This window comes from Croceicoccus pelagius (genome assembly GCF_001661915.1).
Classification (GTDB): domain Bacteria; phylum Pseudomonadota; class Alphaproteobacteria; order Sphingomonadales; family Sphingomonadaceae; genus Croceicoccus; species Croceicoccus pelagius.
Genome location: NZ_LYWY01000039.1, coordinates 170,776 through 224,699, shown reverse-complemented (window position 1 = coordinate 224,699; position 53,924 = coordinate 170,776). Strand labels below are relative to the sequence as shown.

The 53,924-nt window shown below is 62.9% G+C and carries 62 protein-coding genes, 3 tRNA genes and 1 pseudogene (1 of these 66 running past the window's edge); 25 read left to right on the top strand and 41 right to left on the bottom strand.

From position 1 onward, the window contains the following. Positions 1-39: 39 nt before the first annotated feature. The 3 genes from A9D15_RS12460 to A9D15_RS12450 all read left to right on the top strand — a co-directional run bounded on the left by A9D15_RS12460 (position 40) and on the right by A9D15_RS12450 (position 2,004). Positions 40-1,764: a sensor histidine kinase gene (locus A9D15_RS12460; RefSeq protein ID WP_066765465.1), complete on the top strand. Its 1,725-nt coding sequence runs from the start codon at positions 40-42 to the stop codon at positions 1,762-1,764. A gap of 50 nt (positions 1,765-1,814) precedes the next feature. Next, positions 1,815-1,887 (top strand) — tRNA-Ile (locus A9D15_RS12455). Positions 1,888-1,927: 40 nt separating this feature from the next. Then, positions 1,928-2,004: transfer RNA gene (locus tag A9D15_RS12450), tRNA-Pro, on the top strand. 17 nt (positions 2,005-2,021) lie between these two features. On the opposite strand, the gene A9D15_RS12445 is transcribed toward A9D15_RS12450, so the two are convergent. Next, positions 2,022-3,434: an FAD-dependent oxidoreductase gene (locus A9D15_RS12445; RefSeq protein ID WP_229660262.1), complete on the bottom strand. Its 1,413-nt coding sequence runs from the start codon at positions 3,432-3,434 to the stop codon at positions 2,022-2,024. A gap of 237 nt (positions 3,435-3,671) precedes the next feature. Between A9D15_RS12445 and A9D15_RS12440 the strand changes: the two genes are divergently transcribed. Next, complete coding sequence (locus A9D15_RS12440) at positions 3,672-4,802, top strand: oxidoreductase (protein ID WP_066765463.1); 1,131 nt, start codon at positions 3,672-3,674, stop codon at positions 4,800-4,802. An 18-nt stretch (positions 4,803-4,820) separates the two neighbouring features. Here the strand turns inward: A9D15_RS12440 and A9D15_RS12435 are convergent, their stop codons facing one another. From A9D15_RS12435 to A9D15_RS16615, 5 genes are all read right to left on the bottom strand, one after another. Continuing rightward, entirely contained in the window at positions 4,821-5,201 is a 381-nt protein-coding gene (locus A9D15_RS12435) for a nuclear transport factor 2 family protein (RefSeq protein ID WP_066765462.1), read from the bottom strand. Next, positions 5,198-6,250: a zinc-dependent alcohol dehydrogenase gene (locus A9D15_RS12430; protein ID WP_066765461.1), complete on the bottom strand. Its 1,053-nt coding sequence runs from the start codon at positions 6,248-6,250 to the stop codon at positions 5,198-5,200. The genes A9D15_RS12435 and A9D15_RS12430 overlap by 4 nt, the downstream gene beginning before the upstream one ends. 74 nt (positions 6,251-6,324) lie before the next feature. Then, positions 6,325-8,187 carry an ABC-F family ATP-binding cassette domain-containing protein gene (locus tag A9D15_RS12425; RefSeq protein WP_066765460.1) on the bottom strand — a complete coding sequence of 621 codons (1,863 nt, stop codon included), beginning with the start codon at positions 8,185-8,187 and terminating at the stop codon, positions 6,325-6,327. 104 nt (positions 8,188-8,291) lie between these two features. Then, positions 8,292-9,143 (bottom strand): OmpA family protein, encoded by an 852-nt coding sequence (locus tag A9D15_RS12420; protein ID WP_066765456.1) that lies wholly within the window; start codon positions 9,141-9,143, stop codon positions 8,292-8,294. A gap of 12 nt (positions 9,144-9,155) precedes the next feature. Continuing rightward, positions 9,156-9,326, bottom strand: coding sequence for a hypothetical protein (locus A9D15_RS16615; RefSeq protein ID WP_156521771.1), 171 nt, complete (start codon positions 9,324-9,326; stop codon positions 9,156-9,158). On the opposite strand from A9D15_RS16615, the gene A9D15_RS12415 reads away from it, so the two are divergent. Further along, positions 9,325-10,623 (top strand): acetyl-CoA hydrolase/transferase family protein, encoded by a 1,299-nt coding sequence (locus tag A9D15_RS12415; protein ID WP_066765454.1) that lies wholly within the window; start codon positions 9,325-9,327, stop codon positions 10,621-10,623. The two genes, A9D15_RS16615 and A9D15_RS12415, sit on opposite strands and share 2 nt — an antisense overlap. Positions 10,624-11,045: 422 nt before the next feature. Here A9D15_RS12415 and A9D15_RS12410 read toward each other — a convergent pair whose 3' ends face one another. The 4 genes from A9D15_RS12410 to aguB form a co-directional block, all read right to left on the bottom strand. Next, positions 11,046-11,363, bottom strand: coding sequence for a hypothetical protein (locus A9D15_RS12410; protein WP_066765452.1), 318 nt, complete (start codon positions 11,361-11,363; stop codon positions 11,046-11,048). A 329-nt stretch (positions 11,364-11,692) separates the two neighbouring features. Then, a tRNA-Lys gene (locus tag A9D15_RS12405) sits at positions 11,693-11,768 on the bottom strand. Positions 11,769-11,808: 40 nt separating this feature from the next. Then, the gene (folK, locus tag A9D15_RS12400) at positions 11,809-12,300 is read right to left on the bottom strand and encodes a 2-amino-4-hydroxy-6-hydroxymethyldihydropteridine diphosphokinase (RefSeq protein ID WP_066765450.1); all 492 of its coding nucleotides are present in this window, start codon (positions 12,298-12,300) and stop codon (positions 11,809-11,811) included. Further along, a complete protein-coding gene (gene aguB / locus A9D15_RS12395) occupies positions 12,293-13,147 on the bottom strand; it encodes an N-carbamoylputrescine amidase (protein WP_066766093.1) in 855 nt (284 codons plus the stop codon). Before aguB ends, folK begins: the two co-directional genes overlap by 8 nt. A gap of 152 nt (positions 13,148-13,299) precedes the next feature. Between aguB and msrA the strand changes: the two genes are divergently transcribed. Continuing rightward, positions 13,300-13,830, top strand: a complete 531-nt coding sequence (gene msrA, locus A9D15_RS12390; RefSeq protein WP_066765448.1) for a peptide-methionine (S)-S-oxide reductase MsrA — start codon at positions 13,300-13,302, stop codon at positions 13,828-13,830. An 11-nt stretch (positions 13,831-13,841) separates the two neighbouring features. Here the strand turns inward: msrA and A9D15_RS12385 are convergent, their stop codons facing one another. Next, positions 13,842-15,080, bottom strand: coding sequence for an RsmB/NOP family class I SAM-dependent RNA methyltransferase (locus A9D15_RS12385; protein WP_066765446.1), 1,239 nt, complete (start codon positions 15,078-15,080; stop codon positions 13,842-13,844). Between the two features lie 95 nt (positions 15,081-15,175). Between A9D15_RS12385 and A9D15_RS16610 the strand changes: the two genes are divergently transcribed. After that, positions 15,176-15,352, top strand: coding sequence for a DUF1674 domain-containing protein (locus tag A9D15_RS16610; RefSeq protein WP_156521770.1), 177 nt, complete (start codon positions 15,176-15,178; stop codon positions 15,350-15,352). Between the two features lie 16 nt (positions 15,353-15,368). Here the strand turns inward: A9D15_RS16610 and A9D15_RS12380 are convergent, their stop codons facing one another. The 4 genes from A9D15_RS12380 to dksA all read right to left on the bottom strand — a co-directional run bounded on the left by A9D15_RS12380 (position 15,369) and on the right by dksA (position 18,338). Next, the gene (locus tag A9D15_RS12380; protein WP_066766087.1) at positions 15,369-15,764 is read right to left on the bottom strand and encodes a DUF4112 domain-containing protein; all 396 of its coding nucleotides are present in this window, start codon (positions 15,762-15,764) and stop codon (positions 15,369-15,371) included. Between the two features lie 74 nt (positions 15,765-15,838). Beyond that, entirely contained in the window at positions 15,839-17,272 is a 1,434-nt protein-coding gene (locus tag A9D15_RS12375; protein WP_066765445.1) for an ABC transporter substrate-binding protein, read from the bottom strand. A gap of 63 nt (positions 17,273-17,335) precedes the next feature. Next, a complete protein-coding gene (locus A9D15_RS12370) occupies positions 17,336-17,698 on the bottom strand; it encodes a PilZ domain-containing protein (RefSeq protein WP_066765443.1) in 363 nt (120 codons plus the stop codon). Positions 17,699-17,882: 184 nt separating this feature from the next. Beyond that, complete coding sequence (dksA, locus tag A9D15_RS12365; protein ID WP_066765441.1) at positions 17,883-18,338, bottom strand: RNA polymerase-binding protein DksA; 456 nt, start codon at positions 18,336-18,338, stop codon at positions 17,883-17,885. 280 nt (positions 18,339-18,618) lie between these two features. Between dksA and A9D15_RS12360 the strand changes: the two genes are divergently transcribed. After that, positions 18,619-18,966 (top strand): hypothetical protein, encoded by a 348-nt coding sequence (locus A9D15_RS12360; protein WP_066766085.1) that lies wholly within the window; start codon positions 18,619-18,621, stop codon positions 18,964-18,966. A gap of 16 nt (positions 18,967-18,982) precedes the next feature. Here the strand turns inward: A9D15_RS12360 and A9D15_RS12355 are convergent, their stop codons facing one another. Genes A9D15_RS12355 through A9D15_RS12335 form a run of 5 tightly spaced genes read right to left on the bottom strand, consistent with a single transcriptional unit; the run spans position 18,983 to position 22,200 of the window. Then, positions 18,983-20,134 carry a GNAT family N-acetyltransferase gene (locus tag A9D15_RS12355; protein ID WP_082924449.1) on the bottom strand — a complete coding sequence of 384 codons (1,152 nt, stop codon included), beginning with the start codon at positions 20,132-20,134 and terminating at the stop codon, positions 18,983-18,985. Then, positions 20,131-20,847: a glycerophosphodiester phosphodiesterase family protein gene (locus A9D15_RS12350; protein WP_244881979.1), complete on the bottom strand. Its 717-nt coding sequence runs from the start codon at positions 20,845-20,847 to the stop codon at positions 20,131-20,133. The genes A9D15_RS12355 and A9D15_RS12350 overlap by 4 nt, the downstream gene beginning before the upstream one ends. Before the next feature lie 26 nt (positions 20,848-20,873). Beyond that, positions 20,874-21,338, bottom strand: coding sequence for a RidA family protein (locus tag A9D15_RS12345; RefSeq protein ID WP_066765437.1), 465 nt, complete (start codon positions 21,336-21,338; stop codon positions 20,874-20,876). Then, complete coding sequence (locus tag A9D15_RS12340; protein WP_066765434.1) at positions 21,335-21,964, bottom strand: HAD family hydrolase; 630 nt, start codon at positions 21,962-21,964, stop codon at positions 21,335-21,337. The genes A9D15_RS12345 and A9D15_RS12340 overlap by 4 nt, the downstream gene beginning before the upstream one ends. Continuing rightward, a complete protein-coding gene (locus A9D15_RS12335) occupies positions 21,961-22,200 on the bottom strand; it encodes a DUF3572 domain-containing protein (protein WP_244881984.1) in 240 nt (79 codons plus the stop codon). Before A9D15_RS12335 ends, A9D15_RS12340 begins: the two co-directional genes overlap by 4 nt. Before the next feature lie 125 nt (positions 22,201-22,325). On the opposite strand from A9D15_RS12335, the gene A9D15_RS12330 reads away from it, so the two are divergent. Continuing rightward, on the top strand, positions 22,326-22,706 hold the full coding sequence (locus A9D15_RS12330; RefSeq protein ID WP_066765430.1) for a response regulator: 381 nt from the start codon (positions 22,326-22,328) through the stop codon (positions 22,704-22,706). Here A9D15_RS12330 and A9D15_RS12325 read toward each other — a convergent pair. Then, positions 22,703-23,269: a Pycsar system effector family protein gene (locus tag A9D15_RS12325; protein WP_066766081.1), complete on the bottom strand. Its 567-nt coding sequence runs from the start codon at positions 23,267-23,269 to the stop codon at positions 22,703-22,705. The genes A9D15_RS12330 and A9D15_RS12325 overlap by 4 nt on opposite strands. Positions 23,270-23,459: 190 nt before the next feature. Between A9D15_RS12325 and A9D15_RS12320 the strand changes: the two genes are divergently transcribed. Genes A9D15_RS12320 through A9D15_RS12310 form a run of 3 tightly spaced genes read left to right on the top strand, consistent with a single transcriptional unit; the run spans position 23,460 to position 26,637 of the window. Then, positions 23,460-23,702, top strand: a complete 243-nt coding sequence (locus A9D15_RS12320; RefSeq protein ID WP_066765427.1) for an acyl carrier protein — start codon at positions 23,460-23,462, stop codon at positions 23,700-23,702. Between the two features lie 7 nt (positions 23,703-23,709). After that, positions 23,710-24,966 carry a serine palmitoyltransferase gene (gene spt, locus A9D15_RS12315; protein WP_066765425.1) on the top strand — a complete coding sequence of 419 codons (1,257 nt, stop codon included), beginning with the start codon at positions 23,710-23,712 and terminating at the stop codon, positions 24,964-24,966. Positions 24,967-25,023: 57 nt separating this feature from the next. After that, positions 25,024-26,637: a hypothetical protein gene (locus A9D15_RS12310; RefSeq protein ID WP_066765423.1), complete on the top strand. Its 1,614-nt coding sequence runs from the start codon at positions 25,024-25,026 to the stop codon at positions 26,635-26,637. 5 nt (positions 26,638-26,642) lie between these two features. Here A9D15_RS12310 and A9D15_RS12305 read toward each other — a convergent pair whose 3' ends face one another. Further along, positions 26,643-26,912 (bottom strand): usg protein, encoded by a 270-nt coding sequence (locus A9D15_RS12305; RefSeq protein WP_066765422.1) that lies wholly within the window; start codon positions 26,910-26,912, stop codon positions 26,643-26,645. A 116-nt stretch (positions 26,913-27,028) separates the two neighbouring features. Beyond that, on the bottom strand, positions 27,029-27,667 hold the full coding sequence (locus A9D15_RS12300; protein ID WP_066765421.1) for a YqaA family protein: 639 nt from the start codon (positions 27,665-27,667) through the stop codon (positions 27,029-27,031). Between the two features lie 234 nt (positions 27,668-27,901). Between A9D15_RS12300 and A9D15_RS16995 the strand changes: the two genes are divergently transcribed. The 8 genes and pseudogenes from A9D15_RS16995 to A9D15_RS12270 all read left to right on the top strand — a co-directional run bounded on the left by A9D15_RS16995 (position 27,902) and on the right by A9D15_RS12270 (position 33,457). Further along, on the top strand, positions 27,902-28,570 hold the full coding sequence (locus tag A9D15_RS16995) for a hypothetical protein (RefSeq protein ID WP_229660263.1): 669 nt from the start codon (positions 27,902-27,904) through the stop codon (positions 28,568-28,570). Then, a complete protein-coding gene (locus tag A9D15_RS12295; RefSeq protein WP_229660264.1) occupies positions 28,461-29,207 on the top strand; it encodes a DUF2163 domain-containing protein in 747 nt (248 codons plus the stop codon). The genes A9D15_RS16995 and A9D15_RS12295 overlap by 110 nt, the downstream gene beginning before the upstream one ends. A 14-nt stretch (positions 29,208-29,221) precedes the next feature. Then, positions 29,222-29,614 (top strand): NlpC/P60 family protein, encoded by a 393-nt coding sequence (locus A9D15_RS12290; RefSeq protein WP_172807526.1) that lies wholly within the window; start codon positions 29,222-29,224, stop codon positions 29,612-29,614. 3 nt (positions 29,615-29,617) lie between these two features. Further along, on the top strand, positions 29,618-30,775 hold the full coding sequence (locus A9D15_RS12285) for a phage tail protein (protein ID WP_066765416.1): 1,158 nt from the start codon (positions 29,618-29,620) through the stop codon (positions 30,773-30,775). Between the two features lie 215 nt (positions 30,776-30,990). Beyond that, positions 30,991-31,341 (top strand): annotated as a pseudogene (locus A9D15_RS17170) (GTA baseplate fiber-binding domain-containing protein); the annotation flags it as partial. 171 nt (positions 31,342-31,512) lie between these two features. Beyond that, positions 31,513-31,803: a hypothetical protein gene (locus tag A9D15_RS12280; protein WP_172807525.1), complete on the top strand. Its 291-nt coding sequence runs from the start codon at positions 31,513-31,515 to the stop codon at positions 31,801-31,803. A gap of 21 nt (positions 31,804-31,824) precedes the next feature. After that, entirely contained in the window at positions 31,825-32,277 is a 453-nt protein-coding gene (locus A9D15_RS12275; RefSeq protein ID WP_066765410.1) for a DUF2793 domain-containing protein, read from the top strand. A 118-nt stretch (positions 32,278-32,395) separates the two neighbouring features. After that, positions 32,396-33,457, top strand: coding sequence for an OmpA family protein (locus A9D15_RS12270; RefSeq protein ID WP_066765408.1), 1,062 nt, complete (start codon positions 32,396-32,398; stop codon positions 33,455-33,457). 83 nt (positions 33,458-33,540) lie between these two features. Here the strand turns inward: A9D15_RS12270 and queC are convergent, their stop codons facing one another. From queC to A9D15_RS17075, 5 genes are all read right to left on the bottom strand, one after another. Further along, entirely contained in the window at positions 33,541-34,227 is a 687-nt protein-coding gene (queC, locus tag A9D15_RS12265) for a 7-cyano-7-deazaguanine synthase QueC (RefSeq protein ID WP_066765406.1), read from the bottom strand. Between the two features lie 41 nt (positions 34,228-34,268). After that, positions 34,269-35,174: an Hsp33 family molecular chaperone HslO gene (gene hslO / locus A9D15_RS12260; protein ID WP_229660265.1), complete on the bottom strand. Its 906-nt coding sequence runs from the start codon at positions 35,172-35,174 to the stop codon at positions 34,269-34,271. Continuing rightward, entirely contained in the window at positions 35,171-36,100 is a 930-nt protein-coding gene (gene argF / locus A9D15_RS12255; RefSeq protein ID WP_156521767.1) for an ornithine carbamoyltransferase, read from the bottom strand. Before argF ends, hslO begins: the two co-directional genes overlap by 4 nt. Then, entirely contained in the window at positions 36,097-37,275 is a 1,179-nt protein-coding gene (locus A9D15_RS12250) for an aspartate aminotransferase family protein (RefSeq protein ID WP_066765404.1), read from the bottom strand. The genes argF and A9D15_RS12250 overlap by 4 nt, the downstream gene beginning before the upstream one ends. Positions 37,276-37,406: 131 nt before the next feature. Further along, positions 37,407-38,213: a cold-shock protein gene (locus tag A9D15_RS17075; RefSeq protein WP_066765403.1), complete on the bottom strand. Its 807-nt coding sequence runs from the start codon at positions 38,211-38,213 to the stop codon at positions 37,407-37,409. A gap of 253 nt (positions 38,214-38,466) precedes the next feature. Here A9D15_RS17075 and A9D15_RS12240 point away from each other — a divergent pair, with 253 nt between their 5' ends. Further along, positions 38,467-39,276 carry a TerC family protein gene (locus A9D15_RS12240; protein ID WP_066765402.1) on the top strand — a complete coding sequence of 270 codons (810 nt, stop codon included), beginning with the start codon at positions 38,467-38,469 and terminating at the stop codon, positions 39,274-39,276. Beyond that, complete coding sequence (locus A9D15_RS12235; RefSeq protein WP_066765400.1) at positions 39,273-39,707, top strand: protein tyrosine phosphatase family protein; 435 nt, start codon at positions 39,273-39,275, stop codon at positions 39,705-39,707. The genes A9D15_RS12240 and A9D15_RS12235 overlap by 4 nt, the downstream gene beginning before the upstream one ends. A 76-nt stretch (positions 39,708-39,783) precedes the next feature. Here A9D15_RS12235 and A9D15_RS12230 read toward each other — a convergent pair whose 3' ends face one another. The 7 genes from A9D15_RS12230 to A9D15_RS12200 form a co-directional block, all read right to left on the bottom strand. After that, positions 39,784-41,124 (bottom strand): ammonium transporter, encoded by a 1,341-nt coding sequence (locus A9D15_RS12230; RefSeq protein WP_066765398.1) that lies wholly within the window; start codon positions 41,122-41,124, stop codon positions 39,784-39,786. A 21-nt stretch (positions 41,125-41,145) separates the two neighbouring features. Beyond that, positions 41,146-41,484, bottom strand: coding sequence for a P-II family nitrogen regulator (locus A9D15_RS12225; protein ID WP_066765396.1), 339 nt, complete (start codon positions 41,482-41,484; stop codon positions 41,146-41,148). A gap of 237 nt (positions 41,485-41,721) precedes the next feature. Then, positions 41,722-43,053 carry an ammonium transporter gene (locus A9D15_RS12220; protein ID WP_229660266.1) on the bottom strand — a complete coding sequence of 444 codons (1,332 nt, stop codon included), beginning with the start codon at positions 43,051-43,053 and terminating at the stop codon, positions 41,722-41,724. Positions 43,054-43,070: 17 nt separating this feature from the next. Further along, a complete protein-coding gene (locus A9D15_RS12215) occupies positions 43,071-43,409 on the bottom strand; it encodes a P-II family nitrogen regulator (protein ID WP_066765395.1) in 339 nt (112 codons plus the stop codon). Between the two features lie 187 nt (positions 43,410-43,596). Then, positions 43,597-44,295 carry an endonuclease/exonuclease/phosphatase family protein gene (locus A9D15_RS12210; RefSeq protein ID WP_066766074.1) on the bottom strand — a complete coding sequence of 233 codons (699 nt, stop codon included), beginning with the start codon at positions 44,293-44,295 and terminating at the stop codon, positions 43,597-43,599. A 98-nt stretch (positions 44,296-44,393) separates the two neighbouring features. Further along, positions 44,394-45,188: a ThuA domain-containing protein gene (locus A9D15_RS12205; RefSeq protein WP_066765394.1), complete on the bottom strand. Its 795-nt coding sequence runs from the start codon at positions 45,186-45,188 to the stop codon at positions 44,394-44,396. Further along, positions 45,188-46,606 (bottom strand): aromatic ring-hydroxylating oxygenase subunit alpha, encoded by a 1,419-nt coding sequence (locus A9D15_RS12200; RefSeq protein WP_066765390.1) that lies wholly within the window; start codon positions 46,604-46,606, stop codon positions 45,188-45,190. Before A9D15_RS12200 ends, A9D15_RS12205 begins: the two co-directional genes overlap by 1 nt. Before the next feature lie 159 nt (positions 46,607-46,765). On the opposite strand from A9D15_RS12200, the gene A9D15_RS12195 reads away from it, so the two are divergent. From A9D15_RS12195 to A9D15_RS12185, 3 genes are read left to right on the top strand one after another with little or no spacing between them, the layout of a single operon-like run. Further along, on the top strand, positions 46,766-47,548 hold the full coding sequence (locus A9D15_RS12195) for an SDR family NAD(P)-dependent oxidoreductase (RefSeq protein WP_066765389.1): 783 nt from the start codon (positions 46,766-46,768) through the stop codon (positions 47,546-47,548). Beyond that, positions 47,545-48,351: an SDR family NAD(P)-dependent oxidoreductase gene (locus A9D15_RS12190; RefSeq protein WP_066765388.1), complete on the top strand. Its 807-nt coding sequence runs from the start codon at positions 47,545-47,547 to the stop codon at positions 48,349-48,351. The genes A9D15_RS12195 and A9D15_RS12190 overlap by 4 nt, the downstream gene beginning before the upstream one ends. A 19-nt stretch (positions 48,352-48,370) precedes the next feature. Continuing rightward, a complete protein-coding gene (locus A9D15_RS12185; RefSeq protein ID WP_066765386.1) occupies positions 48,371-49,150 on the top strand; it encodes an SDR family NAD(P)-dependent oxidoreductase in 780 nt (259 codons plus the stop codon). 18 nt (positions 49,151-49,168) lie between these two features. On the opposite strand, the gene A9D15_RS12180 is transcribed toward A9D15_RS12185, so the two are convergent. The 6 genes from A9D15_RS12180 to A9D15_RS12155 form a co-directional block, all read right to left on the bottom strand. Beyond that, the gene (locus tag A9D15_RS12180; RefSeq protein WP_244881978.1) at positions 49,169-49,594 is read right to left on the bottom strand and encodes a hypothetical protein; all 426 of its coding nucleotides are present in this window, start codon (positions 49,592-49,594) and stop codon (positions 49,169-49,171) included. Continuing rightward, entirely contained in the window at positions 49,591-51,321 is a 1,731-nt protein-coding gene (locus tag A9D15_RS12175) for an FAD-dependent oxidoreductase (RefSeq protein ID WP_066765385.1), read from the bottom strand. The genes A9D15_RS12180 and A9D15_RS12175 overlap by 4 nt, the downstream gene beginning before the upstream one ends. A gap of 79 nt (positions 51,322-51,400) precedes the next feature. Beyond that, positions 51,401-51,997, bottom strand: a complete 597-nt coding sequence (locus tag A9D15_RS12170; RefSeq protein ID WP_066765383.1) for a TetR/AcrR family transcriptional regulator — start codon at positions 51,995-51,997, stop codon at positions 51,401-51,403. Positions 51,998-52,021: 24 nt separating this feature from the next. Continuing rightward, on the bottom strand, positions 52,022-53,368 hold the full coding sequence (locus A9D15_RS12165) for an aromatic ring-hydroxylating oxygenase subunit alpha (protein ID WP_066765381.1): 1,347 nt from the start codon (positions 53,366-53,368) through the stop codon (positions 52,022-52,024). 32 nt (positions 53,369-53,400) lie between these two features. Next, positions 53,401-53,850 carry a nuclear transport factor 2 family protein gene (locus A9D15_RS12160; RefSeq protein ID WP_066765379.1) on the bottom strand — a complete coding sequence of 150 codons (450 nt, stop codon included), beginning with the start codon at positions 53,848-53,850 and terminating at the stop codon, positions 53,401-53,403. A 40-nt stretch (positions 53,851-53,890) separates the two neighbouring features. Continuing rightward, positions 53,891-53,924: the 3' end of a nuclear transport factor 2 family protein gene (locus A9D15_RS12155; protein ID WP_066765377.1), read on the bottom strand. Its footprint extends 389 nt past the window's final position; only the last 34 of its 423 coding nucleotides appear in the window; its start codon lies beyond the right edge, outside the window; it ends in the stop codon at positions 53,891-53,893.

The following is a 53,924-nucleotide window of genomic DNA, read 5'->3' as shown; positions in this document are numbered from 1 at the left end:
CCTGTCGATGCCGCATTGCCGCCCCGCCCGGGGGAATTGATGACACTCGACGACCGTTTGCGCACAGTGCTCGAAGTCGCTGCCGACAGCGATACTTCCGCACGCGCGCAGTATCAGCAGCTCGTCGACCTCCTCGGCAGCGGGCGCACGGTGGCGGACGGCTCGCTCGTCGCGGCCTCGTTCCTGCGCCTTGCCGCCCTTGCCCGCCGCATCCCGGCCTTCGAACGCGCGAAGATCCTCGCCGACCCTGCCCTGCGCCTGCGCTCCGCCCCGCTGGTGGCCCAGCTCTGCGAGGGGGAGGAAGAAGTCGCCAATGCCGCGATCGACGCGGCCGATCTCGACGAGGACGGCTGGACGGTGCTGATCAGCGTGCTCGACGAAAGCTTGCAGAACCGCGTCCGCAGCGCGCGCACCACGGGCCGAGCCCGCAATGTCGAGGCACCGCCCCCGCTGTTCGCCGAACGGGGGAAGAAGCGAACCTCGCTCGCCGACGAACTAACGCCCAGCGCCCCCGTCCCGTCCCGCGCGCCGCGCATGCCTGCGCCGCCCCCGCCGGCGGTCACTCAGCCCCCCGCCGAAACACCGCGCGACGGCGACATTGCCGAAATCGTGGCCCGCATCGAACGCTTCCGGCTTAAACGGCGCGAGCAGGTCAACGAGGAAATTGTCGCCACCGGCCGCAAGTCGCCTGTCGATCGGGACGAGTACCTGCTCGAAGACGAAGTCTCTCAGTCCGCGGGCCCGCCGCCCATCGCGACGACGCGCGAAATCGACTGCATGATCTCGCCCGAGGGCCGCATCGACTGGGCCGCGCGCCTGTCGCCGATGCTGACCGGCTTGATGCTCTCGCCCTCCGACAGCGCGAGCGCCAAAGTCGATGAGGCGACCTCGACCGCGCTGCGCCGCCAGCAGGCTGTTCGTTCGGGCCGCGTTACCATCGGGGCCTCGCCCGCGATTTCGGGCGTGTGGCGTCTGGACGCTGCGCCGCATTTCGATCCCGTGGGCCGCTTTCTCGGCCACCACGCGCGCCTGACCCGCGACATAGGCTCTGTACCCGACCGTCGCGGCGATCTCGTGAGACAGGCGCTCCACGAACTGCGCACGCCGATCAACGCGTTGCAGGGGTTCTCCGAGATCATCCAGCAGCAGTTGTTCGGCCCCGTGCCTCACCAGTACCGCTCTCTAGCGGCTGGCATTGCCGGAGAGACGGCGGCGCTGCTGGCAGGGCTTGAAGAGGTCGATCGCCTCGTCCGCCTGAGGCGCGGCACTCGCATTATCAGCGCGGGCGCAACCGCGATCGGCCCGCTGGTCGAATCGCTGGTCGACCAGGCTTCACCCATGCTGAACGCACGCCGCGCCCGCATGGATGCGCGCATTTCCGATCCGGGCATGACCGTACCTATCGAACAGGGCGAACTGGAACGCAGCCTCTGGCGCCTGATCGCGACCGTTGCTGGTTCGGCTCGTGATGGCGACGTGCTGCCCTTCTCACTCCACGCAGGCACCGATGCGGTGACGATCACGATCGGGATGCCGCCCGCTCTGGCCGAACTGGACGACGAAACGCTGTTCGGCGCATCGCCTGCCACCGACAGCAACGAGGAACTGGCGACCGGAATGCTGGGCCGCGGCTTTGCCCTGCGCCTCGCCTGCGCCGAGGCCAAGGCGGCCGGCGGCAGCCTTGAACGCGACGACACCGCTCTTATCCTCACTCTTCCAGCAAGGACTGACGAGGCCGAAAGCGAACACGAAGCCGTCGCCTGACGCAAGCGCGCTTGCCAAGCTCCTCTGCCCCCGCTAGTCGCGTCCGCCACGGGCCTGTAGCTCAGCGGTTAGAGCTGGCCGCTCATAACGGCTAGGTCGCGGGTTCGAATCCTGCCGGGCCCACCGTTTTCGCCGCTTCCCTCAAGGAAGCAGCACCAAGGGTCGGGGAGTAGCGCAGCCCGGTAGCGCGCCTGCTTTGGGAGCAGGATGTCGCAGGTTCGAATCCTGTCTCCCCGACCACCTTGATCCCAAATACATCACGCCAGCGCGGCGGCGTTGCGGCCCGCGATCCGTCCGAACACGATGGCATTGGCGATGGAAGCACCGCCGGCGGCATAGCAGTCACCGTGCATGCCGCCAGTTGTCTCGCCCGCGGCATACAGTCCGTGGATCGGCGTACCGTCGCTTGCCAGCACGTGCGCTTCGGCGTCGATGCGGATGCCTACGCCCGTCCAGCACACGATCGCCGCGTTGATTCGCGCGGCGTAGAACGGTCCGCGCCTGACGGGGCGCAGCATCCCCGCCGGTTTGAAATAGTCCGTATCCTCACCCCGGTCGCTCATCTCGGAATAGCGTTCGGCGGTGACCTTCATCGCGTCTGCCGGAAGGCCGCACCGCTGCGCCAGTTCCTCCAGCGTGGCGCCGGTCTGCAATGTGCCTGCCGCAACGTGGTCGAGCAGACGTTCCTCGTGCCAGTTGGGTGCCGGGCGGTACTGCGTGGTCGCAGACTCCAGCCGGGCATCCTCGTCGAGAATGGCCCAGCATTCGCGCCCCTCCTGCTCTCGCAAAACAGTGGCGAGTACCGAATATTCGATCGTTTCGTCGACGAAGCGATGGCCCTGCCGGTTTACCATCATCAGCCATCCGGGAAGATAGCTTTCAAGGTCCCGCGCAAAGCCCGGCGTCAGCAGGAGCAGACCCCGGTTGCGCGGGGTAAGCTCGCCCCCTGCCTCGAGCGCCAGCGTAAGCCCGTCCCCCTGGCAGTGGTCCGATCCGATGTACCAGTGCCGGTCGCCATGAAGCGCGGCATCGGGATAAAGCTCGGCAAGCATGGCCCTGTTCGCGCCGAAGCCGCCGGTGGCGAGAACGACCGCCCCTGCCGTCACCGGCTCGCCGTCCACGACGATGCCACGGCACCGGCCATTCTCGATCAGCAATCGCTCGACCCGCGTGCCGAGAGCCAGGTCCGCACCGCGCGTCGACAGGTGCCCTTCGAGCACCTCGGTGATTTCGGCGCCGTGGCCCGCGGCGCGGTGTCCGCGGCGTATCTTGTCGACGCCCGATGCATAGAGATCTTCGGTGCGAAACGTCACGCCCAGCTCGCGCAGCCATTCGAAAGCCGGGGTCGCATCCTTGCACAAGCGGCGCACGATGGCAGGCTCCGGCTTGTACTGGTTCAAGGTCATGTAATAGCGATACATGTCCTCGGCCGTGTCGCCTTCGATACCCGCCTCCCGCTGTAGCGAGGTGCCTGCCGCGTAGAACACCCCGCCGGACAGCGAAGTGGAGCCTCCGGCACGGTCATCGGCCTCGACCAGAAGCACGCGCTTTCCCGCATCCGCGGCGGTCAGCCCCGCCGCCAGCCCTGCTCCGCCCGCCCCTACGATTATAACGTCGTAATCGTCTGCCATACGCATCTCTTCCACCGATACTTCGCGCAACTGCACCATTTTTTGGCATGAACCCGCGTCGTTTCGGACGGGATAGCAGCGAAACAGCCGATGACCAAAGCGCGAATATGCGAAGTGGATCGGTATATTTTCCGCCCCGCCTCACGATGATCCAACCGGAAACCGTCTTACTTCAGCGATTCCCGGCCAATTTCCTAAAGGCCTTGCGCGATCGGGAGCGATGCGCGATCTCCGCACTATAATTAAGTCATATAACTTAATAAAAGAGGATTTCGCATGACCGCCATCGACCGCCTTTTCACCGCGCTGTCGCTCGGCGGCATGACCGTACGGAACCGAATCGCGATGGCACCGATGACCCGCGAATTTGCGCCAGGTGGCGTGCCCGGTGACGATGTCGTCGAGTACTATCGCAGGCGGGCCGCAGGCGGATGCGGGCTGATCATTACCGAGGGCATGGCCGTCAACGCCGCGGGCGCACATGACGGACCGATACCCCTGCTTTGGCAGAGCGAGGCCCAGGCAGCCCTTGGCCGGATCGCCTCCGCCGTGAAGGCGCAAGGCAGCTGTATCGTGGCTCAGCTCTGGCACGTCGGGATGCAGGATTCGCCGACGACCGTGAACCCCGGCACAGTGAAGCAACGCCCGCCGCGCGTCGGTCCGTCGGGACTGTACGGAAACGGCGAGCCCGGCGGCGAAGTCATGAGCGAAGACGACATCGCCAACACCATTGCCGACTTCGCCCGCGCCGCTGCCGCCGCCGAAAGCGCGGGCTGCGACGGCATCGAGATCCACGGCGCGCATGGCTACCTAGCCGATCAGTTCATGTGGGACAGGACCAACCGCCGCGCCGATACGTGGGGCGGCGAAACCGCGCAGCGCAGCCGCTTCCTCGCCGAGATCATCCGTGCCTGCCGCGCCGCGACCTCACCAGGCTTTGCCGTGATCGCGCGCATCTCGCAGTGGAAGTCGGTCGACTATACCGCCCGCCTTGCCGAAACGAAGGGCGAATGGGCAGCGATGCTCGAACCTCTGTGCGCAGCCGGGCTTGACGCCCTTCACGTTTCCACCCGCCGTTTCTGGGAACCCGGCTTTGCCGACGGCGATAGATCGCTGGCGGGCGTGACGAGGGACATCACCGGATTGCCCGTCATCGCGGTAGGTTCGGTCACGCTGGAGCGCGACTTCAAGGAAGGGACGAGCGAAGCCGGCGGCGGTATCACCGAAAGCGCAGCGCGCTCTGCCCATGTGGAGCAAGTCGCAGAAGCGATCGAAGCCGAAGAATTCGACATGATCGCCGTGGGCCGCGCGATGATCGCGAACCCCGATTGGGCGGACCTTGTGCGCGGGGGCCGTGCCGACGAACTGCGCCCCTTCACGCGCGATTTGTTGGCAAAGCTCGACTAAAAAAGCGGACCTGCCAGGTCAGAGTGGGCGCAGATCGTAGCGGCTGACGTAACCATCGGTCAGTTCGAACCAGACCATGAAGTGCTTGTCGGGACCGGGGCCCTTTACCGCACCGAGGAAAGCCCCCCTGTCACCTTCCATGACCATCTCGCAGACATGATGGGTAATCTTCGCATCCTTGAGCTGTTCGACGCGCGCGCTCAGCAATTCGTGGACCGCGTCACGCCCGTGAATGCGGCTGGGCTCTCCGCGCGCGAATTCGTGATGCGCCCAGACCTGGGCATGGCTCCAGTCGACATCGGGATGAAAGGCGGTGACGGCAGTGTCCATGTCGCCTTTGTCGACGTGGCCGTAATAGATGTCCTGAAACAGGTGGTGCGCGTGGGCCTTGTCGTTCATGCGATCTCCTCGGGTGTGCTGATCCTGATCTGGGCCGGATTGACGAGGCCATGCCGCCCCTTGTCGAGCGTCATGGCGAAAGCCTCCGGCAAAGCCTCGAGCCCTTCCAGCGTGCAGCCGATCAGCGGATCGAGCGCGATGCGCCCCGTGCCGACCAGCGCGACCGTTCTCTCGAACAGTGAGCGGGTCAGGATGGCGGGAAAGCTGAAGCGGATGCTGCGGAAGCGGAAATCCGCATACGGCAGGACGGCGGCATCGCCATCGAAGGACAGGCCGATGACCTGCCCTTCGGGTCGCGCCATCTGTCCGGCCTGTATCGTCGTCGCGTTACCCGCCAGCCCACGCGAAACCGGGCCGCCCGCGCATTCGAAGACGATGTCCGCGCCGCGCCCGCCGGTCAGTTCCAGCACCGTTTCGACCGGGTCCTGCGCCCGCACGTCGACAACCGCGTCGGCGCCAAGCTGTAACGCCAGTTCCAATGCCTCTGCCCGCCGCCCGACCGCGATCGTTCGTCCCGCTCCGGCTGCCCGCGCGGCCTGTAGACAGCCGAACCCCATCGCGCCCAGGCCGATGATCACGGCCGTATCCTCCAACGTCGGAGCGGCGGCATGGACCGCGGCGACGCAATCGGTCAGCGCCTGTATCGCTGCGCCCGCACTGTCGCTGACCGACGGCGGCAGCTTGGCCAGCAGGGTTTCTGGAAAGACACCTTCTTCGGCAAAAGCACCGGGATAATCGAAGCCGACAATGCCTTCGGGATGCGAGCCGCGAGCGGTGACGCGGTCGCCGACGGCAAGGCTGGTCACGCCTTCACCGATTTCGATGACCTGGGCAGAAAATTCGTGCCCGAACAGTTGCACCGGCCCCTCGCGAAGCCGCCGCGCGATGATGTCGTGGCCATAGCTGCGCTCGCCCTGAAACAGCAGGATTTCGGTGATGCTGGGCTGCGCGGTCAGGACCCGGACCCGCACCCAACCGGGCTTGAGCCGCGGGTCGGGCACGTGTTCAAGGCGCATGTCGCCATAGTCATGGGTTACCCATGCCCGCATCGCAATCCTCTCTCGTTTTGCGGTGCAGTATATGAGGATGGTTCAATAACGCAAACGACAGTGCGTCAGGCGCTCTAAAGCGTCTCCAGCTGCTCGCCGATCGACAGCCACTCCGCTTCGGCCTTTTCCAGCCGCTCGCTAACCTCGGCGCGGCGGACCAGCAGGTCGCCCATCGCGATGCCGGCAAGATGCTTCGGCGCTTTTGCCGGTTCGCACATCGCCTCGTCGATCTCGCTCAGGCTCGCCTCAAGGCGGTTCATCGTCTTCTCGGCCGATGCCAGTTCGGATTTGAGATAGCGGGCCTTCGCGCGCGTCTTGGCGGAATCGCCCGAAGAGGCCTTCGCCGGCGCTTGCTTGGCGTCCTTCTTCGGCTGGTTCCGGCCCAGCACGAAGTCGATGTAGTCGTCCATGCTGCCCGAATATTCGCGCGCGGTTCCTTCATCGACCAGCATCAGGCGATCTGCCGTCAGTTCGACCATGTGGCGATCGTGACTGATCAGGATGACCGCGCCGGAATAGTCGTTCAGCGCCTGGACCAGCGCCTCGCGCGCATCGACGTCGAGGTGGTTGGTCGGCTCGTCAAGGATGAGGAGATGCGGCGCGTCGCGGGTGATGAGAGCGAGCGCAAGCCGCGCGCGCTCTCCCCCCGAAAGCTTCTCGACTTTCTGGGTCGCGCGGGGGCCGGAAAAGCCGAAGCGGCCCAATTGCGCGCGGACGGCGGCGGGCGTCTTGCCCTCCATCGCCAGCGTCATGAGGTCGAGCGGCGTCGAATCCGATGACAGTTCCTCGACCTGGTACTGCGTGAAATAGCCGACCTTGAGCTTGCCCGGCGCCGACATCGCGCCTTCGACGGCCTGAAGCTGGGACGACAGCAGGCGTGCCAGCGTCGTCTTGCCATTGCCGTTGCGGCCCAGAAGCGCAATCCGGTCGTCCGCGTCGATCCGCATATTCAACCGCCGCAGGATCGGCGGGGCGTCGCCATAGGCAACCGCAGCCCCGTCGAGCGTGATCATCGGAGAGCGCAGTTCCCCCGGCGAAGGAAACTCGAAGCTGAGCGAAGGGTCTTCCATCAGCGCGACGATCGGCTGCATCTTGGCCAGCATCTTGGCACGTGCCTGCGCCTGCTTCGCGGTCGACGCGCGGGCGCTGTTGCGGGCGACGTAATCCTCAAGGCGCGCACGCTGCGCGTCCTGCGCCGCCTTGGCCGAGGCCAGCTGCGCGGCGCGTTCGGCGCGCTGCTTTTCGAAGGAATCGTAGCCGCCCGAATAAATCGTCAGCTTGCCGCCCTGGAGGTGCAGGATGTGGTCGACGACATTGTTCAGCAGGTCGCGTTCGTGGCTGATGACCAGCAGCGTTGCCGGATAGGACTTGAGGAAATTCTCCAGCCACAAGGTCGCTTCGAGGTCGAGGTGGTTCGAAGGCTCGTCGAGCAGGAGGATATCGGGCTGCGAAAACAGCAGCGCGCCAAGCGCGACGCGCATCTTCCACCCGCCCGAAAAGCTGGAAAGCGGGCGGCGCTGCATTTCCTCGTCGAAGCCAAGGCCGTTGAGGATCTTGGCCGCGCGTGCCGGCGCGCTGTAGGCGTCGATGGCCAGTAGCCGTTCGTGCACTTCGCCGAGCCGGTCGACATCGGTGCAGGTCTCCGATTCCTCGAGCAGCCGCGCTCGTTCCACGTCGGCGGCCAGCACCGCCTCTTCAGGCGTGATCGCGCCGTCGGGCGCTTCTTGCGCGATATAGCCGATGCGCGCCCGCGAAGGCTTGCCGATCTGGCCGTCGTCAGGCTCGATCTCGCCGATGAGAGTCTTCATCAGTGTCGACTTGCCCGCCCCGTTGCGCCCGATCAGCCCGACCCGCGCGCCTTGCGGAATCGTCGCGCTCGCGCGTTCGAGAATGGGCCGGCCGCCAAGCCGGACAGTGATGCCGTCGATAGTAAGCATGGGCGGCCCATAGCAGCACTGCCCCGAACGCCCAATGGCCTGAATGAATGGGGACGACAACGCTGTGCCGCCCCGCCTCCATGGTCATGCAAGGTATTCCGGTATTACAGCCCGTCGAGACCCTTGCTGACGAGGATGTTGACCGCGACGCGGCGGTTCTGCGCCTTGCCTTCTTCGGTGTCGTTGTCGGCTGCCGGGTCCGCCTGGGCCATGCCGGTGGGTGTCAACATCCGGTAAGGCTTCCAGCCGCAAGCCTGCTGCAGGTGGTTCACGACGCGCGCGGCGCGCTTTTCGCTGAGCGCCTGGTTCACTTCGTAGCTGCCGGTGGAATCGGTATAGCCGACAACGAGCAGCATCGCGTTGTCCATCGCATCGGCCTTGCTGGCCGCATCGCAAAGATCGCGTTCGGCGTCGGACGTCAGCATGTACTTGCCCGATGCGAAGTACACGTTGGTCGTGTCCTTGACGTTGTACTTGTCGATGTCGCTCATCCGGCTGCGCAGCGCCTCGGTCGCTGCGGCCTGCTTCAGGAAGCGCTGGTCGGTGCCGTTGTGGATCATCGCGGCAGTCTTGAGATCGTCGTTCTTGAAGCGGATCTCCTCGGCGAAGAGGCCCGTTTCGAAGCGGCGCGTCTTGATCGTCACCGGCAGGCCGTTGAACAGGGACGAAGTACCCTTTTCCTTGCTGCTCATGCCAAGGAAGCCGCCCTTGCCGCGGATCTCGGTGCGATCGTCGACCATGACGACGGCGCGCGCCCCCTCCGCCGTCGTGATCTGGACCTTCTCGCCGCTGCGGGCCGAGATGATGCCCTCGATCACGGGGCCCTTCACGCCGCGCATGCCGTTCACGGTCAGGACTTCGTCGTCCGACTGGAAATCCTGTGCGGAAAGGCTGGTCGTGGCACCCAGCATCGCGATGAGGAGGAGAGCCTTCGGCCCCTTGGCGAATATGGTCACAGCATTGCTCCTTCAACCGGTCGAGGCGGCGTCAAATTCGTCGAACGGCCAAAAACCTCGCAGGAAGCGGTAACCACCGGCTTTACGAATATGCTTACCGACGAAGCGGTTGCCGTTGGCGGATAGAGCCTGCATCGTGGGACAGAAGCGGCGGATATGCGCCGGTTGCCGGGGCTGAATCATGGACGTCGACGCCATTTACCGTAACAAGCTGACAAGCGCGGACGAGGCTGCCGCGATGCTGCGATCCGACAGCGACGTTGCCATGGGCATGGCGGTTGCCGAACCGCCCGCGATCCTTGCCGCCATGGCCCGCAGGGTGGAGGCCGGCGATCTTGATGCCTTGCGGATCTGGTATTTCCATTCGATGAGCCATGCCGCCGATACCGTCCTGCAGCGCGACCTGCTGGGCCGTGTCAGGCCGCACTGCATGTTCCTGAGCGGAGTAGAACGCGCCCTGATGCGCGCAGAGCCCGATCGCTGCGCGCAGATGATCGAATTCGTGCCCACCGCGTTCAGCGCCTCCCCGCGTCTCTTGCGGGAGGACCGCGAACTCGACGCCTGCGTCACGATGGTCTCGCCCATGGGCAGGCACGGCTATTTCACCTTCGGCGCGGCGAACGATTACACCTCGGCCGCGGCGCGGGCGGCGACGAAGCTGATCGTCGAGGTAAACCCGCTGATGCCCCGCGTCTTCGGCGAAGGTCCGCTTCACGTTTCCGAAGTCGATGTCATCGTCGAGAATCGCTCCCCCCTTCTCGAAGTCGAAGGTCACACGCCGAGCGCCGAGGACGAGGCCATCGCGGACATCGTTGCAGGCATGATTGATGACGGTGCCTGTTTGCAGATGGGCATCGGCAACTTGCCAAGCGCCGTTTGCGCCCGCCTGAAGACGCGGCGCGATCTTGGCATCCACACCGAATTGATGACTCCCGCGCTGGCCGAACTGATGCGGCACGGCGCTGTAACCAACCGGCTGAAAGCGACCTTTCCGGGCCGCAGCGTCTTTACCTTCGCGCTCGGTGACCGGGCGTTTTACGAATGGCTCGGCGACAACCAGGCGATCTATTCGCTGCCTGTCGACATCGTGAACGACCCGCGCCACATCGCGAAGAACGACAACGTCGTCTCGGTCAACGCGACGCTGCAGGTGGACCTGTCGGGCGCCTGTAATTCAGAACACATGATGGGCCACCAGTATTCGGGATCGGGCGGTCAGCTCGATTTCGTGCGCGGGGCGACTGCTTCCAAGGGCGGCAAGTCGATCATCGCCTGCCGCGCAACCGCCAAGGGCGGCACGGTGAGCCGGATCGTGCCGAAACTGGACGGCCCGGTCACGACCCCGCGCAACGACGTCGAATGGATCGCGACCGAATTCGGCGCGGCCAACTTGCGCGGCAAATCACTGAACGAGCGGGCAGAGGCCATGATTGCGCTTGCCCACCCGCGATTCCGCGATGCACTGGCGCGCAGCCTGTAGGTACTGGCCGAAGACCTATTGGGCGCGGGCGATCATGACCAGGTCGCGCCCGTCCTTCGTCGCATCGTAAAGCGCGTCCGCGTGATGCGAGCGCCGATCGCGATCCGTCTGGAAACCCCTGCGTCGCAGCCCCTGCTCCCCCAACGAACAGGAGTGACGGACGAACCACGAGATCGCGCTCCTACAGTTCAAGGTTGTTGTCGATGATCAGGTCGTGGTCACGATGCGTGATCTCTATGCGCAAGGCCCGCAATCGCTTGCTGGGCAGCATAAAAAGCGGCAGCTGCGACGTCCTCGAACGCCATCATGATCAACCAGGCCCTGCGCACAAGGCGCTAATGAACCATATCGACGCTGGACAAAGAACAAGGGGCTGCCCCGGCAGCCCCTTCGTTTCGGTAGAGTAGAAAGAGCGTGGGACGTCAGAAAACGTCGGAATCATCCTTCCGCTTCAGGATCGGCGGCGCAGGGCGTCTCTTGCCCGCATATCGGGCCTTGATCGCATCCAGCACGGCGGCGTCAATCGCTGCGGGAGATGCCCCCGCCTCGATCAGACCGGCAAGCGCGCGCTGAGTTTGGGCGATACGGTCCATCGACTGCAGTTCTGTCATGAACCGGTCGATCACGTCAGGTTCCTTGCAGAACGCTTCGCCCAGCCTCTCGATCTCTGCCGCCAGTTCGCGCAGGATCGTGGCCTCGACGACCTCCTCGTTGTGCATGGAGCGGGCCTTGAAAGTCATGTCGGCAACGCAAGTGGGCCGTCCACGATCACACAAACGAACAGCTTCGAATGCACCAGCTTCATGCTCGCCCCCTACAAATACCCTGCCGCGCTCCGTGGAGGGCTTCATTCGGAGGCTTTAGCCTGACCTGCCTTAAATCCGCTTCATCGCCGCCCTAGGGGTATCGACCTAACGACACGCGACGGTTCTTGGCCTTTTTGCCCATCAGGTGATCGCACCTGCCGGCCAACGCCTCACTGCCGACAAATCTGCCGCATATTTCCATCGGAAGTGGCAGATGGCGTAGCGGCTGCGTTTGGAAGAAAAGCGCATCGGCGGAGAAAATGTGGTGAGCCCTGCTGGGTTCGAACCAGCGACCTACTGATTAAAAGTCAGTTGCTCTACCGACTGAGCTAAGGGCCCCGACCACGGAGCGGTCACCTAAGGAGGGGCGGCGGCGCGGTCAAGCGCCTTGGTGACGATTGCGGAAAAGGAGTTGGCGAATTGACAGGTTCGTAAGTGGATCGCGCCAGTGCGGGACGATGGCCGCGGCGGGTTGCAGCACGAAATCGCGTTCGCGGAAAAGAGGATGCGGGATCGTCAGCGCCTCGTCCGCCCAGACCCCGCCTGACCAGAGCACGATATCGCAATCCAGCGTCCTTGCCGACCAGCGCTGCCCACCCCTGCGTCGTCCGAAGATTGCTTCCATATCCTTGAGCGCTGCCAGCATGTCGCGGGGGCCGAACTTGCTTCGCACGAGGATCGCGGCGTTGGCGTATTGCCGTGCTGAGGGCCCCACCGCTGCGCTGTGCATAACCGGAGAGGCCGCGACGACTTTGCCGACCGCATCGTCGATCGCATCAGTCGCCGCAGTCAGGACCTGTGCCGGTACGCCATACCTCCGATGCCGCACGTTGCCGCCCAGCGCGATCAGGTAGAGGTGCTGATCAGGCATCCTCGGCAAGGCGGCCGTAGAGCTGAGGGCGACGGTCGCGGAAGAAGCCCATGCCGGCGCGGTGCGTCGCGGCACGAGCAAGGTCCAGCGTCGCCACGAGAACGCCGGTTTCGTCGCGCCCGTATTCGGCAACCAGGTCGCCCCACTCGTCGCTGATGAAGCTGTGTCCGTAAAACGTCTGGTGCTCGCCCTCGCGCCCGATGCGGTTCGACGCGATCACCGGCATGCAGTTCGAAACAGAGTGCCCGATCATCGCGCGACGCCACATGCGGCTGGTGTCGAGATCTGCGTCGTACGGTTCCGACCCGATGGCCGTAGGATAGAAAAGCAACTCCGCCCCCATCAACGCCATGGCGCGGGCGGTCTCGGGGTACCACTGGTCCCAGCAGATGCCAACGCCGATGCGGGTGCCGAACACGTCCCACACCTTGAAGCCGGTATTGCCGGGGCGGAAATAGTACTTTTCCTCGTACCCCGGGCCGTCGGGAATGTGGCTCTTGCGATAAGTGCCCATGATTTCGCCATCGGCATCGATCATGGCGAGCGTATTGTAATAGTGGTGCCCGTCGCGCTCGAAAAAGCTGGTCGGGATCGCCACGCCAAGCTTTTTCGCCAGCGTCTGCATCGCGATCACCGAAGGGTGTTCCGCCGTCGGGCGGGCCAGCGCGAACAGCGCTTCGTCTTCCTCGCGGCAGAAATAGGGGCCGGAGAACAGTTCGGGCGGCAGGATGACTTGCGCGCCCTGCCCCGCGGCTTCGGCCACGAGGTCGCTGATCTTCGCGATGTTTTCCTGCTCGTCGTCCGAGCCGAGCGCGCATTGCAGCGCCGCGACGGTAATGCTGGTCATGGCCATGCAGATATGGTGCGCATGGCCCCAAGTCCACCGTAACCCGTCCAAGGTCAGGACCGAATGGGTTCGCGAACCGTTTATGCGGTTGATCGGATGGAAAACGACGCTGCCCCTCCCCATCTGTGCGGCAGCAAGGAGAAGACGGACTAATGGAACAGGTTATCGTGGCAGGCGGCTGCTTTTGGTGCACCGAGGCGGTGTACCGCGACGTGCTGGGCGTCAGCGATGTCGAAAGCGGCTATATCGGAGGCACGACCGAAAACCCCACCTATCGCGAGGTTTGTTCGGGCAATACCGGCCATGCAGAGGCGGTTCGCGTGACCTTCAATCCAGAGATCGTGCGACTGGGCGACATCCTCGACATTTTCTTTGCGACTCACGATCCGACGCAGCTGAACCGGCAGGGCAACGATGTCGGCACGCAGTACCGTTCGGCCATCTTCCCGCTGGACGACAGGCAGAAAGCCGAAGCCGAAGCCGCGATCGAGCGTGCGCAGGAAAACCATGACCAGCCGGTCGTGACGACGATCGAAGGCCCGGCGACCTGGTATCCGGCCGAAGACTATCACCAGGAATACTGGGAAGGTGACGGACAGCGCAACCCGTACTGCGTCGCGACGATCCCGCCCAAGCTGCAGAAGCTGCGCAAGAGCTTCGCCGACCGGGTGAAGCCTCAGTAAGCGGTCGCCGATCAGTCCTTGCGGAAGCGGGCGACGAAGAACCCGTCGAGCCCGCCAGCATCGGCCAGCATGCCCGGATCGGTCCTGAGCCAGCCCTCTGCGGTCGGCGCAAGGCCGGCGGGCAGTTCGTCCTGCGTAATCGGAGCGGGCGTTAGCGAAACGCGGCCCATCTGCGCTTCGCCTTCCTCGCGCTCCATCGAACAGACGGCATAGACCAGCAAGCCGCCGGGATTGAGCCAGGCGCTTGCCCGCTCGATCAGGGCCGCCTGCAGCTTTGAGAGATCCTCGATCTGGCCCCGCGATACGCGGTGAAGAACATCGGGATGGCGGCGGCAGGTACCCGTGGCGCTGCACGGCGCGTCGAGCAGGATGGCGTCGAAGCCCTGTTCCGGCTCCCACTTCAGGGCGTCTACTTCGACGACTTCTGCCGCAAGGCCCGTGCGCTGGAGATTTTGATGCAGGCGCTTCAATCGCCGCTTGGCGATGTCGAGCGCGGTTACCTCCCACCCCGCTGCCGCCAGCTGCAAGGTCTTGCCGCCCGGCGCAGCGCAAAGGTCGAGCGCCGTGCCCGCACTTTTACCCAGCAGGCTGGCCGGAATCGAAGCGGCAAGGTCCTGAACCCACCAGGCGCCCTCGTCGAAGCCGGGCAGAGCATCTACGGCCTGACCGCGCGAAAGGCGCAGCTGTCCCGGTGCCATGACGCGGGCGACCAGTCGCTCGGCCCAGGCATCCGTTTCGCCCGCATCGCGCAATGTGATGTCGAGCGGCGGAGGCGACGCAAGGCCGGCGGCGATTTCGGGAAAACGCTCGCCATATTGCGTGCGCCAGCGTGCGGCTACGTCTTCGGGTATCGTGGGCGCATCGGGCAGGCGAGCGCCCTTCTTGTCGAGGGTCGAGAACACACCATGCGCCAGCCGCCTCGGTCCGCCTGAAAGCAGCGGCAGGCCCGTCGCGATCACGGCATGGGGCGCTGTTTCCAGCTTCAGCGCCTGTGCGAGCATCATGCGTAGCACAGTTCGAACCTTGGCATCGTCGGGCAGTCGTTGGCGGGTCGCGGAATCGATCAGGCGGTCGAGGTCGACCTGCCAGCGCAGCACTTCGCTGGCGATAGCCCGGGCCAGCGCCGCATCGGACGGCCCGAGACCCTTGGCAGCGCCCGCCGCCGTGTCGAGCGTGTCGCCGCGGCGCAGGACCGCATCCAGCATCTTGAGCGCGGCGTTACGCGCGGGAAGTCCGGCAATGTCGTTCATCGCCCGCGCCTATCGGCCTTCGCCCTGCGCTTGGCAACACGAACTGTCCTTCGTGAGCGTTGCAACCGGATGCGGCGTACCCCATCTTGCTCACCATGACCGAAGAAACGAAGCGAGCCACGAAGCGCCCAGAAGGCTTCACCAAGCCCGCGCACTGGACCAACGACCCCGCCCCGAAGCCGGGCCCCGGAAGCCGTCACGAAGAGGACGAGCGCCCCGACCCGACGCGCTTTGGCGATTGGGAGAAAAACGGGATCGCGATCGACTTCTGATCGCGAATCCGCGTGCTCACCCCTCGATCACCCGCGATTCGGGGTGATGCTTGTCGAGGTGCTTCTTTATGATCTTCAGGTTCTTGGTGTTCGACCGGAACAAGAGGTCGAAGGCATCGCCCACGACCGGGATTGCGCCGACAGCGGTATCGAACCCGATGTTCGCGGCCATGCGCCACAGCTTCCACTTCGGAATGCCGAGGTTGCGGGCTTCCCACACGATATAGGCGCCCATCGCGGCGGTGATCACATCGCCGATCACGGGTACGAGGCCGACGACCGAATCGAGACCGACCCGGTAGTTCACGCCGGGGATCACGAAAGCGCGTTCCAGCACCGCTTCCATCGCCTCGATCCGCTTGCGGATGGAGGCCGGATCGTTGCCGACCGGCATGTTGTCCCGAAAATCCATGCGCCTTGCACGACCGGTCTCGAAACCGTCCGCGCCACGCACTCCGTCATTGCGATTGCCTTGGTCCATGCCCCTCAAGTGGGGTCGGCAAACAGCTGCGACAAGGGATGGAAACCCCAGCGGTTGACCGCGAACCCGTCTACCCCGCCGCGCACGAGCGAGAACCGGATCGGCGGGCCGAAGGAAATGAAGCCGTCGAGATCGGTCAGAAGCGCATCGGCTTCGGACAAAAGCTGCAGCCGCACCTCGGCATTGGGTTCGGCGATGGCCTGCGCGACAAGAGCGTCCGCTTCTTCGCTGCACAGCCCCTTCGTCACGTTGCAATCTAGCCGGTGCAGATACCACTCGGGACGGTCCATCCATGCGACATCGTCGACGAGCATGAGGTCGGCCTTGTCGTCTGGCCCCACGCGCCGCGCGCCAAGCCCGATACGCGACAGATCGGCGGAAAGTCGCCGGAACAGGATGTCGCCGCCCGTGCCCGTGGGAAGTGCGATCGTCAGCGGAGCGATGGCCCCCTCGCTCGCCACCCATCCCGCAACGCGCTGCACTGCGACATTCTGCCGTTCCTCCATTGTCAGCGCCGCCCATCGGCCCGCCGGCTGCTGCGTGCCCGGAGCGCCCACCGGAACGAGCCGCGTGCGCGGTGACCAGCCGCCGATCCCGAATGGCGCGATAAGCGCCTGCCGGTCGATCGCCATCGAAATCGCCTCGCGGTTGGAAGCGAGCGAGAGGAAGCCTTCACTGTCGCCGATCGCCAGCCCGAAAAGGCCGGTCACCGGATCGAGACGGATCGTCCCGCGAAGCAGTCCCCCCAGTTCGACATGCGGCAGGGCATCGATCCCGCCGCCAAGCAGCAGCCGCGCCTCGCCGCGCTGAAAGCGTTGCACTGCTTCCTTCGGCCCAGCGATGCGCAAGTCCATCGTCTCGGCATCGCGCGGGTCTTCGGCATAAGTCGCAAGGGTCAGCACCCCGCCCTCGTTCTCCATGCCGAGCACGCGGTCCTTGCGCGCGTCGAACCTCAGCGCCAGCGCCGGATCGGCGAGCAGTTGCAGGAATTCGGGTGCCGCGGTCTTCAACCGGATCTCGATGACCTGGTTCGTACGGGCATATATCCCGTCGATCATCGCCAGGTCCTTTCCCAGACCCGTCCCGTCAAGATCCTTGATCGCTTTCAGAAGCGCGGTGCGAACTTCGCGCGCGGTCAGCGGTTCGGTGCCGGGAAGCGCGCTCTGATCGAAGCGGAAGATGTAGCTCAGCCCGTCGTCGGTCACGATCCAGCGGTCGGCAAGGTCCGGCCGGATACGCCCTTCGGCGTCGAGGCCGACAAGCCCGCTGCCGGTCGCTTCGCGTAGGAGGCCGGCGGCAGGAGAGAATGGAGGGTCGGCGGAAAGCGCGGACTTTTCGTCGCCCACCAGGATCACGTCGAAACGCCCGCCGTCCCCGCTGTCGCAGGCGGCAAGCATTGCGATGGTCAGGCAGGCAAGAGGACGAAGAAGGGGCCGCATCGCCCCTTCCCTAACAGCGCAATCGTGCGCGGTCAGCAGCTATGATCGTCGCTATCGGAAAGTTCAGGCGCCGCGGTCGGCTTCGGTATCGGTCCGAATGGTCTTGCCGGTTTCGGCATCGCGTTCGGGAAGATCCACGTCGGTCACGGGAAATCGCACCTTGGCAGACTCCACCGCCTCGACGAATGCGATGCCGCAACGATCGCCGGCGGCCCAGGCCACTGTGCCCGCGACAAGGCCGATGTTGCACAGGTCGACGAAGACTTCGCTGCCGCGGATCACGCGCATCTGCCCTTCGGCCATGACGCCGGAATCCGAAATGTTGCGAAGCTTCACCGCATAAGGCGCGCCGTCCCGTTCAAGCCGGAGTTCGGCCATGAGAAACAGCGAATCGCGTTCGTGCTTGCGGTTGTCCTGATCCCGCATGACTTACCCCCGGATATCCTGCCGCGCGCGGTGAAAAAGGTTGCGCACGCATTAACCTCGATGAGCAAGGACTAACGCAGCAGGGCTAACGAAGTGTAAACGGGTCAGCAGGATTACCCACCTTTGTGCCGGCCCTGTTCCCGTTCGGGACAGTTACCGCCGAAAGGCGAAAAATCCGGTTAAATCAATCGTCGCGCGAGATTTTCTCGCGACGCTCATGCGCTTCCTGCGCTTCGACAGTCATCGTCGCGATCGGACGCGCGATGAGGCGGCCAAGGCCGATCGGTTCGCCCGTCACTTCGCAGTAACCGTATTCGCCTTCATCGATACGGCGCAGGGCCGAATCGATCTTGGCAATCAGCTTGCGCTGCCGGTCGCGGGTGCGAAGTTCGATCCCCCAGTCGGTTTCGCTGGAAGCGCGGTCGTTGAGATCGGGTTCGCGGATCGGCCCGTCCTGCAGCGACTGCAGCGTCCCGGCCGAAGCGTCGAGGATTGAGTGCTTCCATTCGATGAGCAGCTTGCGGAAGAATTCCTGCTGCTGCGGATTCATATAGGGCTCTGCCGCGTCGGGCGTATAATCGCCCACGTTGCGACGAGCAGTTGCGAGTACGTCAATTTCCGTAGCAGCCGCGAGGCCCATGCGTCACACTCCGCACTTGCCGGCGCCTAGGAGCCACCGGCCCTTCCGATCCCTGGGCTGGCCCTATAAGTGCCCGCCGATTCGCAAACAAGCGCATTTTCGTCGAATGATGTAATCACCCACAGATTAAGCTCTGCCGAACAGTGTTGAATGAAACGTTATTAGAGGAAGATCCTGTTCCCGCTTGGAATTTTGTCAGTTAACGTTTTGTTGACCACGATGACCCACCTTGTTCCTTGCCGCAGGGGATTTTGAGCGGCGCAAGACAGGGGTGATCGATATGGCATACGCCGAACATCTGTACCTTGTAGAAACCGGTCCGGCAGTTGATCCGGCGGTTCTCAAAACGACCGAGGCGCTCGTCTGTCGCTGCCTTTCGCAGCACGCCGACGGGGATGACAACGCGCTGTTCGAACTGGGCTGCGCCTTTTCGACCGGCAGCCGCGGTGCGCTGTGCGATCTGGTCGAGGCGCACAAGTACTTCAACCTTGCCGCATCGCGCGGCCACGAGGAAGCGCAGGCCTGTCGCGCCGAAGTCGCCGAGGAAATGACCGCCCGCGAAATCGTGGAAGCCCAGCGCCGCGCCCGCGCGTTCCTGGCCGAAACCGCGAACCGCCGCGTCGCCTGATGGAGTGGCCCCTGCGCTAGGGGCCTTTGCGGAACGGGGACAGCCCTTGCAGGGCTTCCTGTTCCATGCCGACACCAAGCGCCTCGCGCTCGAGGAAATCGGCAACCGCTGCCCGAAAGCCGGGATGCGGAATGAAATGGGCAGAGCGCGTGCGCACCGGCTCGTAACCACGGGCCAGCTTGTGCGAACCTTGGGCGCCTGCTTCCACCCGTGACAGCCCCCGCGCGATCGCCTCGTCGATGGCCTGGTAATAACACAGCTCGAAGTGCAGGAACGGCTTGTCAACCAGCGCACCCCAGTACCGACCATAAAGCGCCTCGGGTCCGATGAAGTTCAGTGCGCCTGCCACCGCCACATCGTCGTCATAGGCCAGCATCAGCAGCACATCGTCGGCCATCTCCTGGCCGAACAGGTCAAAGGCCTCACGCGTCAGGTAAGGCGTGCCCCACTTCCGCGCGCCGGTATCCTGATAGAAGAGCCAGAAAGCGTCCCAGTGTTCGGGCCGCATCATGCCTCCGGTCAGACTTTCGATCCGGATGCCTTCCTGCGCCTTGGCGCGTTCCTTGCGAATGGCCTTGCGCTTTCGCGAAGCGAGCGTGGCAAGGAAGTCCTCGAAACTTGCATAGCCGCGATTGGTCCAGTGGAACTGGATATCCTCGCGGATCATCCATCCGGCCTCCTCGAAGATGTGAACCTGTTCGTCCGCGATGAAAGTCGCATGGGCTGAAGACAGACCCTCGTTCTCGCAGAGCATTTCGACCGCGCGCAGCATCGTGCGCGCGGTCGCATCGTCGGGGGCCAGAACGCGCGGACCGGTTGCAGGCGTAAACGGAACCGAGATCTGGAGCTTGGGGTAATAGCTGCCCCCTGCCCGCTGCCACGCATCGGCCCAGCCGTGGTCGAAGACATATTCGCCCTGGCTGTGTCCCTTGATATACGCGGGTAGCGCGGCGAGGATTTCGCCGTCCTTCGCGCCCAGCGTCAAGGGCGTAGGCGACCAGCCGGTGCCTGGGCCGACACTGCCCGATTCTTCCAGCAGAGCGAGGAAGCGGTGGCTGGTGAAGGGATTGCCCGTTGGGTCGAGCGCGTCCCACTTCGCGGCATCGAGCCCGCCGACAGACGGATTGAGCCGCACGGCAAGTTCGCCGTCGCCAGCATCCTCGCTCACGCCAGCCCCGCCCCTTCCGCAATCGCGGCATCGGCATGGTGACGCGCCCGCGCCATGAGTTCGCGGCTGCGGACCGTCCAGGTCAGCAGCGGCATGCCGCGACGCCGATATCGATCAAGTGCGGGATCGGGCAGGTCGCGGATGTCGCAGGCGATGAAAGTGGCGCGCGCATGGACGATGGCCATCGCCCGTTCGACCGCAAAGGCCAGCCGCTGCTTCTCCCCCCTTCCCGTCACCAGTCCGCGCGGGCGGGTCGGCAAGGTGCGGCTGAACCAGCGCACGATGCGCGGATCGAAGCTCATGACGGCAGCCGGACCGTTGTAGCGCGACAGCGCCTGGACGACCGAGCGCGCCAGCGGCTTCCATTCGGCGTCGCGCTTCGACTTCACCTCGATCAGTACGGGGACTCGTCCGCCGACCAGCGCGAGAAATTCGCAGAGCCGCGGAATATTGCCGCCAGACTTCAACGCAATCTGCGCCAGTTCGTCCGCCGTCCGATCGCGTAACGCGCCGCTTTCGGTGGTGAGGCGGTCGAGCGTCCAGTCATGGAAGACCATCGCCTCGCCGTCGCCGCTCATCTGCACGTCGCATTCGATGCCTAGACCGGCCTTGATCGCCCCGCGAAACGCCGCTGGCGAGTTCTCGCAAGTGTCCGCATCGTGCAGACCTCGGTGGGCATAAGTCCAGTCGGCCAACCACACCTGACGGGCCATAACGGCCATCCGGTTGGAGTGCGTGCTCAGGCGCTCACCTGCAGGATCGCGTCGACTTCGACCGCCGCGCCCAGAGGCAGGACCGGCACGCCGACCGCGCTGCGGGCATGGCGCCCCGCTTCGCCGAAGACGGCCATCATCAGGTCGGACGCGCCGTTCACGACTTTGGGCTGATCGGTAAAATCTCCGGTCGAATTGACGAATCCGCCCAGCTTCACGACGCGCGTCACGCGGTCGAGCGAGCCCAAGGCCGCCTTTGCCTGTGCAAGGATCATCACGCCGCAGGCCTGCGCCGCCTCGATCCCCTGCTCCAGCGAGACGCTCTCGCCCAACCGCCCGGTGACGAGAGTGCCAGCGACGAAAGGAAGCTGGCCGGAAATATGCAGCAGGCCGCCTGCCTCGACTGCCGGGACATAGCTTGCCACCGGCGCGGCCGGTTCGGGCAGGGTCAGTCCCAATTCGGCAAGGCGGGCTTCGATATTGGCGCTCACGCGTCGTCTCCTTCGATTTGCTTCATCAGCCACGGGAGCGCTTCGTCCCAGGCGTCGATACGGGCATGGGCATCGCCCGCGGTATAGGCGCACGTGGCATGTGGGGCCACGTCCGGTTCGCCCACGAAATGGAGACGCGTCACTTGCGGCGCAACCCCTGCGACAGAGCCGTGGTGAATGGCCAGATCGTCGATGAAGAAAGCGGGCCTGTCGGCTCCATGTTCGTCTAGGATCTTCTGCAGCGCTGGCCCCTTGGGCCCCTGGTTGGTGTAGACTTGGAGGTCGATGCCCAGCTTCTTCAACTGCTGCGTGCGATTTTCGCGGCGGTGGTCCTGCAGGTTGGTCAGGACGACAACGTCGGCTTTTTCAGACAGCGCGCCAATCGCCTCGTCCGCGCCAGGGATCAGGTCCTGCCGGTGCATCTCGGTATCGAAGAACCCGCCAAGCAGTTTCCAGATTTCCTCTCGCTCCACCGGCTCGCCGGTTTCGCGATAGCGCAGCGCGTTCTCGAACCCTTGCGCGAGCGTCATGTCGACGCCGTGTTCCTCGCCCAGCCAGTCGCGGAAGTGATTGACCATGAACAGCAGGACTTCGTCGCAGTCCGTGATCACGAGTGGGCGTTTCATACTTCGTATCTCCTGCCCGAAAGGGCATCGCGTGCCTTGACGATGCGTTCGGGCGTCAGGCCAAGCGCGTCGGCCGCGGCCACCATGTCACCCTCGTTCCCGGCAAGGAATTCGAGCACTGCGGACTGCACTTCGCGGGTTCCTATCCCTTCCCGAAGACTGTCGGGTGACAATCCGGTGAGGCCGAGGAAACGATCGGCAAGGCGCTGGTCCTGCAGCAGCCACGACAGTGCCATCAAAGCCACAGTCGCATCGTCTGCTGAAGCTGGGGGCTGCATCGGGATTGTCAAACTCCGGGTATATAAATTACACAATCAGACGGTGGTGGGCCTTGGGGAAGACCTGCCGGGGGTAAATCGCAGTGACTGAACGTGTGATCGTTGTCGAGGACAACGACCTAAATCGAAAACTGTTTTGCGATCTACTACGAGCGAACGGGTTCGTTGTGGAGCCTTTCGCCGACGGCGACGACTTTATCGCCCGTGCGGCGAATTTCGGTCCCGATCTCGTCATCATGGATATCCAGCTTCCGAACGTCTCGGGCATTTCTTTGATAGAGGCGATGAAGGGCGATTTACGCCTGCGCGACGTCCCGATACTGGCCGTGACCGCGTACGCCGGCAAGGGTGACGAGGAAAAGATCCGCGATGCAGGGGCCGAAGGCTACTTGTCCAAGCCGGTATCGATCCACCCCTTCATGTCGGCCGTAAACGCCCTGATCGACCGCCGCGCCGCGGCTTAATTCAGCACGAACCTTTCAAGCAGGAACACGGCGAACGTCGTGCACAGCCCTGCGATGAACAACCGGTAGGCATAGCCCAGGAACCGGTACTTCTTGCGGGCCATGACCTGCCCGTTCTGGTAGATGTCGCGCAGCATTGCGCGATAGATCGCCTCGTCGCTGCCCAACGTGCCGAGCATGTCCTCGATCCACTCGTCCTCGGGCATTTGCGAGAACACGCCGAAGAACAGCTCGTTCGCCCGTGAATCGGAGTGTTGGTGCTTCCCCCTTGTCGACGGCAGGACCGCCATCACCGCGCATATGGCCGAGGCAAATGCGAAGATCGCGAGAACCGAGAGCGAGATCGGCATGATCCCCTGGCTCGCCTGTCCGACAGCGATGCTGAAAACCACGAACGTCGCGCCCATCAGGATCGACGCCTTCTGGTCCGCCATCTGCGACAGCGCAAGGTTGTTGGTCTGCGAGGTACGGACAAGATGGATCGCCTGCTGCGAAAAGCGGCGGACGGCGGGCCTTGTTTCGGCCTCGGTTCTGTCCGGCTCCGGCGTGGTCCCCTTATCCATCGCCATCAGGGATGACAGCTAAGCAACCTGCTGGCAAGCGGGCCGAAGACAGGCCGCAGGCCGTCCTTCGCTCGCCCCGACCTGCTGACCATGCACAGGCGCGGGCCACCTCTCCGCTTGACACCGGAGCCTCACCCCGCTTTGCCCAACGGTTGAAAATTCATTCCTTCATCAGAAAGCCAATTCCACCATGGACCGCGAAGATACCAAGGCCCGGATCGACACGCTGATCGAACCCTTCAACAAGAAGGGCGTCGCCATCACCGACGACACGACGTTTGCCGGCGATCTCGAATGGGACAGCCTGACCGTCATGGACTTCGTCGCCGCGATCGAGGACGAATTCGACATTATCATCTCGATGAACCAGCAGGCCGAGATCGAAACCTATGGCCAGCTGATCGACGCCGTTACCAAGCTGCGCGGCGAGTAACCGGCACATGAGCGAGAGCATTTCCACCCCCGACAAGCCCGAGCCCCTGCCCGAGGCGGAGGACGCGAAGGACCTGTTCAGCAAGTTCGACCCGCTCATCAAGCAGCGCCAGGATCTGCTCGACAGCGGCCTCGAGGACCCGTTCGGCCTGGTGATGGAACGTGTACTGTCTCCCGTCACCGCCGTATGCAACGGACGCGAGACAATCCTGCTCGGCACCTACAACTACATGGGCATGACCTTTGACCCCGACGTGATCGAGGCGGGCAAGAACGCACTAGACAACTACGGCTCGGGCACGACGGGCAGCCGCGTGCTGAACGGCACATATGTCGGTCACAAGGATGTCGAGGCCGCGCTTTGCGAATTCTATGGCATGGATCACGCCATGGTCTTCTCTACCGGGTACCAGGCCAACCTCGGCATCATTTCGACCATCGCCGGCAAGGGCGACTACATCGTCCTCGACATCGACAGCCACGCCTCCATCTGGGACGGCTGCGCGATGGGCAATGCCGAAGTCGTGCCCTTCAAGCACAACGACCTTGAAGCCATGGAAAAGCGCCTGAAGCGCATTCCCGAAGGCGCAGGAAAGCTGGTCGTCCTCGAAGGCGTCTATTCGATGCTGGGTGACATTGCCCCGCTCAAGGAAATGATCGCCATCGCCAAGAAGCACGGCGCGATGGTGCTGGTCGACGAGGCGCACTCGATGGGCTTTATCGGCCCGAACGGCCGCGGCGTCGCCGAGGATCAGGGCGTTCTGGACGATGTCGATTTCGTGATCGGTACGTTCTCCAAGTCGGTGGGTACGGTCGGCGGTTTCTGCGTCTCGAACCACCCGAAGTTCGAGATCATGCGCCTGGTCTGCCGCCCCTACGTCTTTACCGCCTCGCTTCCGCCGAGCGTCGTGGCCACTGCCGCGACCTCGATCCGCAAGCTCATGGATGCGGGCGACAAGCGCGAGCATCTCTGGGAAAACTCGAAACGGCTCCACAAGGGCCTGCGCGATCTCGGTTTCGAGCTTGGCACCGAGGAACCGCAGAGCGCGATCATCGCGGTCATCATGCCCGATCTCGAACGCGGCGCGGGCATGTGGGAAGCACTGCTGAAGGAAGGGCTTTACGTGAATCTTGCCCGTCCGCCGGCAACCCCTGCGGGCATGACGCTGCTGCGCTGCTCGCTCTGCGCTGAACACAGCGAGGAACAGGTCGGCCAGATCCTCACCATGTTCGAAGCAGCCGGCAAGGCCGTCGGCATCATCTGACCGTTGCGATCGGCGCAACCGCATGAGACAGTCCCTTCGGAAAAAGGGGAACTGTCCATGCGTGCGCTTACCGCTTTCACTTCACTCCTGCTTGCGGGCGCTGCTTGCCCTGCCCTTGCGCAGGATGCAAAGCCAGTGGGACTGCCCGACGGGTCGCATTCCGAAACCGCCGTCAGCGCCCCAAACGAAGAAACCGCGCCGGGCCATAAAGCGATGGATCACGGGGCGGACAAGCCCACGCAGCTGATCGCCAATGTCGGCAATGGCGGCTTTCCGATCAGCACCGACAATACGCAGGCGCAGGCCTTCTTCGACAACGGCATCGAACTGATGATGGCGTTCTCGCACGACGAGGCGACCGCCGCGATGGCGGAAGCAGTACGCCTCGCTCCAGAATGCGCTATGTGCCGTTGGGGTCATGCACTGTCGATGGGCCCCTCACTCAATTACGGGCGCGATGCCGAGGAACGGAAGGACGCCTATGCCGAAGTCCTTGAAGCCCGGCGACTGGCGAAAGGCACGACGACCGACCAGGAAAGCGCGCTGATCGAGGCGCTGGCTCTGCGCTACCGCCCCAAGGGCGATGTAGAGGCGCGCGACAAGGCCTATGCCCACAAGATGGCCGAACTTGCCGCGCGCTGGCCCGAACATGACACGTTGCAGGTTCTCGCCGCAGACGCGCTAATGGTCGCCTCAACCGACGAGAGCGGCATGGCAGAGCCGATCAACCTGATCGAGCCCGTACTGGCTCGCAACCCCGATCACACCGACGCGATCCACTTTTACATCCACGCGACCGAAATCGCGGGCGATCCGGCCAAGGCCGTGGCCGCTGCAGACCGGCTCGATGCGATGCGGCTGCAGGCCAGCCACCTCGTCCACATGCCATCGCACACGTGGTACTGGGTGGGCCGCTACGCCGATGCCGCCGCAGCCAACAAGCGTGCAGTGATGATTGGCGAGCATCAGGCGATGCTGCTCCCGCCCGATGCCGAGGGCGGGGTCTGGAAAATCCCGTACCATGCGCACAACGTCATCTTCGGCCTTGGCGGTGCGCTCATGTCCGGTGACAGCCGCACCGCGCTGATGCTGGGCCGTCCGCTGGTCGAATATTCGCAGGACCAGGAAGAAGGCAGCCCCGTCCGCCAGCTCCTTTCGGCAGCAGGCTATTTCGCGCTGGGCCGGTTCGAAGATCCAAAAGTCGTCCTCGCGCTGCCCGAACCCAAGTTGCCCTATCTTGCCGCCGCCCGGCACTATGCACGCGGCGAGGCTCTCGCATTCCTTGGCGATGCCGACGGCGTAAAGGCAGAGATCGCAGCCATTCCCGCCAGCATCGAGCCGCAAGGCGAAGGCAGCTACAAGAACGCCCCTGAACAGATGCTCTCGATCACTCGTGCCGTGCTGACGGGCCGGGTCGCGATGATGGAAAGCCGCCCGCGCGATGCCGCCGCCGCCTTTGCAGAGGCCGCGATGATCGAGGAAACCGACGACTTCAGCCGGTTCTCTGATCCGCCCGCCTTCTGGTACCCGGTCCGCCGGGACTATGCACTGGCGCTGAAGGCAGCAGGCGATAGCGAGGGCGCACTACGCGAAGCGCGCAAGACGCTGGAGGTGCGCCCGCTGGACCCCGTGGCAAGCCGGCTGGTCGAAGAAATCGCCACTGGCGGCTGATCCCGTCAGTTGATCGTGATGACCCCGTCAACGGCCTGCCATTCAGCGGGCCCGATCAGGTGCTTGTGCGCAACCGCTACGGAGTGCAGCACCGCTTCTATATCGGTGCGCCAGTAATCGAGAAACGTGCCGAGGCGGGGAAATTTCGGGGCGATGTCGTATTGCTGGAATACGAATTGCTGCAGAAGACTCCGGTGATCGGGCATCCAGAAATGCACCTGCACCGTGGTCAGGCCGTAGCCCTGAACCTGAAGCTCAAAATCCCGGTCCGCCATCGCTCCTCCTGCGTGTCGCGCCCAATGGGATTATTCGGCGCTATCACTGGAAATCACAATGACATGATCCGGTAAAGATCCGGTTGCGTCAACGATCTTTTGTGCAGCGCAGCAATTCAGGCGGGGCGCACCGATGTCGCTAGATCGCACGCCGTCTTGGTCTCCTCGCTACCTCCGCCGAGAAACGAAAGGGCGATGAAACCGGCCACGACCAGCACCACGAATGCAGCAGTGACCCAGCCGAGGTACTTGTCGATAAAGCTCTTGATGGGTGCGCCGAAGACACGGAACAGGATGCCGCAGCTCATGAAGATCAGCCCGCGCCCGGCGATGCTGGCGAGGATGAACGGCAGCAGCGCCATCTGGATGAAACCGGCGGTGATCGTCAGCAGCTTGAACGGGACCGGCGTCGATCCGGCAAGCAGGATCACCTCAACGTCATATTCGCGAAGATAGCAGGCGGCCTTGGGAAACGCTTCCTGCAGGCCGAGCGTCGCGATCAGCCATTGACCGAGCGTGTCGTAAAGGAAGTATCCGATCGCATAGCCGAACAATCCACCCAGCACTGACGCGATGGTCGTGATCAACGCATAGCGAACCGCCTTCTTCGGGTTTGCCAGGCACATGAGGCCGAGCAGAGGGTGCGGCGGAATCGGAAAGAAGCTCGATTCGACGAAAGCGAACCCGGCCAGCCAGCGTTCGGCATGGCGATGTTGCGCCTTTTCCATCGTCCATTCGTAAAGCTTGCGAAGCACGCGACCCTCTCGTCTTCCAGTGGATCGCGCAGGAGCAATCCGAACATCGTGAGCTATTTAGCCGATCTTTCCGCGAGGGACAGAGGCTAATCCCACATCCATCAAATAACCTATTTGGCACTTTTATATTGACATTGTGACGCTCTTTGGTTAGAGAAATTGAACATTGCGATAGAGCGAGTCGCCGGGGCAGTGGCGACATGGTTCTCGCGGTCAGCCAACAGGGAGGTCCACATGGCTCAGGGTTCCACCCCGGCGGGTCGACGCACGCCTGCAGACTGGAAGCAGATCTTTCTCGATACGCTTTCCTGCACCTCGAACATCAAGGCCGCCGCTCGCGCTGAGAAAGTCGACACCGGCACGGTCTATCGCCAGCGTCGGGCAGACCCGGTTTTCGCCAAGGCCTGGTTCCAGGCACTATGCGACGGATACGAAATCCTTGAACTGGAACTGGTTCGCCGCTTGCGCATGGGCGAATACGAAAGTGCCAAGACCAAGGGAAAGCGCAAGTACGACAACGCCAACTCGCTTCGCCTGCTGATCGCGCACAAGGAAACGGTCAGCAAGATGCGCGCGAACGAACAGCAGTTGGACGAGGAGGAGATCATCGCCTCGATCAATGCGAAGCTCGACCTGATGCGCGAAAGGATGCGCGAGGCGAGCGAAGCCGAGGAAGCGATGAAGCGCCCAGCGTTCCTCTCGTCGAGGTCAGGGAAGCGGCATGAGCCGGGTCTGGTTCGAGAGCGAACTCGAGACAGTCGCGACCTGGTGGCGCATCTTTCGCAAGGATGGAGTGACAATCGGTTTCACCAGCCACGACCGCGACATCGTCTTCGACGACATCCGCCATCTGACCGCACCCGGGATGGTACCTTCCGCCGTCAGGTTCAGCGCAGATTTTGAACCCGACAGCGCTGAGATGAGCGGCGCACTCGCCCACGCGGCCGTGACGAGCGAGGACCTCGAGGCGGGGCGGTTCGATGAGGCCCGGGTCGAAATGGGGATCGTCGATTGGGAAACGCTCGAACGCGAAGTGATCTATACGGGGCGCGTCGGCACGGTCGAGGAAGACGCGGGCAGTTTCACGGCCGAACTTTTATCCGAAAAGAGCCGCCTCGACGTCGACACGATACCGCGCACGAGCCCGACCTGCCGAGCCCGGTTCTGCGGACCGGGATGCAATCTGCCCGTGTCACGGTTCGCTAACGCCAGCCGGGTTGCGGTGATCGGTCAGGAGGGCACACGACTTATTGTGGCCGATGAGATCGCACCCACCGATTACCTCGATGGCGAAGTACGCGTGCTGGACGGTGCTGGAACCGGCCTGATCCATGAAGTGACCGCCATAGACGACGGTGCTTTCGTGCTGTCACCGGCGCTCGCAGAGACGGTCGCGGTCGGAACGCGGATCGAATTGCGTCAGGGTTGCGATCGCCGGTGGGCGACATGCAGCGGCCGCTTTGCAAACGGTGTGAATTTCCGGGGCGAACCTTTCCTCCCCGGGAACGATCTCCTCGCAAGATACCGGGTTTCCGGATGAGCAATCCACACACGGTGGCGGCGGCCGAAGCTTTTGTGGGCTCGCCATTTCGCTTGCGCGGGCGCGACCCGATGACGGGTCTGGACTGCGTCGGGCTGATAGCCGCCGTGACAGACCGCGTCGGCGGAAAAGCGCGTCCGCCCACGTCATACGGGCTTCGTAACACGAGCATCAACGCCATGCTCAGCAGCGCATCGGCCTCCGGGCTCAGGCGAACCGAGAACCCCTCGGCGGGAGATGTGCTGCTATTCGATCTGGGCGCAGGCCAATTCCATCTTGCTGTCGCGGTCGGGCCCGAGGCGATCGTCCACGCACACGCTGGCCTCCGCAAAGTCGTACAGGGCAAACCCGATCCGTCCTGGAAACGGATCGCGGCATGGCAGATTCCGACACATTTCAAGGATTGAACGATGGCAACACTGGTCCTGACCACAGTCGGCACCGCGCTTGGCGGTCCGCTTGGCGGCGCGCTTGGCACGCTGGCCGGACGCGCGCTCGACAATGCCGTTTTCGGCTCGCCAAAGCACGAGGGCGCGCGGCTCAAGGAACTCGCTGTCACGACGTCGAGTTACGGCACGGCCATTCCCCGTCACTTCGGAACCGTCCGAACCGCGGGGAGCGTGATCTGGGCTACCAACCTTGTCGAGCACAAGGAGAAGAGCGGCGGCGGCAAGGGCAAACCGAAGATCACCACTTACAGCTACACGATGTCGTTCGCAGTCGCGCTCGCCAGCCGGCCGATAGACGGCGTGGGACGTATCTGGGCTGACGGCAACCTGCTGCGCGGCGCCAATGGTGATCTGAAAGTCGGCGGAAGCTTTCGCATCTACTACGGCTCCGAACATCAAGCACCGGACCCGCTGATCGGCTCAGACATGGGTGCCACATGCCCGGCGTTTCGGGGAATCGCTTATGTCGTCTTCGAGGATCTCGAGCTTGCAGACTTCGGCAATCGCATTCCCGCGCTGACGTTCGAAATCTTTGCGGGTGAAAGCTCGCCCGAACTTGTGCCTCTGCTCTCGGACGGGCAGGAAATTGCATCCGGCTTCGAACTGGAGGGTATGACCGGGATCAGTCACGAAAGCGGCAGCGGGCTTGCACTCCTGGCGACAATCGACACCGGCTATCCCTTAGCAATCGATGCGTCGCGAGGAAGTCTCGGCGTGATCGGAAGTGCGATAAAGATTGCAACCGATGTCGTCGATCTGCCCACGCCTATCGCTAACCGCGAAGGCGAATTCGGGCAGTCCACCGGTTCTAAAAGATCGCGCATGGCGGGCGCCAGGCAGACCGCGATGTGTCTGCGCTACTACGACAAGGATCGCGACTTTCAGCCCGGTCTCCAGAGGAGTCGCGGCGTTGCCGGCAACGGCGCGATCGAGACCGTCGACTTTCCGGTAGGTCTTACGGCGGACGCTGCCCACCACATAGCGCAGGAATTGGCGGAACGATCGATGACCGGACGCGAGCGGCTCGCTTATCGCGTTGCGACTATCGACAAATCCATTCGTCCCGGAAGCTTCGTCCGTCCGCAAGCAACCAACACTGTCTGGCAAGTCGCCGGATAGGAATGGCGAGCGTCAGGCATCGAACTCGTATTGCGCTCTGTTCCAATGGGTCATGCAGGGGGTATCCGCTCTGCCGGCGATGCCGGGGCCGATCGCAAGCCGCGGGATCTGAGCAATGGGCCCACGCTTCTAAGCGCCTTTGAACTGCCTTGGGATGGCAGCGGAAGCGGTAACGAGCGACAGGTCTATGCCGCAGTGTCGTCGGCATACTCCGGTTGGACAGGCGCCGCGCTGCATATCGATACCGGCGACGGGGTACTTCTCACAATCGGTCGGGCGGAACGAGACCGTGCAATTGTTGGCAACCTACAGTCGCCGCTATCCCCTGCTTCCCCACATCTGGTCGACCGGGCGAGCAGACTGCTTGTCCAGCTCGCGATGCTGAGTTCGCGCTTACCGATGCCAGCATCGACGAATTGGCGCAGTGCGCAAATCGGGCCCGGATCGGCCAAGAAATCATTCAGTTCGGTTCGGCGCCCCCAAGAGGCGGCGGCCTTTATGAGCTCGCCAACTTGCTCCGCGGCCGAGGCGGAGCCGAGCATGAAATCGGAAACCATGGTGCCGACGAGGTCTTTGTCCTGTTGGACGATAATCTTACGGCGCTCGACACTGCGGCGATCGGGACCGCGGCAAATTTCGATATCGTCGCCTTGGGCCACGCAGATCCGCAACCGGTTCGGTCACCGGTTTCTTCGGGAGGTGCGACGCTGCGTCCGCTTTCCGCAGTCCGGGCGAGCATGAGCGAGAACGTGGATGGTGGGCTTTCGATTGCATGGACACGCCGTGCGCGCGGCGCGTGGTCATGGCCGGATGAAGTCGAAATACCGCTCATGGAAAGTCGAGAGGGTTACGAAGTCCGCTTTATCGACGCGGACGGTGTCGCCATCGTCTGGGAAGTCCCGGAAGCGCATCTCGATATCGATGCAGCTACCGCGACGGGCCTTCGCGCCAAGCCCAGACCGGCGACATTCGAGATCAGGCAGATCGGCGACCATGCGCGTTCGCTCCCGCTCTCACTCAACTTCTAATTTCTGATCGTGGAGATTCTCATGCCCGACCCGATTGGCTTCAGTGCGACTACGGCACGCTTCAAGCTTCCCTTCCTGAACGTCGCGCAGGCTCAGAAAGAGGTCTTCGTGAACGAGGCCCACGTCATTCTCGATGCCCTGCTGCATCCGGTTGTCCAAGGTACCACCGATACACCGCCCACCGATCCCAAATCCGGTGAATGCTGGATCGTCGCGCCAAGCGGTAACGGCCTGTTCGCATCGCATGATGACGAGATCGCCTGCTATCACGATGGACAATGGATTTTCTGCTCACCGGCCCGAGGTATGCAAGTGTTCGATCTCACAACCGGAGCGCTTGCATTCTTCGCGAATGGCTGGAGCCGACTTTCCCCGATTTCAAGCCCGCAAGGCGGGACGAATGTCGACATCGAAGCCCGCGCCGCCATCGACGGGATAATCGCTGCTCTGAACCAGGAGGGGATCACAGGCTAATCGTTAACAAAAGACTTACATGCAGATACGTATCATTGCTTGCCTGCGTTTTAGGCGGACGATAGAGAATCCCGAGGTGGCCTCGGGCAATGTCGCCTAAGAACAAGGGGAAACGCGAATGCGTACACTGATTATTGGCTTGGCGATGGCCTCGACGGCTATCGCCTCGCCTGCGCTTGCACGCGAAGGTGCATGGTACATCGAGTTCGCTGGCGGCGCTGCGATTGTTGAAGACACAGACGTCGACATCGGAACGGTCGAAAATGCCGCGACGATTGATTGGGACTATGGCTACGACTTTGGCGGTATCGTCGGCTACGACTTCGGCGCTTTCCGCCTAGAGGCTGAGGCCGCGTACAAGGGTTCGGATGACGACGGCGCCAATGTCGGTGGCACGCTGATTGCGGACGAAGATCTTCACGTCACCTACAACTCGCTCAGCTTCATGGTGAACGGGCTTCTCGACTTCGGTGACGACGATGGCCTGCAGGGCTTCGTCGGCGGCGGTGTCGGCGTTGCCCGCACGAGCGTCGATGGCACCGGGATCGTCGACGATTCCGATAGCGGATTTGCCTGGCAGGCCATTGCCGGCGTTCGCGCTCCGCTGACCGACAACTGGGACGTAGGCCTGAAGTATCGCTATTTCCGTCACGACGATATCGGTCTGATTGACCTGAACGGTGCAGACTTCGAACACGACATCCATTCGCATTCGCTGATGGGCACGCTGGCGTACAACTTCGGCATGGCTCCGCCGCCGCCGCCGCCGCCGCCGCCGCCGCCCCCGCCGCCGCCCCCGCCGCCCCCCCCGCCGCCGCCGGCAGCGGTCTGCAACACGGGTCCGTACATCGTGTTCTTCGACTGGGATTCGGCTGAAATCACCCCTGAGGCGGCAAGCATCCTCGACAGCGCCGTTGCGGCTTACGCCGATTGCGACAGCGTTCCGATCATGCTCGCAGGCTATACCGACCGTTCGGGTTCGGTGCAGTACAACATGGGCCTGTCCGAGCGTCGTAACGACTCGGTTCAGTCCTACCTCACGGCCCGCAGCATCCCGGCATCGGCCATCACGAGCGAAGCTTTCGGTGAAAGCAACCCGCGCGTGCCGACTGCCGACGGTGTTCGCGAACTCCAGAACCGCCGCGTGGAGATCACGTACGGTCCGGGTTCGGGCATGTAATTCTTTCCGATCACTCGGAAACGAAACAAGAAAAAGGGGCCGGTTCACGCCGGCCCCTTTTTCTTTTCATCGGTGTAATGGCATCAGGCGTAGGACAGCGGATCTTCGCGTCCGGCCTTGCTGAAGCCTTCCAGCCGCAACCGGCAGCTGTCGCATTGTCCGCAAGCGGTGCCGTCGGGCATCGGATCGTAGCAGGACCAGCTTACCGCCGGATCGAGCCCAATCCTGTAGGCTTCGGAAACGATCTCCGCCTTGCCCAGATATTGTAACGGTGCGTGGATCGTGAACTCTCCACCCTGAGCCCCGGCCTTGGTCGCCAAGCGAGCGAGATCGGCAAATCCCTGGATGAACTCGGGGCGGCAATCGGGATAGCCCGAGTAGTCGAGCGCATTGACACCGATAAAGATGTCGCGCGCGCCAATCGCCTCGGCCCATGCCAGCGTCAAAGACAGGAACACGAGGTTGCGTGCCGGGACGTATGTGACCGGAATATCTTCGCCGACGCCGTCCTTCGGCACGTCGATATCGGCAGTCAGCGCTGAACCGCCGAAAGCGCGCAGGTCCAGCGGCAGAACGACGTGCCGGTCCGTGCCAAGTTCGCCAGCGATCTGTTTCGCACTCTCCAGTTCCCGGCGATGCCGCTGGTTGTAATCGATCGTGAGCGCATTGAGGGCAAAGCCCTGCTCGCGCGCGATCCCGGCGGTCACCATCGAGTCCAGCCCACCCGACAGGAGAACGACGGCAGGCGCTTGTTTGTGCTGATCAGTCATGACGTGGAGCTAGGATGCACCTTCGCCGGGCGCAAGCGGGTTCAGACGTCGAGCGCAAAGACCTTGGAGCAGAACGCGCAGTCGACATGGATCAGGCCGTCGTCCTCGCGCATCTCGGCAAGATCGTCCTGTGCGAACTGCGACAAGACACTGCGGTAGTGCTCGACCGTGCAGCGGCATCCGCGCACGATATGCTCCAGCGCTTCGACGCGGACCGTGTCTTCCTCGTGGTAGAGACGCCAGACGATCGCCTCCATCGAGAGCGCCGGATCGACAAGCTCTGCGTGGCGAATGCTTCCCCCGATCACCGCGACATGCTCCCAATCGGGATCGTCGTAGCGCACGTGAAGCCTTTCGCGGCCTTCCTCGCCATCGGGTAAGTGCTGGATCAGCACGCCCCCGGCGACCGTGTGGCTACCTTCCGAACTGATCGCGACACGCAGGACTGAGGGGACCTGTTCCGACTGCCGGAAATACATCTCGCAAGCCTCGCTCAGCGACGTTCCGTCAAGCGGCACTACTCCCTGATACCGACCGCCGGTCGCGAGATCGAAGGTGATCGCGAGGAAGGATTCGTCACCGAACAGCGCCTTGAGTCCGGGATTGGCGCCCAGCCGTTCCAACGCCTTCTCGTCGTGCTGGAGATAACCGCGCAGCTCTCCGCCGCGATAGTCGCAAGCAAGCAGGCTGACCGCACCATTCGGCGCCTGCACCTGCATCGTCAGTTGCCCGCCGGTCTTTACCAGCGAACCCATCAGCGTGCACAGCACGAGCGCTTCCGACAGCAGGTTGCGCGCTGCCGCCGGATAGTCGTGCGCAGACAGGATCAGGTCGAGCGTCGGACCAAGACGAACGCATCGCCCGCGCGCGTCCCTTTCGGGCAGCGTGAAGGCAAGCACGCGGTCAAACCCGGTCTCGTTCTGCATGACAGGCGGCGTATCGCTCACAGCTGGCCGAACGCCCAGCGCAGCACCGACTTCTGGGCGTGGATGCGGTTTTCCGCTTCATCCCAGACGACCGAGTGCGGCCCTTCGAACACGTCCTTGCTCACTTCGTCCCCGACATGAGCGGGCAGGCAGTGCAAGAATACCGCGTCGTCCTGAGCATGAGCCATGAGTTCGGCGTTGACCTGGTAGGGACGCATCGCCGCCAGCTTTTCGGCCGCTTCCGCCTGTCCCATGGAAACCCAGGTGTCGGTCACCAGAACGTCAGCGCCCGAAGCTGCCTTTGAAGCATCGCGGCAAAGCGTGACGGTCGACCCCGCAGCCCGTGCCATTTCGACGAATTCTGCATCCGGCTCATACCCTTCGGGCACACCATACCGGACGTTAAACTTCATCAGGCCCGCCGCCTCGAGGATCGAGTGCAGCACGTTGTTGCCATCACCGAGCCATGCAAGTTCCAGCCCCGGCAGCGCCTTGCCATGCTCGACTAGCGTGAGCAGGTCGGCGACGATCTGGCAGGGGTGGGAACGATCGGTGAGCCCATTGATCACCGGAACGGTCGCATGGCGCGCCAATTCCTCGATCTTGGCGTGATCGTCGGTTCGTATCATAATCGCATCGACCATGCGCGAAAGGACGCGCGCGGTGTCGGCCACGGTCTCGCCCCGGCCAAGCTGCATGCTGCCCGCTTCCATGATGATCGAGCTGCCGCCAAGCTGTCTGATCGCCATGTCGAACGACACGCGCGTACGGGTCGAGTTCTTCTCGAAGATCATGGCCAGAACGCGGCCCTTGAGCGGCGCATCGTCATCGGGCGCGCCCTTGGGCATCCCGACACGCGCTTCTTTGCGGTCGATGGCGTCGTTGATCATCGCCGCAATCGCGTCTCCCCCCGCATCCGAGAGGTCGAGGAAATGCCGCACGCTCACGGCGTGTAATCAGCCGCCCCGGCGGACAGCTTCTCCATGAATTCGTCGATGTGAGCGTCTTCGATGACGAGCGGCGGAAGGATGCGGATAACATTGTCGCCCGCAGCGACTGTCAGCAGGCCGTGATGGTCGCGCAGGTGCGCCACGAAGGGCCGGCTCTCGACCTTCATCTTCACGCCCATCATCAGACCCATCCCGCGAACGTCCTCGAACAGGTCGGGGTAGTTGCCGATGAACTGTTCGAGACGGCCGCGCAGCTTTTCGCCCATCGTGCGGACGTGCGCGAGGAATTCGTCGTTCGCCACCGCGTCCAGAACAGCCTCGCCCGCAGCCATCGCCAGCGGGTTACCGCCATACGTGCTGCCATGTGTACCGAAGACCATGCCGCGCGCGGCTTTCTCGGTCGCGAGGCACGCGCCCATCGGGAAGCCACCGCCGATGCCCTTTGCAGTTGCAAGGATGTCGGGTTCGACGCCGAACTGTTCGTAGGCGTAGAACGTGCCGGTGCGCGCCACCCCGCACTGAACCTCGTCGAAGATCAGCATCAAGTCATTGGCATCGCAAAGATCGCGCAGTCCCTTGATGAAGGCGTCGTCGGCAACGCGGATGCCGCCCTCGCCCTGCACCGGCTCGACCATAATCGCGGCAGTGTGCGGCCCGACAGCGGCCTTGGCGCCTTCGAGATCATTGAACTCTACATACTTGAATCCGGGCAGCAGGGGCATGAAGCCCTTGTGCATCTTGTCCTGGTTCGACGCGCTGATCGTCGCCATCGTACGGCCGTGGAAGGCGTTCTTGAAGGTGATGATCTCGTAGCGATCTTCGTTGCCGTCATGCTGGTGATAGGCCCGCGCCGTCTTCATCGCGGTCTCGACCGCCTCGGCGCCCGAGTTCGTGAAGAAAACGGTGTCGGCAAAGGTCAGGTCGACAAGCCGCTGCGCCAGCGATTCGCCCTGCGGACTACCGTACATATTCGAGACGTGCATCAGCGTCTCGGCCTGCTTCTTGATCGCACCGATCAGACCCGGATGCGAATGGCCGAGAAGATTCACCGCGATACCGCTGGCAAAGTCGAGGAATCGCCGGCCATCCTCGGAAACGAGATGGCAGTTTTCGCCTCGCACCGGCCGGACATCACAGCGCGGATACACGGGCATCAGGGGCGTAATCGACATTTCAGCGATCCTCTTACGGAATATTCAAAAGAGAAATGGCGGCCCCCGGTGGGAACCGCCATTTTTCTGCATCTAGGAAATCCGGCCTGTTCGGTCAATCAACCGTGGGCCGGATCCCGCCGATGAAGCTCTCAGCCCTGGATGGGCACGAGGTTCACGGCCGAATACTTGCCCCGGCGGTCGACCTCGAGATCAAATTCAAGGCGATCGCCTTCGTTCAGCTGCGACAGGCCCGAACGTTCAACCGCGCTGATGTGGACGAAAGCATCCTGCTCGCCGTCATCGCGGGTGATGAAGCCGAAGCCCTTCACCGAGTTGAAGAACTTGACCGTGCCGACGGCCTTGTCGCCCGTCAGCTCGCGCTGCGGCGCTGCGGGCTTGCTTTCGACCGGGATCACGTCGCCGACGACCTGAAGGTCACTTGCCGAAATCTTGCCGCCGCGATCGACGAGGTTGAACTCCAGCTCCTGACCTTCGGCCAGACCTTCGAGGCCAGCGCGCTCGACCGCGCTGATGTGGACGAACACGTCCTCACCGCCGTCTTCACGCTGGATGAAACCGAAGCCCTTGCCCGAGTTGAAGAACTTTACGACGCCCTTGCCGGTGCCGACGACCTGCGGGGGCATACGGCCACCGGCGCCACCGCCGCCGCCGCGGAAACCACCGCCGCCGCCGCCGCCCGGGCCGCCACGGAAGCCGCCGCGGTCACCACCGCCACCAAAGCCACCACGGTCACCGCCGCGATCGCCGCCGCCGTAACCACCGCGATCATTACCGAATCCGCCGCGATCGCGGTTGTAACCACCGCCACCGCCGCCACGGTTGTCTGGGCCCTGATCGAATCCGAACCCGCCCTGCGAGAACGGATCGTAATTGTCTTCGCCGAAACCATCGCGTTTGTCGCGGCCACGACCGCGCCGACCTCTGTCATAACCCATAAATCTAAGCGTACCTTAACTCTCGCCCTTCCCTCGATCGCCATGGCCTGCGGACGGACAGAAACCGACGACTTTGGACCGATACCTCGTGCAACGGTCCCTGACGGTGAGACGTTATAAGGCATTTGGGAACCATTGGCGAACAATTTACGCTTTGGCCGCCATTTTCCGGACACGATGGCACGAATATCACAGGTCCGGCAGGCCCGAGATTACTTGCCACGGCGGCTGACGGGCGGCAAAAACCCGCGCCATGGACATTCTTGCGCTGCTTTCCGACCCGGCTGCCTGGGCCGCCCTCCTCACCCTGATCGTGCTTGAAGTCGTTCTGGGAATAGACAATCTCGTCTTCATCGCCATCCTTTCGAACCGCCTTCCCGAGCATCAGCAATCCAAGGCACGGCGGCTAGGCCTTGCCCTTGCCCTCATCATGCGAATCTGCCTGCTGATGCTGATCGGCTGGCTGGTGACGCTCCAGACCCCGCTGTTCGATCTGGGCATCACAGGCGCGCCCGGCCCACATGGTGAGGCGACTTTCGAAACAGCCTTTTCGGGCCGCGATCTCATCCTTATCGCGGGCGGTCTGTTCCTCCTCTGGAAGGCGACGACCGAGATCCACCACTCCATGGACCCCGAAGGCGATTCGGGCACGATGCTGGACAAGAACACCGGCAAAGCCGTCGCCACGATCGGCTTCGGCGCCGCGATCGCGCAGATCATCGCGCTCGATCTCGTATTCTCGGTCGATTCGATTCTGACCGCCGTCGGCATGACCGATGAAATCCCGATCATGGTGACCGCCGTCGTCATCACGGTCGGCATCATGCTGGTCGCCGCCGATCCCCTTGCCCGCTTCATCGAGAAGAACCCCTCGCTCGTCATGCTGGCGCTGGCGTTCCTCGTCATGATCGGGCTTGTGCTGATCGCGGACGGGTTCGGTTTCCACGTCCCCAAGGGCTATATCTACGCTGCCATGGGCTTTTCCGTCGGTGTAGAGCTCCTCAACATGATTCAGCGCAATCGACGCGCCCAAGAAAAATCCATGAAGGACCTTACCGCATGAGCCAGTTCCGCCAGATCGATGACACGATCTACGCCAGTCCCCAGATCACCGTTGACGAAATTGCCGATGCCAAGGCGCTGGGCGTCACGCTGATCGTCAACAACCGGCCAGAGGACGAGTCCCCCGATCAGACACCGGGTGCCGAGATCGAGGCCACGGCGAAGGCGGCTGGCATCGAATACATCGCCATTCCGATCACCCACGCAGGTTTCGGCCAGGGGCAGGTCGATGCGATGCGAGAAGCTCTCGACAAGGCCGAAGGTCCGGTGCTGGCCTATTGCCGTTCGGGCACGCGCTCGACCCTGCTCTGGGCCTTGGCCGAGGCGAAGGCCGGAAAGAATCCGGCGGTCATTTCCTCCAAGGCTTCGGGTGCAGGTTACGACGTATCGCCGATCCGTCAGTTGATCGATATGCTCAGCGCCGGAAGCTGACACCACCACCCGAAATGAGAAAGGGCCGGAGGCGAACCTCCGGCCCTTTTTCTTTGGGCTGACCCCGTGAGGAGGGTCAGTCGTTGTAGGCGCGTTCGCCGTGTTCGCCGATGTCGAGGCCCGAAAGCTCGACTTCTTCCGAAACACGCAGGCCAACGAGAGCCTTGACCACGAATGCCGCGATCAACGTGCCGGCAGTTGCCCAGACGATCGTAACGACGACGCTGAAGGTCTGGATGCCCAGTTGGGCACCAAGACCGACCGAACCGTCGCCGGGGCCGCCAAGGAACGGCTGGTAAACCACTGCCGTCCCGATCGCGCCGACGATGCCGCCAACGCCATGGATGCCGAACGCGTCGAGCGAATCGTCGTAGCCGAACTTGCCCTTCACCTTGGCAACGAAGAAATAGCAGACTGCCGAAGCGACGATGCCCAGAAGGATCGCACCGAACGGGCCGGAGTTACCTGCGGCGGGAGTCACCGCGACAAGACCTGCGATCACACCCGAACAGAAGCCAAGCGCCGATCCCTTGTGACCGGCCATGCGTTCAATGACCATCCACGCAAGCGCACCCGCAGCCGTGGCGACAAACGTATTGATCATTGCAAGACCTGCCGAACCGTCGGCTTCAAGTGCGGAACCCGCGTTGAACCCGAACCAGCCGACCCAGAGAAGCCCTGTGCCGACCATCGTCAAAGTCAACGAATGGGGCGGCATCGGTTCATGCGGGAAGCCGCGACGCTTGCCCAGAAGGTAGGCAAGGATGAGGCCCGAAACACCAGCATTGATATGCACGACCGTACCACCGGCGAAGTCCAGCGCACCGTCCTCGAAAAGAAGGCCGCCGCCTGCCCAGACCATGTGCGCGATCGGGAAATAGACGATCGTCAGCCAGATCGGCACGAAGAGCATGAGCGCGTTGAACTTCAGGCGTTCAGCCGTCGCCCCCAGGATCAGCGCCGCAGTGATGGCCGCGAAAGTCATCTGGAAGCTGATGAAGACGTATTTGCTGATTACCTCGTCAGTAAAAGTGGCCGCCGTGCTGCTGGCATCAGTGCCGGACAGGAAGTAGCTGCCGCCGGAAATGAACAGGCCCAGCGTTCCTTCATAAGTCGTATCGCCAAACGCCAGCGAATAGCCCCACATCACCCAGATCAGCATGGCAAGAGCCGCCGTGGCGCCGATCTGCGTCATCGTAGATAGCATGGTCTTCGAGCGGGTCAGACCACCGTAGAACAGGGCCAAGCCCGGGATGATCATGAGCAAGACCAGCAAGGTCGAGGTCATCATCCAGGCGTTGTTTCCGGGGTTGGGTACGGCGGCGGCTGCCTCTGCAGCCTCCTGCGCGAAAGCAGTGGTGGCGAAAAGCAGCGATCCCGCAGCCGCGCCAGCACCGCAAAGCATCTTGCGGTCCATGAAAGTCCCTCCGTCTGAGCGCTAGAGCGCGGTGTCGCCGGTTTCACCGGTGCGGATGCGCACGGCCGATCCCAGGTCGAGCACGAATACCTTGCCGTCGCCGATTGCATCGGAGTTGGCCGTTCCCTGGATCGTCTCGACGATCTGCGGGGCGAGCGCGTCCGAGGTGGCAATCTCGAGCTTAACCTTCGGCACCATGTTCACAGAGTATTCGGCGCCGCGGTAGATTTCCGTCTGGCCCTTCTGGCGACCGAAGCCCTTCACTTCGGAGACCGTCATACCGGCCACGCCAAGCGATCCGAGCGCTTCGCGTACTTCCTCAAGCTTGTGCGGCTTGATGATGGCGATGATATATTTCATCGAAATTGCCCCTCCTGTTGCAATTTCCGGCAAGCTGCCGGGCGGAACACTGATGCATGTCTTTTGCCGTTAGGCAAGCGGCGTGTCTGCCAATCCTTTCGCAAATGCAAAAAAAGGGTCGGAAAGCGGCTGGCTTTCCGACCCTTGGAGTTACGTTCGCAGGATGGAACGTCGTTATTGGCGGGGTGGGGAGAGGAGAGGAGGAACCACCCCGCCAAAACTGGTGTTCGAAAATCGTCAGCCGTTGACGAATTCCGGGTAGGCTTCGACGCCGACCTCGGCCTTGTCGAGGCCAAGCAATTCGTCTTCAGCCGAGGGGCGCAGGCCCATGACGAGCTTGAGGACGAACCATACGATGCCGCTCAGGATCGAGACGACGACGCCGGTGGCGATGACGCCGGTGATCTGCGCGACGAACGGAACGTCACCGTTGGTCAGGCAGACCGCCAGCGTGCCCCAGATGCCGGCCATCAGGTGAACCGGGATCGCGCCGACAACGTCGTCGATCTTCAGCTTGTCGAGCATCGGGACCGCGAAGACCACGATCGCACCGCCGATGCCACCGATGAGCAGCGCCATCGGGACTGACGGAGTGAGCGGTTCGGCAGTGATCGAGACGAGGCCGGCCAGCGCGCCGTTGAGCGCCATGGTAACGTCGATCTTCTTGTACAGGATCTGCGTCAGGATGATCGCGACGACAACGCCGGCGCAGGCGGCCATGTTGGTGTTCACGAAGATCTTCGACACGTCCGAAACGTCGCCGACAGTGCCCATGGCAAGCTGCGAAGCGCCGTTGAAGCCGAACCAGCCGAGCCACAGGATGAACGTACCCAGCGTTGCAAGCGGGATGTTCGTGCCCGGGAAGACGTTGACCTTGCCGTCAGGGCCATAGCGACCCATGCGGGCACCGAGGATGATCGCACCGGTCAGCGCAGCCCAGCCGCCCGTCGAGTGGACAAGAGTCGAGCCCGCGAAGTCGGAGAAGCCCATCTGGTCAAGGAAGCCACCGCCCCATTCCCAGCTGACGACGGTCGGGTAGATCACGCCGGTCAGGATCACGGTGAAGATCAGGAACGGCCAGATCTTGATGCGTTCGGCCAGCGTGCCCGAGACGATCGAGGCCGTGGTGGCGCAGAAGACCATCTGGAAGAACCAGTCCGAAGCGACCGAGTAGCCGGTTTCGACGTCGGCTTCACCCACGCCCTGCATGGCATAGGGGATCGAACCGAAGGCGAAGTAGCCGTTGAAATCGCCCGGATAGGCGATGCCGTAACCGATGACCCAGAACATGATGCCCGCGATCGAGTAGAGCGCGATGTTCTTGAGGCACTGCATCGAGACGTTCTTCGAACGCACCAAACCGGCTTCGAGCATGGCGAAGCCCGCGGCCATCCACATGACGAGGAAACCGCCGATGAGGAACAGGAGGGTGTTCAGGATATAGGCGGTGCCGCCGCCGACCATTTCGGCAGCCGGTACGGCCTCATCCTGTGCGAAAGCCGCGACGGGCGCGACCAGGGCAGCGGCAGCAACCGCGCGCATGCCCCATTTGATGGTGTTACGATCCATTGGGAATCCCCTTCGTATCAGAGCGCGGTGTCGCCAGATTCGCCGGTGCGGATACGCACGGCGCTGGCAAGGTCGAGCACGAAGATCTTGCCGTCGCCGATGGCTTCGGTGCTGGCAGTCTGCTGGATGGATTCGATGATCTGCGGAGCAAGCGCGTCGCTTGCGGCAATCTCGATCTTCACCTTGGGCAGCATGTTCGTGGAGTATTCCGCACCGCGGTAGATCTCGGTCTGCCCCTTCTGACGCCCGAAACCCTTAACCTCGGTCACCGTCATGCCCGCGACGCCCAGCGAGCCAAGTGCCTCGCGTACTTCGTCCAGCTTGAACGGCTTGATGATGGCGATGATGAATTTCATCTCAGCCCCCTTATTGCCTCCCGGCCCGTCTGCCGGTGCCAGTGGTACTGCAAGGGGCGTGCCAAAATGCTGCAAGCGCAATAATCGGCGGTTTTCGGCGGAATCGACGCAGTAACCTTCTGTTCACATTAGCGCACGGATTCCGTGCATGCGAACGAACCTGCTTAAATTTTGTGCAAGTGCGCGCTCAGGATTTGAGCGACAGGGTCGCCCATACCGGCAGGTGATCCGACGCACGAGAAGCCAGCAGGCTGTGATGCACCCCGCTGTCGACCATGTCCCACTGATGGCTGGCAAAGATCCGGTCGAGCCGCGCGATCGGGCGGCGCGTCGGAAAACTGGGCCCGCAATCAGGCGAATGCCAGCGGTCGCGGAACAGGCGGAGCATGCCGCCTGTGCTCGACCATTCGTTGGTGTCGCCCATGACGACAGTCGGGCAGTCATGCTTGCAATCGTCAAGATGGGCAAGGACGGCCTCTGCCTGGTGACGCCGTCGAAAACCTGAGAGGTCGAGGTGCATTCCGATTGCGCGGACGCGCTTGCCACCATGTTCGATATCGACGCGCACGGCCCCGCGCGGCTCCAATGTGGGCAGGATCAACGGATCGGTCTCGACCACGCTGATCTCCTTTTTAAGCAGGAACGTATTGCCGTGCCAGCCGAGACTGCCGGGCCGAATGCTCAGCGCAATCGGACGATAGGGAGAATCCTCGATGCGCGCCCTTGGCAGCACGCTTTCCCGCCGGCCAAAACGGCGGTCGCATTCCTGAAGCGCGATCACGTCGGCATCGAGCTCATGCAGGACCGACAGTATGCGATCGGGATCGCGCCTGCGGTCCAGCCCTACGGCCTTGTGAATGTTGTAGCTGGCAAATTTGAGCTGCATCGACCTGACAACGAACGAAAAAGGCTTCGGGTTCATGCCCCGAAGCCTTTTGCGTAGCAGCCCTTGCAGACCGCTTCCAGAATTCGTGCGCCCCGCGCCTAGTCGCGGCGTTTTATCCAGCCGATGCCGCGGCGAAGCAGGTCGTAATAGACCGGCAGCTCCCATGCGCAGCGATCGACCGTCGGCCACCAGTCGGCCAGCGGCTGGAGGTCGTAGTGCCCGCGGCAATGGCCGAGGGTATTGTAGAGGACCGCGCCCTTGCCCCGCTCCTTGATGTACATGACGGGGTGTACGCCAAGTGCGTCCGCAGCCTCGGCAAAGCCGGTACCTTCCTCGGTGCACTCGGTCTCCAGCAGGACATGAAGGTCGCCGTGCGTTTCGAGGTGGTAGAGCTCGTCCGTCGTCTCGAAAGGCTCGACCCCGGTGACCAGTTCGTGATCCGGGTCCGCGACCGTAACCCTATAGGGCGCGATCGGCGGGTGGGTGATGAACTGGCTGCCCAGCACGTCCATGAACAACTGCGCTTCACGCGGAGCGTGGAACAGACCGTCGTCCATCAGCTTCAGAATCGAGTTCGTGCCGTGCAGCGCGTAGTAGCGCCCGCCAGCCTCGATCCAGTCGCGCAGCGTTTCCTGCGCCGCGTCCGAAGGGACAACGTTACAGGTGTAGCTGATGAGGATGTCGGCGTCCCGGATCGCATCGAGGTTTTCGAAATCCTCGAACACGCGGGTGCGAACGCGCGGGTCCTCTGCCAGAAGCTTCAGAAGTTCCAGACGCGCGAAATCTATATCGTGCCAGACACCGCCCGCGATCAGAACGCAGTCGATGCGATCCGGATGGTTCTTGGCAGAAAACTCGGCGAGCGGGTCGGGTCCGTGGTCGATCTTGTCCATCAGGCCTTCGAGCCTCCGAGTTCACCATTGAGGTATTTCATCATGGTATCCTGGAACTGGCGGATGCGGATTTCCTGATAGTTGCCCAACTGGACCTCGCCGGTCTTCGAGGCGTGGAGGCCTTCCTGAACGAAGGGGAGGTTGTCCATGTCCTGCTCGAACACGTCACCGAGAATGCCGAGTTCGGGCGCCTCGGTCCACTTCTGGTCGAGGGTGAGGAACTTGCGCGGCGCGGCGGCCGGACGGGGATCGCCCTTTTTGAAACGGGCAAGAATGCGAACGTCCATGACGCAGGTGTCTGGCGTCTTGCCGGGGAACCAGCTGTAGACGATGTTCGGCATGAACCCGCCCCACGGCGCGAAGTTCGGGAAGACGTTGTAGACCAGCGCGTCGAGCACTTCGGCGTCGGTCGCATCCGAATGGTCGTAGCCCGTGGTCTCGGTATAAACCTCGCGCATCTTGTCGCCCAAAGCTTCACGCGCGGTCTTGCCTTCGGGAACGGCGATCGCCATCGGGTCGCCCGCGCTCTCGTAGTTGTCCGAGCTGCGACCGTTGTACTTGATGAACTCGTCAACAATCCACTGCTCGCCCTGCCCTTCCTGGATGTGCGGGCTCATGATGCCGAAGGGCACGAGGTTCACGTTGATATTGTCGCCCCACGTCCGGTAGGCCGAGTTGGAATCGCCCGTGAACGGCAGGAGCTGCGGGTGCGTGACGATCGTGTGCCAAGCTTCCATGAAGGCTTCCATCACGACCTTCCAGTTGGCAGGCACTTCCTTGGCAACGTGCATCACGGTCGCACATTCATCGTGGCGCCAGCGCTTGAAGTGGTCGGGCAGCGGCGCGAGATATTCCTCGAGGCTCGGCCCGCCCTTTTCCTCGCGAAGGAAGACATAACCCTGCCACGTCGCCACTTCGGCGTCGGGCAGGTCCATGTTCTTCTTTTCGAGGTGCGGGAAATCCCACTGGCACGGTGCATGGTTGAACGTGCCGTCCTTGTTCCAAGTGAAGGCGTGGAACGGGCAGGTGAACTTGTCGGCCGAACCGTCCTCGGTGCGCAGCTTGCGGCCGCGGTGAAGGCACACGTTGTGCATGGCGCGGATCGAACCGTCGTCTTGGCGCACGACGAGATAGCTGCGGCCTGCGTTTTCATAGACGACGAAATCGCCAGGCTCGTTCAGCTCTTCCTCGCGGGCGCAGAACTGCCAGACATAGGGCCACATGCGCTCGCGCTCTTTCTTCGCGAATTCCTCGCTCGTGTAGCGCTCTACCGGGATCGGGTCGGAGCCGCGGTACTCGTATGATTCTTCGGTCAAGATGTCCGGCGCGGGACGGGAATCGCGCTCCATCAGCTCGTTCCAGCTGATGCCTTCGCTGCGGTCCTCGCCGAACTTTTCGGTGACATCGATGTCGGACATGCCTTCGATCCTCTAGGTTCTTGTGAGCCGGACGAAATCTCCGGAATTTGCCTTACCTTGGCCATTGGCAAAGCGTGCGTCACCTTGCCGAAGTCATAGGTTGCCATCCGCGGCCAGTCGGCCAAATCTGAAGCCTACGGATAAGATTGGAGCAGGATAATGTCCGACAGGCTTTCAGGCAAAGTGGCGCTCGTAACGGGCGGCACGGCGGGTATCGGTGCGGGCGCCGTAAGGCGGCTGGCTGCCGAAGGCGCCAAGGTCATCTTCACCGGTTCGCGCGAGGAAGCGGCACGCCCGCTTTGCGAGGAAACCGGCGCAACCTTTTTCTCGCACCGGGTGCAGGACGCACAGGGATGGGAAGAGCTGTCGGCGAAAATCCGCAAGGATTTCGGCCGCCTCGACATCGCATTCGCCAATGCCGGTACCGAAAAGAATGACGGCAGCGTCGAGAACATCACGCTCGAAGGCTGGAACTTCATCGTGGAAGTCAACCAGACCGGCGCGATGCTGACGTGTCAGAACGCCATCCGCATCATGAAGGACAACCCCGGCGGTCCGACCGGATCGGTCATCATCAACAGTTCGATGAACGCCCACCGGGCGATGGGCAACTATATGGGCTATTCGGTCACCAAGGCCGCTGTCGTGGCGCTGGCGAAGTCGGCCGCAAACTACTGCGGACTCGCCGGCTACAAGATCCGCGTCAATGCGATCCTGCCCGGTGTGGTCGAGACCGACCTGATCCTCAACATCATGAACTCTCAGGAAGACCCGGCAGCGGCGCGCGCAATGTACGAAGGCATGGCGCCGCTAAAGCGCATGGCAAGCGTAGATGAAGTGGCCTCCCTGGTCGCCTTCCTCGGATCGGACGAGGCAGCGTTCATCTCGGGCGGGGAATATACCATCGACGGAGCAACCACCGCAGGGATGTCGGGCGTATGAGCGAAGAACTCGCAGGACGCGTCGCGCTCGTCACCGGCGGCGTTCGCGGGATCGGTCTCGCAGCCGCAGAGAAACTGGCCGCCAAGGGCGCGAAAGTCTGGATCGGCGATCTTACGTCAGAAAGCGACGATGCCGTGGCAAAAGCACTGGGATCGATCGGTGGCGGGGCGGCATATGTCCAGCTCAACGTCACCGAGGAACAGTCATGGATCGACGCGATCGCCAAGATCGAGGCTGCTGACGGACGTCTCGACGTGCTCGTCAACAATGCCGGCATCGACGGCACGGGCCGCATCCAGGACATGAGCCTCGAGCTTTGGCGCAAGGTCCAGGCCGTGAACAGCGACGGCGCCTTCCTTGGTGTGAAGCACAGCTTCGCGCTGATGGAAAAGAGCGGAAAGGACCGCAAGGGCGGCTCTTCCATCATCAACGTCAGTTCGATCATGGGCTTCGTCGCCTTCCCCGAAAGCGCGGCGTATTGCACGTCGAAGGGCGCGATCCGCCTGTTCACCAAGGCCTGCGCCGTCGAATTCGCCGCCTATGGTGTGCCGATCCGTGCGAACTCGGTGCATCCCGGCTTCGTGCAGACGCCGCTGCTCGACGAAGGGTTCGAGCGGATGGTCTCGCGCGGGGTCGCGGAGAAGGCACAGGACCTGAAGGACCAGGTCGCGGCCTCCACGCCGGTCAACCGGCTCGCCGATCCTGACGAGATCGGGGACGCGGTCGCGTTCCTCGCGACAGAGGCATCGAGCTATATGACCGGTTCGGAACTGGTCGTCGACGGCGGCTACATCTCACGCTGACCTATTTGAGGAGGGGTACATGACGATAGCATTGGAAAACTGCATCGCCCTCGTGACGGGGGCAACCGGCGGTATCGGGCGCGAAATCGTGAAGGCCATGAAGGCCGCGGGCGCGACCGTGATCGCCACCGACATCGCCGATGGCGGAGATCATGGCGGAGCCGATCACTACTTCCAGCACGACGTAACGCGCGAGGACGACTGGGACGAGATCGGCGCCTTCATTTCCGAGACTTACGGTCGGTTGGACGCGCTGGTGAACAATGCCGGCATTTCCATCGTGACAAAGCTGGAAGACACGCCGCTGTCCGATTTCCACCGCGTCAACGCGGTGAACGTAGATGCCGTGGTGCTTAGCGCGCAAGTCCTGCTTCCGCTGCTTAAAGAAGGTGGCAAGGCGCGCGAAGGGGGTGCTTCGATCATTAACTTCTCCAGCGTTGGCGGCCTTCGCGGCGCGGCTTTCAACGCAGCCTATTGCACCAGCAAAGCGGCGGTGAAGATGCTGAGCAAGTGCATGGGCGCAGAGTTCGCCGCGCTCGGCTACAACATCCGCGTGAACAGCGTCCATCCCGGCGGGATCGACACTCCGATGCTCAGCAGCATCATGGAACGCTATGTCGAACTGGGCGCAGTTCCCGATGTCGACACCGCGATTGCAGGCATCAAGGCCAACCACCCCATCGGCCGGATGGGCCGCCCAGGCGAAATGGCGGGCGGTGTCGTCTTCCTCGCCTCTGAAGCATCGAGCTTCATGACCTGCGACGAGCTGGTCATGGACGGCGGGTTCAGCCAGGTCTGATCCCGCCCGTCCCGGGCATCAGGGCTTCGCGCCCTCTGCAATCCACTGGCGGATGTCGGCGATCTGCTGATCCGTCAGCGGCGCGGCACCAAACGGCATTCGTACGCCGTTGCCTCCGTGGTCCAGATGCGTCCCCTCGATCTTCATGACGAGATAGGACGCATCCGGATCGCCAGCCTTTACCCGCAGGATATCGGGTGCTTCCTGTGACGGGACGCCAACAAGGCTCTCGATCGCCTTTGCCGGCACGAGCGAGATATTGCCCTGTTCCTGCCCCGTCAGATGGCAGGTCGCGCATTGCGCCTGCAACGTTGGCGCGACTTTCTCGGCAAACAACGAAGGTGTCGCCATCTCTTCCACCGGAGCAGTGGCCTCTTCGGAACCACCGGAACATCCGGCCAGCAGAAGAAGCGACATGATCGTCAGGTTGCTCTTCACACTCATGCCTCCACCGCGTGCTTGCCGGCGATGTAGCCGAAGGTGACCGCAGGACCGATCGTGCCCCCTGCCCCGAGATAAGCCTGCCCCGTCGGTGCGGAGATGCAGTTGCCCGCCGCGTAAAGCCCCTCGATCGGCTCCCCGTCTGCGCCTAGCACTTGCGCGTTGGCGTTGATCTGCGGCCCACCTGCAGTATCGAGCGTGCCCGGCGCCAGAACGATCGCGTAATAGGGGCCGTTATCGGCAAGGGGATGCATCGTGATGTTCGGATAGGGGTTGTCCGGCTGGGTGGTGCCCTGACGGCGAGCGGAAAACAGCAAATGCCACTCGCGGTCGTAGAGATACTTGCCCCGCCCGAAATCGGCATCGACGCCAGCCTTGGCGAACCCGTTGTATCGGGCGACCGTCTGGCGAACTTTCGCGCCCCAGTCATTTGCAAGCGCGACACCGCCCGACTTGCCCGACCAGCCCGCAAGCTGGGCCGAGATCTTCCCTGCAAGCGCGTCCCAGCTATCCGCCTTCAGCAGGTGCGGCTGCTCCTTCTCTTCTACCGGGAACGGGAAGGCACCGCCGAACGCGTCGATCGAGCGCGCGTCGAACAGCATGAACATCAGGTGATTGGGATATTCCTCGTGCCCCGGATCATAAGGGAAGTGGGCCTGCGTGCGGTCGTTGTAGTCGCGCTTTTCGTTGACGACGCGGTCCCCGTACTTGTTCACAAGGATCATGGAATCGCCGGGCAGTACGAATGCGCCAAGGCCGACCGCGCGCGATGCCAGCGCTTCGCCCAGCACGACCTGGCTACGCCAGCCCAGTCCCATGCTGCCCATCTTCGCGCCTGCTTCCTGCGCCAGCGCGATGAAGTCGCCGGTCGATCCGGGCAACGAGCACGAGCCATAAACTGCAGGCTGGTGGATGTTGCACAAATCGACGTTATGCGAATAACCGCCGGTGCCAAATACGACGCCCTTTTCGGCCCTGATACGCAGCTTTTCGCCGCCGCGCTCCGCCTCTACGCCGACTACGCGGCCATCGCTGTCCTTGACGATCTTCGTGACGGCCGTGTCCAGCATGACCGGTACTTTCTGCTTTTCCAGATAGGCGCCAAGCTGACGCGCAAGGCTGCCGCCGCCCTCTGTCGAGCCGGAGCCGACCGAAGGCTCCAGCGCGCGGCCTGTCGGCACCTTGTTCTCGGGCAAGTGGTCGGCATAGTCGGGCGCGGGCTTGTCGACAAAGAACATGCGGAACTGCTTGAACTGCACCGCGCCCAGTTCGCGCAAGTGGTCGATCGCGTCGCTGCCGTGATCGTAGAACGCCTCGAGCGTGCGATAGCGCGTCTCGTCGAGGCCGAGCGTCGGACTGGCCGGATCGTACTCGCGCGCGAAGCCGTAGCGTACAGCATATCGCAGCGCGTCATCCTTCTTGTCCTCGATCCCCTGCTCTTTCAGCAGGAAGTGATTGAATATCCAGGTCACGCCGCCCGACTTGGCGGTCGTGCCGCCAGGGATGGACATCTTTTCGAGCACCAGCACTTTCGCGCCGGCCGCCGATGCCGTCACGGCCGCAGTACCCCCGGCCGCGCCACTGCCCACGCACAGGACGTCGCAAGTCTCGTCCCAGGTCTCGCTGCCCGCGCTGGGCCCGCGGCTGCACGCCGCGGTCGTTGCCACGACTGCTGCAGCGCCGCTTCCTGCCAGCATCCGCCGGCGGCTCAGTCCATTCGATTTCGCCATCGATCCAGTCCCAGCCTTTCTTCTTACGGGGAAAGACTGCCATCAGGCGTTAAAAATGACGACTGTCATTAAATGCAGGTCAGCCCTGCGCAAACTCCGCATCGAGGATCGCGATCTCGGCCGCTATTATCTCGCGCAGTCGCGAAAGCGGCCAGTCGTCGGGAGCTAGCACGCATTGTAGCGCGACGCCGCCGACAGTAGAGATCAGACGCCGTGCCAGACTCTCGATTTGTGGATTGTCTACCTGCTCGTCGAGGCGGTAACGGCGCGCAAGCATCCTTCGATACAGGGCCAGGCTCTCACCCGCGTTGCGCGCGGTTTCGGCGCGGTATGCTTCGTCGCAGTGCGCCCTGCCCCAGAACGCCAGCCAGACGTGCCATGTCCGGCGATTATCCTCGGTCACCGGCAGGACGACCGAGAGACAGTCCACAAGGTCTTCATCCTGTTCGAATGCCACCTGCAGCCGGTCCATCACCCGCCGGTTGGCGATGCGATAGACTTCATGCAGCAGGTGGCCCTTGTTCTCGAAATAGTTCGACACGATCGCGGTCGACGAACCCGCCGCCCCCGCGACCTGTCGGAAAGTAACAGCCTCGATGCCCATCTCGGCCACGAGATCGTACGCGACGGATGCAACCTGTTCGCGTCGTTTGTCGTGATCGACGATAGCGGGCATTCGGTACCTACTCCTCGATGCGCCTCAGCGCCGTCCTTCCAGATAATCGTTGATTACCTCGTGGAACCGGCGGACGCGAGTCTCCTGGTTCGCAAGATAGGCATCGGTAAATCCCATCGAACGAAGGCCGCGCTGCTGTGTGACGGCAAGGGACAGGTCCTGCGTCAGGAAGTCGCCTTGCGGAATGTCCGCTTCGTAGTCGGCATAGCTGTCGCTCTCGAACTCGGCTTCCTTGTAGGGGCGCATACCATAAAGCGTCGCCACTTCCTTTGCGCCTTCGACCTTCGGCACAAGATACCAGTAGTCGAAGGTCGACCAGTTCGGGTCGTCCTTGTCCGGTTCGGTGCGGAAAACGTGCAGGCCTTCCGGCGTTCCCGTCAGCGTCAGATTCGGAAACAGCGTATGGTGCATCTGGTCGGTCAGTTCATCGTCGGTGAACTTGTCGAAGTAATGATAGCCACGTTCCGGCCCCAGACGGCGGCGTGCTTCCTGCAACGCGACGCGGCCTTCCTGCGCGCGACCGTCGAAGTCGTCGGGGTTAATGTCCCATTCCTTCAGGACTTCGGCCCAGAGCGGCTTCATTTGCTGCGCGTCTTCATAGCGCGAGGACGGTTGCAGCTTCTCGATCATACGGTTGTGGCCGGTCGGGTACATCTCGAAGACCGAGGTCGAGTAGTGATCGTCGATCATCGGCTCGAACTGCGGGTGGACGGCCGGAATGTGATAGGCCTCGTTGAAGTTGTCGGACGCGAACTTCCAGTTAGTGTTGACGCGCAGGCGGCGCCACACGACGCGGGTCCATTCGTCCAGATCGCGATTGCCCAAAAGCGTCGGCACCGGGTCGAGATAGTCGAGCAACGGCACCGGATCGGGGTTGAAGCTGAAGAAGATGAACCCGCCCCAGGTATCGCACTTCAGCTCATGCAGCTTCAACTTGCCGCATGGATCGCCCTGCGGGAAATCCTCGGGGTCCTGCACCTGGTCCAGCACGCCGTCGAGACGCCATTTCCAGTTGTGGTAGGGGCACACGAAATGGCTCATCACGCCGCCCTCGCTGGTATTCACCAGCAGGTTGCCGCGGTGCTGACACACGTTGAGGAACGCTTTGATGGACCCGTCTTCCTGACGGACCATCAGGACCGATTCATGCATGAACTCGTGGACGATGAAGTCGCCGGCCTCTTCAAGCTGGGCGGTGCGCCCGCCGACGTGCCAGATCTTCTTCCACATGTGCTGCCATTCGCGGTCAGCAAATTCCTTGGACCAGTAACGATCGCCGGTGATTTTATCGCCGCGCGCTGCCGGCACTTCGGCATCGGGATGCGTGGGATAACCGGGCTTGCCCGAGGGCTTGTCGAGAACGGTAGCCATGGTCGTTTCTCCTTCAGACCTGCAGGCGGTGGTCAGCGGTCCCCGTGAATCTCGTCGAGCGAGCCGGGCATCGGCATCATCGGCGTGATGGTGTAATGGCGGCACTTCCATGCGCCGCTGTCGTCCTGCACGCATTCCATGCGGTACTTGACCTGCACCTCGACGGTGTTGCCGTCCTTCGCAGCACCCATGCCGATGACATAAGCGGTCATCGTACCGACCGTCCCCTCCCAGCTTTCCTCGCGGAAATTGCTGATGAAGTGGAAGTGATGGGTCATATCGGCAAAGACCGGCTCGAAAAACCCGCGAAGCCCGTCGTGACCGTGCATCAGCGGCAGGCCGATGGCCGAAAGGTCCGCAACGCAATCGTCGGTAAAGACTGACAGGAAACGGTCCATGTTCTCGAGCGCATCGACGTTGTAGCAATACTCGATCATGAGCCGCTCGATCGCGGTACGGACGTCTACGGGCATCTGGGGCATCGAAATTCCTCTTCTTCGCTTGCTGGCGGATTGAAACCGATCAGGCCGGCAGCGGCATCATGTTCTTCAGCGAG

Excerpts from the sequence above, each read along its gene's own strand:
- A9D15_RS12460 (WP_066765465.1), top strand. The coding sequence starts at position 40 with ATGACACTCGACGACCGTTTGCGCACAGTGCTCGAAGTCGCTGCCGAC.
- A9D15_RS12445 (WP_229660262.1), bottom strand. The coding sequence starts at position 3,434 with ATGGTGCAGTTGCGCGAAGTATCGGTGGAAGAGATGCGTATGGCAGAC.
- A9D15_RS12440 (WP_066765463.1), top strand. The coding sequence starts at position 3,672 with ATGACCGCCATCGACCGCCTTTTCACCGCGCTGTCGCTCGGCGGCATG.
- A9D15_RS12435 (WP_066765462.1), bottom strand. The coding sequence starts at position 5,201 with ATGAACGACAAGGCCCACGCGCACCACCTGTTTCAGGACATCTATTAC.
- A9D15_RS12430 (WP_066765461.1), bottom strand. The coding sequence starts at position 6,250 with ATGCGGGCATGGGTAACCCATGACTATGGCGACATGCGCCTTGAACAC.
- A9D15_RS12425 (WP_066765460.1), bottom strand. The coding sequence starts at position 8,187 with ATGCTTACTATCGACGGCATCACTGTCCGGCTTGGCGGCCGGCCCATT.
- A9D15_RS12415 (WP_066765454.1), top strand. The coding sequence starts at position 9,325 with ATGGACGTCGACGCCATTTACCGTAACAAGCTGACAAGCGCGGACGAG.
- A9D15_RS16615 (WP_156521771.1), bottom strand. The coding sequence starts at position 9,326 with ATGATTCAGCCCCGGCAACCGGCGCATATCCGCCGCTTCTGTCCCACG.
- A9D15_RS12410 (WP_066765452.1), bottom strand. The coding sequence starts at position 11,363 with ATGACTTTCAAGGCCCGCTCCATGCACAACGAGGAGGTCGTCGAGGCC.
- folK (WP_066765450.1), bottom strand. The coding sequence starts at position 12,300 with ATGCCTGATCAGCACCTCTACCTGATCGCGCTGGGCGGCAACGTGCGG.
- aguB (WP_066766093.1), bottom strand. The coding sequence starts at position 13,147 with ATGACCAGCATTACCGTCGCGGCGCTGCAATGCGCGCTCGGCTCGGAC.
- msrA (WP_066765448.1), top strand. The coding sequence starts at position 13,300 with ATGGAACAGGTTATCGTGGCAGGCGGCTGCTTTTGGTGCACCGAGGCG.
- A9D15_RS12385 (WP_066765446.1), bottom strand. The coding sequence starts at position 15,080 with ATGAACGACATTGCCGGACTTCCCGCGCGTAACGCCGCGCTCAAGATG.
- A9D15_RS16610 (WP_156521770.1), top strand. The coding sequence starts at position 15,176 with ATGACCGAAGAAACGAAGCGAGCCACGAAGCGCCCAGAAGGCTTCACC.
- A9D15_RS12380 (WP_066766087.1), bottom strand. The coding sequence starts at position 15,764 with ATGGATTTTCGGGACAACATGCCGGTCGGCAACGATCCGGCCTCCATC.
- A9D15_RS12375 (WP_066765445.1), bottom strand. The coding sequence starts at position 17,272 with ATGCGGCCCCTTCTTCGTCCTCTTGCCTGCCTGACCATCGCAATGCTT.
- A9D15_RS12370 (WP_066765443.1), bottom strand. The coding sequence starts at position 17,698 with ATGCGGGATCAGGACAACCGCAAGCACGAACGCGATTCGCTGTTTCTC.
- dksA (WP_066765441.1), bottom strand. The coding sequence starts at position 18,338 with ATGGGCCTCGCGGCTGCTACGGAAATTGACGTACTCGCAACTGCTCGT.
- A9D15_RS12360 (WP_066766085.1), top strand. The coding sequence starts at position 18,619 with ATGGCATACGCCGAACATCTGTACCTTGTAGAAACCGGTCCGGCAGTT.
- A9D15_RS12350 (WP_244881979.1), bottom strand. The coding sequence starts at position 20,847 with ATGGCCCGTCAGGTGTGGTTGGCCGACTGGACTTATGCCCACCGAGGT.
- A9D15_RS12340 (WP_066765434.1), bottom strand. The coding sequence starts at position 21,964 with ATGAAACGCCCACTCGTGATCACGGACTGCGACGAAGTCCTGCTGTTC.
- A9D15_RS12335 (WP_244881984.1), bottom strand. The coding sequence starts at position 22,200 with ATGGCACTGTCGTGGCTGCTGCAGGACCAGCGCCTTGCCGATCGTTTC.
- A9D15_RS12325 (WP_066766081.1), bottom strand. The coding sequence starts at position 23,269 with ATGGATAAGGGGACCACGCCGGAGCCGGACAGAACCGAGGCCGAAACA.
- A9D15_RS12320 (WP_066765427.1), top strand. The coding sequence starts at position 23,460 with ATGGACCGCGAAGATACCAAGGCCCGGATCGACACGCTGATCGAACCC.
- spt (WP_066765425.1), top strand. The coding sequence starts at position 23,710 with ATGAGCGAGAGCATTTCCACCCCCGACAAGCCCGAGCCCCTGCCCGAG.
- A9D15_RS12310 (WP_066765423.1), top strand. The coding sequence starts at position 25,024 with ATGCGTGCGCTTACCGCTTTCACTTCACTCCTGCTTGCGGGCGCTGCT.
- A9D15_RS12305 (WP_066765422.1), bottom strand. The coding sequence starts at position 26,912 with ATGGCGGACCGGGATTTTGAGCTTCAGGTTCAGGGCTACGGCCTGACC.
- A9D15_RS16995 (WP_229660263.1), top strand. The coding sequence starts at position 27,902 with ATGGCTCAGGGTTCCACCCCGGCGGGTCGACGCACGCCTGCAGACTGG.
- A9D15_RS12285 (WP_066765416.1), top strand. The coding sequence starts at position 29,618 with ATGGCAACACTGGTCCTGACCACAGTCGGCACCGCGCTTGGCGGTCCG.
- A9D15_RS12280 (WP_172807525.1), top strand. The coding sequence starts at position 31,513 with ATGAGCGAGAACGTGGATGGTGGGCTTTCGATTGCATGGACACGCCGT.
- A9D15_RS12275 (WP_066765410.1), top strand. The coding sequence starts at position 31,825 with ATGCCCGACCCGATTGGCTTCAGTGCGACTACGGCACGCTTCAAGCTT.
- A9D15_RS12270 (WP_066765408.1), top strand. The coding sequence starts at position 32,396 with ATGCGTACACTGATTATTGGCTTGGCGATGGCCTCGACGGCTATCGCC.
- queC (WP_066765406.1), bottom strand. The coding sequence starts at position 34,227 with ATGACTGATCAGCACAAACAAGCGCCTGCCGTCGTTCTCCTGTCGGGT.
- A9D15_RS12250 (WP_066765404.1), bottom strand. The coding sequence starts at position 37,275 with ATGTCGATTACGCCCCTGATGCCCGTGTATCCGCGCTGTGATGTCCGG.
- A9D15_RS17075 (WP_066765403.1), bottom strand. The coding sequence starts at position 38,213 with ATGGGTTATGACAGAGGTCGGCGCGGTCGTGGCCGCGACAAACGCGAT.
- A9D15_RS12240 (WP_066765402.1), top strand. The coding sequence starts at position 38,467 with ATGGACATTCTTGCGCTGCTTTCCGACCCGGCTGCCTGGGCCGCCCTC.
- A9D15_RS12235 (WP_066765400.1), top strand. The coding sequence starts at position 39,273 with ATGAGCCAGTTCCGCCAGATCGATGACACGATCTACGCCAGTCCCCAG.
- A9D15_RS12230 (WP_066765398.1), bottom strand. The coding sequence starts at position 41,124 with ATGGACCGCAAGATGCTTTGCGGTGCTGGCGCGGCTGCGGGATCGCTG.
- A9D15_RS12225 (WP_066765396.1), bottom strand. The coding sequence starts at position 41,484 with ATGAAATATATCATCGCCATCATCAAGCCGCACAAGCTTGAGGAAGTA.
- A9D15_RS12220 (WP_229660266.1), bottom strand. The coding sequence starts at position 43,053 with ATGGATCGTAACACCATCAAATGGGGCATGCGCGCGGTTGCTGCCGCT.
- A9D15_RS12215 (WP_066765395.1), bottom strand. The coding sequence starts at position 43,409 with ATGAAATTCATCATCGCCATCATCAAGCCGTTCAAGCTGGACGAAGTA.
- A9D15_RS12210 (WP_066766074.1), bottom strand. The coding sequence starts at position 44,295 with ATGCAGCTCAAATTTGCCAGCTACAACATTCACAAGGCCGTAGGGCTG.
- A9D15_RS12205 (WP_066765394.1), bottom strand. The coding sequence starts at position 45,188 with ATGGACAAGATCGACCACGGACCCGACCCGCTCGCCGAGTTTTCTGCC.
- A9D15_RS12200 (WP_066765390.1), bottom strand. The coding sequence starts at position 46,606 with ATGTCCGACATCGATGTCACCGAAAAGTTCGGCGAGGACCGCAGCGAA.
- A9D15_RS12195 (WP_066765389.1), top strand. The coding sequence starts at position 46,766 with ATGTCCGACAGGCTTTCAGGCAAAGTGGCGCTCGTAACGGGCGGCACG.
- A9D15_RS12190 (WP_066765388.1), top strand. The coding sequence starts at position 47,545 with ATGAGCGAAGAACTCGCAGGACGCGTCGCGCTCGTCACCGGCGGCGTT.
- A9D15_RS12185 (WP_066765386.1), top strand. The coding sequence starts at position 48,371 with ATGACGATAGCATTGGAAAACTGCATCGCCCTCGTGACGGGGGCAACC.
- A9D15_RS12180 (WP_244881978.1), bottom strand. The coding sequence starts at position 49,594 with ATGAGTGTGAAGAGCAACCTGACGATCATGTCGCTTCTTCTGCTGGCC.
- A9D15_RS12175 (WP_066765385.1), bottom strand. The coding sequence starts at position 51,321 with ATGGCGAAATCGAATGGACTGAGCCGCCGGCGGATGCTGGCAGGAAGC.
- A9D15_RS12170 (WP_066765383.1), bottom strand. The coding sequence starts at position 51,997 with ATGCCCGCTATCGTCGATCACGACAAACGACGCGAACAGGTTGCATCC.
- A9D15_RS12165 (WP_066765381.1), bottom strand. The coding sequence starts at position 53,368 with ATGGCTACCGTTCTCGACAAGCCCTCGGGCAAGCCCGGTTATCCCACG.
- A9D15_RS12160 (WP_066765379.1), bottom strand. The coding sequence starts at position 53,850 with ATGCCCCAGATGCCCGTAGACGTCCGTACCGCGATCGAGCGGCTCATG.